This window comes from Pseudaquabacterium rugosum (assembly GCF_038066575.1).
Classification (GTDB): domain Bacteria; phylum Pseudomonadota; class Gammaproteobacteria; order Burkholderiales; family Burkholderiaceae_C; genus Pseudaquabacterium; species Pseudaquabacterium rugosum.
On the sequence record NZ_JBBUTF010000012.1, the window covers coordinates 112,168 to 168,068 of the forward strand.

A 55,901-nucleotide genomic window follows, 5' to 3' on the forward strand; every position below is an offset into this window, starting at 1 on the left:
CCAGGCCATGGCCATCATGGCGCTGACCGAAGCGCTGAACCACCACCTCTGAGTCCTGCCGACCGGAGAGGAGACCCCCCATTCCACCGTGGCGTCGCGGCCTGCTGCCGCGCACGACACGGCACCGAGCGCCGACGGACCTGCCTGACGCAGGCCGCGGCCCCATCGACGTCCCCAAGGGCCGGCCTGCGTCCGGTCCCGAACCGCGGGCACTGCCACCCGCGGCGCACCTGACAACCGCCCCACGGAGACAAGACCCATGACCCTGACCCGTCGCGATCTGCTCGGCCACGCCGGCACCGCCCTCGCCCTGTCGGCCGCCGGCCTGCACACGTCCGCCACCGCCCAGGCCGCCCCGGTCACGCTGCGCTTCTCGTGGTGGGGCGGTGCCGAGCGCCACCAGCTCACGCTCAAGGCCATCGAAGCCTTCGAGGCCCGGCATCCCGGCATCAAGGTCAAGGCCGAGTACGGCGGCTACGGCGGCTATCTGGAGCGGCTGACCACGCAGATGGCCGGTGGCTCCGAGCCCGACCTGCTGCAGTGCGACTGGGGCTGGCTGCCGATGTTCTCGCGCGACGGCAAGGGCTTCGCGGACCTCAACGCCCATCGTGCGGTGATGTCGCTCGACCAGTTCGCGCCCGATGCGCTGCGCATCGGCACCCTGTCGGGCAAGCTCAACGCGCTGCCGGCCGCCTTCACCGCGCGCGTCTTCGTCTGGAACCGCACGGCCATCGACAAGGCCGGCCTGAGCATCCCGCGCAGCTGGGACGATCTGTTCGCGATGGGCCCCAAGGTCAAGGCGAAGCTGGGCGACAAGGCCTACGCGCTGGACGGCGACAGCTACGACCTGCTGCTGCTGGCCCATGCCTATGCGATGCAGGCCCATGGCCAGCCCTATGTCAGCCCGACCGAGCCCCGGCTGGCGATGAGCGAGGCCGGCCTGCGCGAATGGGTCGGCGCCTACAAGCGGCTGGCCAGCAACAACGTCTGCGTGCCGGTGCCCTACCGCACCGCCCTCGGTGGCGCGGACAAGCCGACCGAGCAGCAGCCGGACTGGGCCAACGGCAACTGGCTGGGCTACTGCGCCTGGGACTCGGCCACCCGGCTGCGCGCCGGGGCGCTGGCCGCCGGCCAGACGGCCGAGATCGGCGAGTTCCTGACGCTGCCGGGCGCGAAGTCCAGCGGCGTGTTCGCCCGCGCCTCCATGGTGCTGGCCGTCAGCCGCAACAGCAGGCAGCCCGAGGCCGCGGCCCGCCTGCTGAACTTCCTGCTGACCGACGAGGCGGCCGCCCGCATCCTGGTCAACACCCGCGGCATCCCGATGGCCAGCGGCCCGCTCAAGCAGCTGCTGCGCGACGGCCGCATGGGGCCGGCCGAGCTGCAGGCCTTCCAGCAGGTCAAGGCGCTGCGCGAGTCCGGCCGCATCCCGCCGGCCTCACCGCATTTCGAGAACGCCCGCATCCAGCAGCTGATGCGCACGGTCTTCGAGCAGGTGGCCTACGGCCGCATCAGCGATGCCGACGCCGTGCGTCGCCTGAAGGATGAAGGCACACAGCTGCTGTCGCGCATGCGCCAGCCCGAGGCCTGAGGAACCGCGACCACGACGCCCGTGCACACCGGAGCCCGCACCGCCACCCCGGCACCTCACTTCGCCCGTCACCCACCGGCCGCAGCACCGCCTGCTGCATCCGTTTCCGGGATCCGGTCCCCGGCCTGACGCCGACGGACCGCCCCACCCACCGCCCCACCCGAGGAGACAGACATGAACAACCGCCGCACCACCCTGAGCCTGGCCCTGGTCGCCGCGCTCGGCGCCTTCAGCGCCGAATCCGCCATGGCCGCCGACAAGATCGCGCTCGTCGTCAAGAGCCTGGGCAACGGCTTCTTCGATGCCGCCCACCAGGGCGCCCAGGAAGCCGCCAAGGAGCTCAAGGACGTCGAGATCATCTACACCGGCCCGGCCAAGGCCACGGCCGAGGGCCAGATCGAGGTCATCAACACGCTGATCGCGCAGAACGTCAAGGCCATCGTGATCTCGGCCAACGACCCGGACGCGCTGGTGCCGGTGCTCAAGAAGGCGATGAGCCGCGGCATCAAGGTCGTCTCCTTCGACTCCAGCGTGCGCAAGGACGGCCGCCAGATGCACCTGGCCCCGTCGTCGAACGCGCTGATCGGCCAGAAGCTGGTGACGATGGCGCAGGACGCCGTGGGCAAGACCGGCGAGATCGCCGTGCTGTCGGCCACCGCCCAGGCCACCAACCAGAACATCTGGATCGGCGAGATGAAGAAGGTGCTGGCCCAGCCCGCCTACAGCGGCCTGAAGCTGGTCAGCGTGGTCTACGGCGATGACCAGACCGACAAGAGCTACCGCGAGGCCCAGGGCCTGTTCAAGAGCCATCCGAACCTGAAGGCCATCGTCGCCCCGACGACGGTGGGCGTGGCGGCCGCGGCCAAGGCGGTGCAGGACGAGAAGAAGGTCGGCCAGATGTTCGTCACCGGACTCGGCCTGCCGTCGGAGATGGCCGGCCACGTCAAGAGCGGTGCGGTCAAGAACTTCGCGATCTGGAACCCGATCGACCTCGGCTATTCGTCGGTGCACGCGGCCTATGCCTTCGTCAAGGGCAAGGCCAAGGGCCAGGCCGGCGAGAAGATCTCGCTGGGCCGCGTCGGCACCGTCACGCTGGACAAGGACAACGAGGCCGCCATGGCCGAGCCCTTCACCTACGACGGCAGCAACGTCGAGAAGTTCGCCAAGTTCTTCTGATCCCGGCCTGACGCCTGGCCTGATGTGCTTCCCGACATGACCGAATCCACCTCACCGCTGCTGAGCCTGCGTGGCATCCACAAGCGCTTCGGCCCCACCCATGCGCTGCGTGGCGTCGACCTCGACCTGGTGCCCGGGCAGGCCCTGGCCCTGATCGGCGAGAACGGCGCCGGCAAGTCCACGCTGGTCAAGACGCTGACCGGCGTGCACCAGCCCGACGAGGGCCGCATCCTGCTGGACGGCCAGCCGCTGCGCTTCGCCGACACGCAGGCGGCGCAGGCCGCCGGCGTGGTCGCGGTGCACCAGGAAACGGTGATGTTCGAGGAGCTGACGGCGGCCGAGAACATCTTCATCGGCCGCCCGCCGATGAAGGGTCCGAAGCTGCCCGGCCTGCGCGTGATCGACTGGGCGACGATGAACGCGCGGGCCCAGCAGGCGCTCGACCAGGTGGGCGCCGGCTTCGCGGCCACCACCCCGGTCAAGCAGCTGAGCCTGGCCCAGCGCCACCTGATCGAGATCGCCCGCGCGCTGTCGCAGAACGCCCGCGTGGTGATCCTGGACGAGCCCACCGCCGCGCTGTCGCAGTCGGAGATCCGCGACTTCTACGGCATCGTGCGCGGCCTCAAGGCCCGCGGCGTGGCGGTGCTGTTCATCACCCACAAGTTCGACGAGCTGTTCGCCGTCTGCGACCGCTACGTGGTGCTGCGCGACGGGGCCTCGGTCGGCCATGGCCGGATGGCCGAGGCCGACGAGCCCGGCCTGGTGCGCCTGATGGCCGGCCGCGCGATCGAACAGATCTACCCCGAGGTGCGCAGCCAGCCCGGCCAGACCGTGCTGCAGGTGCGCGGCCTGTCGCACCCGACCGAGTTCCATGACCTGAACTTCGAGCTGCGGCGCGGCGAGATCCTGGGCTTCTACGGCCTGGTGGGCGCCGGCCGCAGCGAGGCCATGCTGGCGCTGATGGGCCTGAACCCGCAGGCCCGCGGCGAGATCCGCATCGACGGCCAGCGCGTCGAGATCCGCGATCCGGCCGACGCGATCGCCGCCGGCCTGGCCTGCGTGCCCGAGGAGCGCCAGCGCCAGGGCGGCATCCTGGCCTTCTCGGTGCGTCACAACATCAGCCTGGCCGCGCTCGCCGGCCCGCGCCACGCGGTGCACGGCCGCTACAGCCGCGGCCCCTGGCTGGCCGCCGATCAGGAGGGCGCGCTCGCGGCCGGCCTGATCGAGCGCCTGTCGATCAAGACCGCCTCGCAGGACACGCCACTGTCCGGCCTGTCCGGCGGCAACCAGCAGAAGGTGGTGATCGGCAAATGGCTGGGCCTGCAGCCGCGCGTGGTCATCCTCGACGAGCCGACCAAGGGCATCGACGTCGGTGCCAAGCAGGCCGTCTACCGGCTGATCGCCGAGATGGTCGAGCAGGGGCTGGCGGTGATCCTGGTCTCGTCCGAGCTGCCCGAGGTGATGAACCTGGCCCACCGCATCGTCGTGATGAAGCGCGGCCGTCAGGTCGCCGAGTTCACGCGTGAGGCGGCCGATGCCGAGACGGTGGTGGCCGCGGCCTCGGGCCTGCAACTGACCCGGCCGCACCTGGCCGAGCCGGTGCACGACGCCGTGGCCCCGCGGCCGTCCACCGACGGCCCCGCCGGGGCCGCCCTGGCCGCCTGAGCCCGCCCCTCATGTCCGACGCCATCGCCTGAATCGATCCCATGTCCACTGCCCCGACCCGGCCCGCCGGCCCACCCCGCCTCGCCCTGCGACGCGAATGGGTGCTGGCGGCCATCATCCTCGCCATCGCCCTGGCCGTCGGCCTGCGCGCCCCGGTCTTCCTGACGCTGCGCAACGCGCTCGACATCGCCAACGATTCGGCCATCCTCGCCATCCTGGTCATGGGCCAGATGCTGGTGCTGCTCACGCGGGGCGTGGACCTGTCGGTGGCCTCCAACCTGGCGCTGACCGGCATGCTGGTGGCCCTGCTCGGCAAGGCCGTGCCGGCCCTGCCGTTGCCGGGGCTGATCGCCGCCGCGCTGGCCATCGGGGCGGCACTCGGCTGGCTCAACGGCTGGCTGATCACGCGCTTCCTGCTGCCGTCCATCGTGGTGACGCTGGGCACGATGTCGGTCTACCGCGGCGCCATCTTCGTGGCCAGCGGTGGCGCCTGGGTCAATGACCAGGACGTGCATCCGCTGATCAAGGCGCTGCCGCGCGACACGCTCGCCGGCCTGCCGATGCTGGTGTGGGCGGCGCTCGCCGTCATCGCCTTCAGCGTCTGGCTGCTGCGCTGGCGGCGTGAGGGGCGCGAGCTCTACGCCTACGGCGGCAACCCGCATGCCGCGCTGTATGCGGGCATCCCGGTGCGCCAGCGCCTGGTGCTGGCCTACACGCTGTCGGGCGCATTGGCCGGCCTGGCCGGGCTGCTGTGGGTCGGCCGCTACGCGATCGCCTTCACCGAGCTGGCCTCGGGCTTCGAGCTGACGGTGATCGCCGCCTGCGTGATCGGCGGCGTCAGCATCGGCGGCGGGGTGGGCACGGTGGGCGGCGCGCTGCTGGGCGTGCTGTTCATCGGCGTGGTCAATGCCGCACTGCCGGTGATCCAGGTCTCGCCGTTCTGGCAGCAGGCGATCGCCGGTGCCGTCATCCTCGTCTCGGTGGCGCTGAACGCGCGCTCGCAACGCAGCGCCGGCCGCCAGATCCTCGAACCCCAGGAGCGCACCGCAGCGCCCGTCACCCCTGCCCACGGAGCCGCCGCATGAAAGCCTTCGCCACCTGGGAACGTGTGCTGGTCGGCCTGGTGCTGGCCGTCTACCTCGGCTTCGGCAACGCGATCGACGGCTTCCTATCGCCGTACGCGCTGGCCGACAGCACCACCAACATGTCGGAGAAGGCGCTGATCGCGCTGGCGATGGCGCTGCTGGTGATCGCCGGCGAGATCGACCTGTCGATCGCCGCCATCATGGCCCTCAGTTCGCTGGCCATGGGCACGGCGATGCAGGCGGGCGCCGGTGCGCCGGGCATGCTGGCCGCGGCGCTCGGCACCGGCATCGCCTGCGGCGCACTCAACGGCTGGCTGGTCACGCGCTGGCAGCTGCCGTCCATCGTGGTGACCATCGGCACGCTGTCGCTGTACCGCGGGCTGGCCCAGGTCGCGCTCGGCGACCAGGCCATCACCGGCTACCCGGAATGGCTGAGCACCTGGGGCAACGGCACGCTGGGCGATCTGCTGGGCATCGAAGGCATGATCGTGCCCATCGAGTTCGGCGTCATGGTGATCGCCGTCATCGGCTACGGCCTGCTGCAGCACCGCAGCGTGCACGGCCGGCGCATCTACGCGATCGGTGCCAATCCGGTGGCCGCACGCTTCTCCGGCATCGCCGTCGACCGCTACCGCATGGCGCTGTTCATCGGCGCGGGCATGATGGCCGCGCTGGCCGCGGTGCAGCTGACCGGGCGCATCGGCAGCACCCGGCCCAACCTGGCCTCGGGCTGGGAGCTGGAGGCGGTGACCATCGTCATCCTCGGCGGCGTGGCCATCGAAGGCGGGCGCGGCAGCATCATCGGCGTGCTGCTGGCCACCATCCTGCTGGGCAGCTTCACCTTCGCCCTCGGCATGCTCAACGTCAGCGGCATCGTGATGGCCATGGTCGTCGGCGCGCTGCTGGTCGGCGCGATGGTGCTGCCGCGCTGGGCGCAGTACGGCGCCTGGCTGCGCGCGCTGCGCCGGCCCAAGTCGACCGGCACCGCGGCCGGCAACGCGGCCTGAACCCGCATGGCCTGAGCCGATGCGCCCGCACGCCGGGCGCCGGGATCTTCCACCCAACACCCATCCTGCGCCCCATGTCCGCCCCCATCCTGCCGGCCGCGACTGAAAAGTACGCCTTCCGCATGTTCCTGAACCCCGGCGCGGTCGACGAGTACAAGCGCCGCCACGACATGATCTGGCCCGAGCTGGTCGCGCTGCTCAAGGACAGCGGCATCGCCGACTACAGCATCTTCCTGGACGAGCCGACGCACACCCTGTTCGCCGTCCTGCGCCGCATCCCCGGCCACACCATGGACCGCCTGCCCGAGCACCCGGTGATGCGCCGCTGGTGGGCCCACATGGCCGACCTGATGCGCACCCACCCCGACGGCGCCCCGGTGGCCGAAGCCCTGCCCTGCCTGTTCCACCTGGACTGATGCCCGCGATGGCCCGCAGCCTGCCCCCTGATCATGCCGGCACCCGGCGCCGTGCGCTGTCCCGCCCGGCCAGCCGGGAGACGACGTCCGCCGCCGTGCCTCCGGCCTCCACGCCGGACACCCCGGACACCCCCGGCCCCGCGGCCGCGCCGCCCCGCGCGCTCGGCAGCACGCTGGTGCTGGACATCGGCAAGAGCAACGCCAAGCTGCTGCTGATCGATGCCCAGGGCGCCGAGCTGTGGCACGCGCAGTGCCCGAATGCCTCGGTCGACTGGACGCCACCGGACAGCCCTGCGGCCGACGGCTACCGGGCCCTCGGCGTGCAGCGTCTGGGCGACTGGATCGACGGCGCGCTGCGCGCCCTCGGCCCCACGCTGACGGCCGCGCAACAGCCCGCCCGCCTGATCACCACCACGCACGGCGCCGCGTTCTGTGCGTTGGGTGACGACGACCTGCTGCTGCCGCCGATCGACTACGAATGGGACGGCTACGGCGACGACACGCCGGGCTTCGAGGCCTCGCTGGCCAATTTCGGCCACCACGGCACACCGCCGCTGCCGCAAGGCCTGAACGCCGGCCGCCAGCTGGCCTGGCTGCAGCGCCGCCACGCGGCCCGCCTGCAGGGCCTGCGCCACTGGTTGCCCTATCCGCAGTACTGGGCCTGGTGGTTCAGCGGTGCGGCGCGCAGCGAGGTGTCATCGCTCGGCTGCCACACCGGCCTCTGGGCCCCTGAACACGGCCGTTACAGCGACTGGGCCCAGGCCGCGGGCCTGGCCGCCCGCTTCGCGCCCCAGGCCCAGGCCTGGGAGACGGTGGGCCGGCTGCGCCCCGAACGGGCCCGGGCCTGGGGACTGTCCGCTGAACTGGAGGTGCTGGCAGGCGTGCACGACAGCAACGCCTGCCTGGCCCGCCACCTGCGGCACCACCCCGACGCCACCGTCGTCTCCAGCGGCACCTGGACCGTCATCATGGCGCCCGGCGCGCCGACGGCCCGCCTGGTGCCCGAACGCGACGAGCTGGTCAACGTGGCCGTCGACGGCCGGGCCGTGCCCACCGCACGGTTCATGGGCGGACGCGAGTTCGCCGCCCTGTGCGCCGGCGCCGATCCCGCACTCGCCACCGAACAGAACCTGTCCCGCGTGCTGGCCGAAGGCTGGAGCGCCCTGCCCGCCTGGGCCGACAGCGGCGGGCCCTTCCTGGGCCAGCGCGGCCAGATCCTGCGCCACGGCCAGGTGCAGGCCGGCGGCATGGAAGCCATCCGCCAGGTGCCGACCGAGCTGCGCCCCGCGCTGGCCGCGCTGTACTGCGCACGGGTCATCGCCCTGCTGATCGGCGAGCTGGCCGGGCAGCGCGCGGTCGACAGCCCGGTGATCCTGGAAGGACCGTTGGCGCACAACCCGGCGTGCTGTGCGGCCCTGGCCGCGGCGCTGCATCCGCGACCGCTGCTGCGGTGCACGGATCCGGTGGAGGGGACGGCCCGCGGGGCGTGGCTGCTGGCGGGCTGGACCGCGGAAACGACAGCGTCCAGCGCCGGACCGGCGCATCCGCTGCAGCGGATCGCGGCGGCGGAAGGCGGACCGGCGCAGGCGCTGTCGGCCGATGCGCAGGCGTGGCTGGCGCTGGTGTCGGGCTGACGGTCGAGGGCTGATGGCTGATGGCTGACGGCTGACGGCCAAGGGCCGAGGCAACGCGCCTTGCGGCCTGCACCGTCACGCGGACAGGCGTGCCCGCCGCTGCACGCACCTTGATACCGCGTGCCATGGTGCGACCCGGGCACTCACTCGCCCTCGTCCGTCCCCTCTGACGGAATGCTGCCCAACAACTGGTTCAGCTCGTCCAACGCGCCATAGAAGCGGTCGATGAACTCCGCCCCGATGTGCGCTTCGATCGCGGCATAGGCGGCCTCGATCTCGGGCGCCATCCGGCGTGCCAGCAGGTGACTCCGCTCGGTCAGGGTCACCATCACGCGGCGCTGGTCCTGGGGCAGGCGCTCGCGCTGCACCAGATCCAGGTCGTCCATGCGAGCCAGCACGCCGGCCAGGCTGGGGCTGGAGATGCGGCAGATGGCGCCGATCTGGCGCGGCTCCATCGGGCCGTGCTCCAGCAGCGCGCGCACGATGCGCCATTGCTGCTCGGTGATGTCGTGCGCGTTCAGGATGGGCCGGAAGCGGGCCATCACGCCCTCGCGCGCCTGCAGCAGCAGCAGCGGCAGGTTGCGGTGGCGGAAGGTCGATGGCGCCACCACCGGGGCCGGGCCGCCGGCATCGTGCGGCGCCTCGGCCGCGGGGCTGTCCATCGCCGCGGACGTGCGCGCGACGGCACGGCGGACGGCTGGCCGGGCATCGGACGGTGCGGCGGGCTTGGGGCTGCGGGCTCTGGGCATGTCGGGGCAGGGCCGCACCAGGCGGCCGGGGCTCGGGGCGGAACGCGCCGGGGGCGGGCGCCCGGCAGGTCCGGTGTGTCGGGCGTGTCCGGACGGACGTTCACATCTTAGCGAACGCCACGCACGGCGACGGACGCGTCGCGTGACGGCCCCGCCACCACGGCCGTCGTGAGCCGGTCCGCGCGCCCTGCGGCAGGTCACGCCGACCGCCCGCCGCCCGGCGACACCAGAGCCCCAGGGCCGCCCCGGTTGACACACTCACATCTTAGCAATTAGATTGCTCATGTCTTAGTAATTGAAGCCATGAGCCTGCACCCTGACCCGATGTCCGCGCCCCTGCCCCGCCTCAGCGGCGTGGTCTACAGCGCCCTGCTCAACGATCCGCGCCAGTTGAGCGCCCTCGGCGATGCCCTGCATCAGCCGCCCTACAAGGCGCCGCCCCGGCACCCGGTGCTGGCCGTGCGCCCGCGCAACACGCGCGCCGCACCGGGTGAGGCGATCGCCGTGCCGGCCACCGGCGTGCGCACCGGCGCCTGCCTCGGTCTGGTGATCGGGCGCACGGCGTGCCGGGTGTCGCCACAGCAGGCACTGGCCCATGTGGCCGGCTGGCTGCTCGGCAACGACCTGTGCCTGCCGATGGACGGGCCCGGCCGCCACTACCGCCCGGCCGTGCGCCAGATGGCACGCGACGGCTTCTGCCCGCTGTCCGCACCGGTGCCGGCCACGGCCCTCACCGATCCGGACGACCTGCCGCTGACGCTGCGGATCGACGGCCAGCCCGTCTGGGAAGGCCGCACCGGCGGCCGCATCCGCAGCGCGGCCCGACTGCTGTCGGAGGTCAGCGGCTTCATGACGCTGAGCCCCGGCGACGTGCTGCTGCTGGGCATCGCCGCCGATGCGCCGGTCGCCCTGCCGGGCCAGATGATGAGCATCACCGCACCCGGCCTGGGCCGGCTCGACAACCCGCTGGTCGAGGAGACGGCATGAACCGCCCCACCCAACGCACGGCCCGCGTGGCCTGGGACGGCGCGATCCACACCGCCACGCCGCTGCCGGCGGCCGCAGGCGAGGACGACACCGCACGCATCCGGCTGGCCGACGGCCGCGTGATCGACGGCCACCAGGCCGTCTGGCTGCCGCCGTTCGAGGTCGGCACGATCATCGCGCTCGGCCTCAACTATGCCGACCACGTCAAGGAGCTGGCCCGGGAGCTGACCGTCACCGCCAAGGACGAGCCGCTGGTCTTCCTCAAGGGCCCGGGCAGCCTGATCGGCCACCGTGGCCACACCCGGCGGCCGGCCGGCGTCGCCTTCATGCACTACGAGTGCGAGCTGGCGGTGGTGATCGGCCGCACGGCGCGGCGGGTGCCGCCCGAGCACGCGCTCGCGCACGTGGCCGGCTACACCGTGTGCAACGACTACGCGGTGCGCGACTACCTGGAGAACTGGTACCGCCCCAATCTGCGGGTGAAGAACCGCGACGGGGGCACGGTGCTGGGCCCCTGGTTCGTGCCCGCCAGCGAGGTGCCCGACCCGCAGGCGCTGACGCTGCGCACCCGTGTCAACGGCCGCATCACCCAGCAGGGCCGCACCGCCGACATGGTGCACGGCGTGGCCGAGCTGATCGCCTACCTGAGCGGCTTCATGACGCTGCAGCCGGGCGACGTGATCCTGACCGGCACGCCCGACGGCGTGGTCGACGTGCAGGCGGGTGACACCGTGCGCTGCGAGATCGACGGCATCGGCGCCCTCGACAACACCTTGCTCGGCGACGCGGCCTTCGGCCTTGCGGACAGCCCGGCGACGGCCTGAGCCGCGCCCGTCCAGCCCTTCGGGCCATCCCATCCCTCCCGCGCGGGTGTGGCGTCGCCCACGCGCCCGTGCCTCGGGCCGCCACGCCTCGAGCGCCGACGCCCGCACCCTGAACCCAACCGGAATCCCCATGCGCATCCAGCACCTGATCAACGGCCAGCGGGTCGACAGCCGCGAGACCTTCGTCACCGTCAACCCCGCCACCCAGGCCCCGCTGGCCGAGGTGGCCGCCGGCGGCACCGACGAGGTGAACGCCGCCGTGGCCGCCGCCAAGGCGGCCTTCCCCGCCTGGGCCGGCCGCCCGGCCACCGAGCGCGCCGCCCTGATGCGCAAGCTCGGCGAGCTGATCACCCGCCACGTGCCCGAACTGGCCCGCACCGAGACCCAGGACACCGGCCAGTCCATCAGCCAGACCGGCAAGCAGCTGGTACCGCGCGCGGCCGACAACTTCCACTACTTCGCCGAGATGTGCACGCGGGTGGACGGCCACACCTACCCCACGCCCACGCACCTGAACTACACGCTGATGCACCCGGTGGGCGTGTGCGCGCTGATCAGCCCGTGGAACGTGCCCTTCATGACCGCCACGTGGAAGGTGGCCCCCTGCCTGGCCTTCGGCAACACCGCGGTGCTGAAGATGAGCGAGCTCTCACCGATGACGGCCGCCCGCCTGGGCGAGCTGGCACTGGAGGCCGGCATCCCGGCCGGCGTGCTCAACATCGTGCACGGCTACGGCCGCGATGCCGGTGAGCCGCTGGTGGCCCACCCCGATGTGCGCGCCATCAGCTTCACCGGCTCCACCGTCACCGGTGACCGCATCGTGCGCAGCGCGGGCCTGAAGAAGTTCAGCATGGAGCTCGGCGGCAAGAGCCCCTTCGTGATCTTCGCCGACGCCGATCTGGAGCGCGCGCTGGACGCCGCGATCTTCATGATCTTCTCCAACAACGGCGAGCGCTGCACCGCCGGCAGCCGCATCCTGGTCCAACGCACGATCTACGCGGACTTCGCGGCGAAGTTCGCCGAGCGGGCGAAGCGCATCACCGTCGGCGATCCGCTGGACGACAGGACCATCGTCGGCCCGATGATCAGCCCGGCCCACCTGGCCAAGGTGCGCAGCTACATCGAGCTGGGCCCCAGGGAAGGCGCCACGCTGCTGTGCGGTGGCGTGGACCGCCCGGCCTACGCGCCGGCCCTGGCCGGCGACCTGAGCAAGGGCAACTTCGTCTGGCCCACGGTGTTCGCCGATGTCGACAACCGCATGAAGATCGCGCAGGACGAGATCTTCGGCCCGGTGGCCTGCCTGATCCCGTTCGAGGACGAGGCCGATGCCATCGCGAAGGCCAACGACATCGCCTACGGCCTGTCCAGCTACGTCTGGACCGAGAACATCGGCAAGGCCCACCGCGTGGCCGCCGGCATCGAGGCCGGCATGTGCTTCGTCAACAGCCAGAACGTGCGCGACCTGCGCCAGCCCTTCGGCGGCACCAAGGCCAGCGGCACCGGCCGCGAAGGCGGCACCTGGAGCTACGAGGTCTTCCTGGAGCCGAAGAACGTGGCCGTCTCGATGGGCAGCCACCACATCCCGCACTGGGGCGTGGCCTGAGCACCGCCCGTCCGTCCTGCACCCGTACCGGAGACACCCCATGGGACGCCTTGCCCTGACCGCCAAGATCACCCACGTGCCGTCGATGTACCTCAGCGAGCTGCCCGGCCCGCGCAAGGGCACCCGCGCCGACGCCATCGAGGGCCATCAGGAGATCGCCCGCCGCTGCCGTGAGGCCGGCGTCGACACGCTGGTGGTGTTCGACACCCACTGGCTGGTCAATGCCAGCTACCACGTCAACTGCGCGCCCCACTTCAAGGGCATCTACACCAGCAACGAGCTGCCGCACTTCATCGCCAACATGGCTTTCGAGGCGCCCGGCAACCCGCAGCTGGGCCAGTTGCTGGCCGAGACGGCCAACGCGATGGGTGTGGAGACGCTGGCCCACCCGGACACCAGCCTGGCCCCCGAGTACGGCACGCTGGTGCCGCTGCGCTACATGAACGCCGACCAGCGGTTCAAGGTCATCAGCGTCTCGGCGCTGTGCACCGGCCACTACCTGAACGACAGCGCCCGCCTGGGCTGGGCGATGCGCCGCGCGGTCGAGGACCACTACGACGGCACGGTGGCCTTCCTGGCCAGCGGCTCGCTCAGCCACCGCTTCGCGCAGAACGGCCTGGCCCCCGAGTTCGCGTTCAAGATCTGGAGCCCCTTCCTGGAGCGCCTGGACCACGACGTGGTCGGCATGTGGGAACGCGGCGAATGGGCCGACTTCTGCGCCATGCTGCCCGAGTACGCGGTCAAGGGCCATGGCGAGGGCTTCATGCACGACACGGCCATGCTGCTGGGGGCCCTGGGCTGGAGTGACTACGACGGCCGCGCCGAGGTCGTCACGCCCTACTTCGGCGCCTCGGGCACCGGCCAGATCAACGCCATCCTGCCGGTCACGCCGCAGACCGGCGGCGCCATCCCGGCGGCCCAGGCCAGCGCGGCCACCGGCGCGCGCCCGGAATCACGGCTGTGATCCGGCCCGTCCTGTCCTGAACGCCGGCCCGACACCCCAGCAGCCATGCCCCACCTCGTCATCCTCTACACGGCCAACCTCGACCGGGCCTTCGACGGCGCACCGCAGGGCGCCGACATCGGCGGCCTGTGCGGCGCCCTGGCCGACGGCATGCGGGCCCAGCGCGACGAGGCCCACCGGCCCGTCTTCCCGCCCGGCGGGGTGCGCGTGCTGGCCTACCCGGCCACCCACTGGGCCGTGGCCGACGGCGGTGCGGCCGGCCGCGCGGCCGGCGGCAGCGGCGACTACGGCTTCGTCTACCTGAACCTGCGCATGGGCCGCGGCCGCAGCCCGGCCGTGCACCGGCAGGTCGGCCAGGCCCTCGGCGCCATCGCCCGTGCCCATCTGCAGCCGCTGCTCGACCACGGCCAGCTCGGCCTGACGCTGCAGATCGACGAAGGCCCCGAGGTCTACGACGAGAAGACCAGCTCGCTGCACCCGCTGTTCGCACGGCCCTGAGCGCCCCCGCACGGCCACGCTCCGGCCCCTGTCCGACACCCCTCATTCCGCCTCCCATGCTGCCCCACGACACCATCCAGGCCCTGGCCCGCGAGCTGCGCCAGGCCCGCGGCACGCGCACGCCGCTGCGTCACTTCTCCGCCCGCCATCCGGGCATGACCATCGAGGACGGCTACGCCATCCAGCGCGCCTGGGTGGCGCTGGAGCTGGCCGCCGGCCGCACGATCAAGGGCCGCAAGATCGGCCTGACCTCGCGCGCGATGCAGCTGTCCAGCCAGATCACCGAGCCCGACTACGCGCCGCTGATGGACGACATGTTCTTCGCCGCCGGTGGCGACATCCCCATCGAGCGCTTCATCGCACCGCGCGTCGAGGTGGAGCTGGCCTTCATCCTGAACCGCGACCTGAAGGGCCCCGGCATCACCGTGTGCGACGTGCTGCGCGCCACCGACTACGTGGTGCCGGCCATCGAGATCATCGATGCCCGCATCGAGCAGTTCGACCGCGAGAGCGGCAGGCCGCGCAAGGTCTTCGACACCATCAGCGACTTCGCGGCCAATGCCGGCATCGTGATGGGCGGCCGGCCGGTCAGGCCCGATGCGGTGGACCTGCGCTGGGTCGGCGCGATGCTGCACAAGAACGGCGTCATCGAGGAGACGGGCCTGGCTGCCGGCGTGCTGGGCCACCCGGCCACCGGCGTGGCCTGGCTGGCCGACAAGATCGCCCCGTACGACGAATGCCTGAAGGCCGGCGACGTGGTGCTGGCCGGCAGCTTCACCCGGCCGACGCCGGCGGCCGCCGGCGACAGCTTCCATGTCGACTACGGCCCGCTGGGCAGCGTCGCCTTCCGCTTCGTCTGAGGGGCCGGGCTCACCATGCAGATCCCCCGCAACACCTTCCGCGACGCGCTGCGCGCCGGCCGGCAGCTGATCGGCCTGTGGGTCGGCCTGGCCGACGCCAATGCGGCCGAGGCGCTGGCCACCACCGGCTACGACTGGCTGCTGCTCGACGGCGAGCACGCACCCAACGACCCCCGCACGGTGCTGGAGCAGCTGCGCGCCGTCGCGCCCTACGGCGCGCAGCCGGTGGTGCGGCCGGTGCAGGCCGATGTCGCGCTCGTCAAGCAGTACCTGGACGTCGGCGCGCAGACGCTGCTGGTGCCGATGATCGACACGCCGGCACAGGCCGCCCGCATGGTCAGCGCCATGCGCTACGCGCCGCACGGCATCCGCGGCATGGGTGCGGCCCTGGCCCGCGCCTCACGCTGGAACCGCATCGACGACTATCTGGCCCGCGCGGACGAGCAGATGTGCCTGCTGGTGCAGGCCGAATCCGTGCAGGCGATCGAGCAGCTGGCGGCCATCGCGGCCACCGACGGGGTGGATGGCGTGTTCTTCGGCCCGGCCGACCTGTCGGCCTCGATGGGGTTGCGCGGCCAGCCCCACCATCCGGACGTGCAACGCACCATCCTGGACGGCATCGCCACGGTGCGGGCCGCCGGCAAGGCCGCCGGGGTGCTGAGTGCCGACGTGGCCACCGCACGGCGCTGCCTGGAGGCCGGCGCGCAGTTCGTCGCCATCGGCGTCGACACCAGCCTGCTGGTGCGCGCCGCGCTGCAGCTGCGCGAGCAGTTCGCCGACGTGCGCGGCGGCCTGGACGGGCTGCCGCCGCAGGCCAGCGGCGCCGCGCAGGCGCAAGAGCAGATGCCGACCACCGCCACGGCCGCCAGCAGCCCCTACTGAGTCCCCCTGCCTCGACATCCAGGCGGCCTGCCGCACGGGGCGGGTCGGGCCGCCGCATGCCCAGACCGCCCCCACCGGCGCCCCGCGCCCGACAGGAGACCCTGATGTCCGAAGCCATGCCCGCCCCGCAGCGCCGCCGCCTGCTGACCCTGGCGCCCGCCGCAGCCCTCGCCACCCTGGCCACGCTGGCCATCCCCGGGGCCGCACGGGCCGCCGACGACAAACCGATCGAATGGGTGGTCGGCATGGCCGCCGGTGGCGGCTCGGACGTCGTCGCCCGCACCGTGGCCGATGCGATGGGCCGGCAGCTGGGCCGCACCATCGTCGTCAGCAACAAGCCCGGTGCCGCGACCAACATCGCGGCCGACCACGTGGCCAAGTCGCGCGACCCCGAGCACATGCTGCTGACCGGTGACTTCGCCACCCTGGCCAGCAACCCCTTCCTCTACGGCCGCCTGCCCTACAACGCCGACCGTGACCTGAGCAGCGTCGGCCTGCTGGTGCGCTTTCCGCTGATCGTGGTCGTTGGCCCGCAGCATCCGGCCCGCAGCTTCAAGGAGCTGGTGGCCTGGATCAAGGCCCAGCCGCCGGGGGTCAGCTTCGGCTCGCCGGGGGCCGGCACGCCACATCACCTGGCCACCGAACTGCTGCTGCGCCAGCTCGGCCTCAAGGGCAACCATGTGCCCTACCGCGGCGCGGCACCGGCCCTGCAGGACGTGGCCGGCGGCCAGCTGCCCTTCATGCTGGTGGAGTCGGCCGGTGGCATGGCGCTGATCGGCAGCGGCCGCGTGCGCGCGCTGGCCGTCTCGACCGCCCAACGCATGAAGACCCTGCCCGAGGTGCCGACCTTGCAGGAGCAGGGCGTCAAGGGCTTCGAGGCCTTCGCCTGGCAGGGCCTCTCGGCCCCGGCCGCCGCGTCCGCGGCCCACATCGCCCGCCTGAACCAGGCGCTGCGCGCCGCGCAGGACAGCACCTTCGTCAAGGCCCGCTTCCAGGCGCTGGGGGTCGAGGTGCTGTCGTCCACGCCGGAGCAGATGCAGCGCTTCGCGCTGGCCGAGCGCCAGCGCTGGGGCGCGCTGATCAAGGAACTCGATCTCCGGCTGGACTGACACCCCACCGCCCACCCCACCCCCCTGACTGCGCATCCCCGACATGAGCCCTCCGACCCTGAACGACCCCACCCTGCTGCGCGAGCGGATGCTGATCGACGGCCACTGGTGCGCCGCCGATGACGGCCGCATGGCCGACGTCACCGATCCGGCCACCGGCGAGCGCCTGGCCCGCGTGCCCGATGCCGGCGCCGCCGAGACCGCACGGGCGATCGCCGCCGCCGAGGCCGCCTTCCCGGCCTGGCGCGGCCGCACCGCGGAAGAGCGCGGCCGCATCCTGCGCCGCTGGTTCGAGCTGATGCTGCAGCACCAGGACGACCTGGCCCTGCTGATGACCCGCGAGCAGGGCAAGCCGCTGGCCGAGGCGCGTGGCGAGATCGCCTACGCGGCCTCCTACATCGAGTGGTTCGCCGAGGAGGCGCGCCGCGTCTACGGCGAGGTCATCCCCAGCCCCTGGCCCGACAAGCGCATCGTCGTCACCCGCGAGCCGGTGGGTGTGTGCGCGGCCATCACGCCCTGGAATTTCCCGGCGGCGATGATCACCCGCAAGGTGGCGCCGGCCCTGGCCGCCGGCTGCACCATCATCGTCAAGCCGGCGATGCAGACGCCGCTGTCGGCGCTGGCCATGGCCGAGCTGGCGCTGCGCGCCGGGGTGCCGGCCGGCGTCTTCAGCGTGGTCACCGGCTCGGCCACCGCCATCGGCGGTGCGCTGACGGCCAGCCCGGTGGTGCGCAAGCTCAGCTTCACCGGCAGCACCGGCATCGGCCGCCTGCTGGCCGCGCAGTGCGCGCCGACGCTCAAGAAGATGTCGCTGGAACTCGGCGGCAACGCGCCCTTCATCGTCTTCGACGACGCCGATCTGGACGCCGCCGTGCAAGGCGCACTCGCCAGCAAGTACCGCAACAGCGGCCAGACCTGCGTCTGCGCCAACCGCCTGCTGGTGCAGGCCGGCGTCCACGAGGCCTTCGCCGACAGGCTGAGCGCCGCCGTGGCCGCGCTGCCCGTGGGCAACGGGCTGGAGCCGGGCGTGGCCCAGGGCCCGCTGATCGACCTGGCGGCGCTCGAGAAGGTCGAGGCGCTGGTGGGCGATGCGCTGGCGCGCGGCGCCACCGCCACCGTCGGCGGTGCCCGCCACGCCCTCGGCGGCACCTGGTGGCAGCCGACGGTGCTGACCGGCGTGACGCCCGACATGAGGATCGCGCAGGAGGAGATCTTCGGCCCGGTGGCCCCGCTGCTGCGCTTCGAGACCGAGGCCGAGGCCATCGCGCTGGCCAATGCCAGCGAATCCGGTCTGGCCGCCTACTTCTACGCGGGCAACGTCCAGCGCGTCTGGCGCGTGGCCGCCGCCATCGAGGCCGGCATGGTGGGCATCAACACCGGCGTCATCTCGACCGCGGTGGCGCCCTTCGGCGGCATCAAGCAATCGGGCATGGGCCGCGAGGGCTCGCTGCTGGGCATCCACGAGTACCTGGACACCAAGTACCTGTGCATGGCCTGAACGCCTGAAGGTCGCCACGCCGGCATGCCGGCGTGGCGGCGTGGTGCCGGGCCCGGGCGCCACAGGGCGTGGGCCCGCCGCCCCACCGCTCAACTGCCCAGGTAGCTGCGGGTCAGGATCGCGGGCTGGTCGATCAGGTCCTGCGAGGCGCCGGCCCAGGCCATGCGCCCGCGCACCATCACGCCCGCCTGGCGCGAGATGGACAGCGCCAGCGTCGTGAACTGCTCGATCAGCAGCACGCCGGTGCCCGCGGCCGCCACCTCCTGCAGCAGGCCCGCCAGGCGCTTGACCACCAGCGGCGCCAGGCCCAGCGAGAGCTCGTCGACGATCAGGTAGCGCGGGCGACACAGCAGCGCCTGCGCCACCGCCACCATCTGCTTCTGGCCGCCGGACAGCGCGCGGCCCGGGGCATCCAGCTTGGCCTTGAGCTCGGGCAGGCGCTCCAGCACCTCGTCGATGGCGCCGCGCACCTCGGCCGCCGGGCGCTGGGTGGCGCCCACGCGCAGGTTGTCCAGCACGCTCAGCTCGCCCAGCAGGCGGTGGCCCTCGGGCACGACGGCCACGCCGAGGGCGCGCACGCGGTCCGGGCTCAGGCCGGCCAGCGGCTGGCCGTCGACCGTCACCTGGCCGGAGTCCAGCGGCAACGCGCCAGCCACCGCCATCACCAGGCTGGACTTGCCGGCACCGTTGGCGCCGACCAGGGCGGTGATCTCGCCCGGACGGGCGACCAGATCCACCCCGTGCAGCACGCGCTTGCCACCGCGCGCCAACACCAGATTCTCGATCCGCAACATCCTCAGGCTCCCAGGTAGGCGCGGCGCACGTCCGGATCGGACAGCACCTGCGCGGTCGGCCCCAGCGCCAGCCGGCGGCCGAAATCCATCACCAGCGTCTGCGGGCAGGTGGCGGCGATCAGGTCCACGTCGTGGTCGATCAGCAGCACCTGCGCGCCGCGGAAGGCCTGCACGCCGCGCAGCGCGGCGCGCAGCAGCGCCGACTCCCGCTCGTCCAGGCCGGCGCCCGGCTCGTCGAGCAGCAGCAGCCGCGGCCGCCCCACCAGCGCCTTGGCCAGCTCCAGCATGCGGCGCTGGAACAGGTCCAGCGCCCGGCCCGGCGTGGCGGCCTCGGCGGCCAGGCCGGTGTAGTGCAGCACCTCGGCGATCTCGTCGGCGACGCTGGCCCGTGGGTGGCGGCGCTCGGCGGGCACGTGGTCGAGCACGGCACGCACGTTGTCCCACACCGTCAGGTCCTCCACCACCTGCTCGGTCTGGAAGCTGCGGCGCAGGCCCCAGCGCACGCGCTGCAGCGGGCCGAGCGCCAGCAGATCGGTGCCATCGATCTGCACCCGGCCGCTGCGCGCGGTCACCAGCCCGCTCAGCAGATTGACCAGCGTGGTCTTGCCCGCGCCGTTGGGGCCGATCAGGCCGCACACCGGCGCGTCCAGCTCGGCGCTCAGGCCATCGATGGCCTTGAGGCCGCCGAACTGCACGGTGATGTCCTGCAGGCGGATCATGCGCGGCCTCCGCGGACGAGGGTGCGCAGCCGCTGCAGGCCCTGCAGCCACTGGCCGGCGATGCCCTGCGGCGCCGTCACCAGCGCATGCAGCAGCGCCGCACCGAAGAAGACCTGGGCCAGGAAGCCGTTGACGCCCCACTCGGTCAGCAGCGCCGGCACCGCGCGCAGCAGCAGCCCGGCCAGCACGGTGCCCAGCCAGTGCCAGGCCCCGCCCACCACGGTGAGCGCGAACAGCATCACCGATTCACTGGCGCCGAAGGCGCGCCCATCGAGCTGCCCCACCCCGCCGGCCAGCAAGGCCCCGGCCACCCCGGCACAGAAGCCGGCCAGGCCGAAGGCCCAGCTCTGGTAGCCCAGCACCGAGACGCCGGCCCCGGTGGCCACCGCCTCACCACGGCGGATCAGCGCCCAGGCGCGGCCCGGCCGCGTGCAGCGGTGCCACTCGATCAGCGCCAGCACCGCGCCCAGCCACGCCAGCACGCAGACCAGATAGGCCGCGTCGTCCTCGGCCCAGCGCGGGCGGGCCATCATCAGGCGGCCGGTGCCTTGCGCCTTGCCCAGCCAGCCGGGACCGCCATCGGGAAAGCCGGTGGCGCTGACCAGCACCTGGTAGCCACCCGCCATCATCAGGGTCACCAGCGCCAGGTACAGGCCCTTCAGGCGCAGCGCCGGCAGACCGGCCACCATGCCGGCCACGCTCGCCAGCACACCGGCGGCCAGGACGCACAGTTCGAACGCCAGGCCGAAGCCCAGCGACAGACGCAGCGCCACCCAGCCGCCCACGCCCACCAGCGCGAACTGGCACAGGCTGACCAGCCCCAGCTGGCCATAGAGCAGAGCGGCGCCCGCCACGGCCACCGACAGCGTCAGCGCGGACGTCAAGGTCTTGAGCCAGTAGCTGTTGCACAGCCAGGGCAGCAGCACGGCCAGCGCCAGCAGCGTGACGGCCAGCCCCAGGTGCTGGCGCCGGCGCGCGCGGGCATGTGCGCCGAGGGCAGGCCCGATGGCCTGCAGCGGCAGGGCCGCGGAAGTCAGGGTCGACATCAGGCTTTCCGGGTCGTGTTGCGGAAGAACAGGATGGCGCCGAGCGCCACCAGGAAGGGCACGGCCGTGCGCAGCGGCGCGACACCGGGCAGCAGGATGGCCACCGCCTCCAGCACGCCGATGAGCACGCCCGCGGCCACCGTCACCGGCAGCGACTGCAGCCGCCCGACGATGGCCGCCGCGAAGGCCGGGATCACCAGGAAGGTCAGCAGCGTGGGCTGCAGGCGCACGATGTTGGCCAGCAGCATCCCGCAGACGCCGGCGAAGGCCCCGCTGAGCATCCAGGCCAGCGTGTCGACGCCGATCACGTCGACGCCCAGCACCGCGCTCAGGCCCCGGTCATCGGCCAGCGCGCGCATGCGCAGGCCCACGCGGGTGCGCGCCAGCAGCGCGCCGACGGCGGCCATCATCGTGACGGCCGCCGCCAGGCCCAGCACGCGGGTCCAGGTCAGGCGCACGTCGCCCAGTTCCAGGCCGTCGGCATCGGTGGGCAGCACCAGGCGGCGCGGGCCCTCGCCCCAGCCCCATTCGGTCAGGCCCATCAACATCAAGGCCAGGCCCAGCGTGGCGATGCTGCGGATGGTGACCTCCCGCTGCGACAGGCGCGGCGCCAGCAGGCGGCCATAGGCCAGCGAGATCACGGTGGACACCGCGATCGCCGCGCCCCAGGCCGCGGCCTGGCTGCCCTCGTCCTGCAGGATGGACCAGGCCACATGGGCGCCCACCGCACCGATGGCGCCGAAGGCGAAGTTCAGCACGCCCGAGGCGCGGAACAGCACGACCAGGCCGACACCCGACAGCGCGTAGACCGCACCGATGCCGAGCCCGGAGACGACGAAGGGCAGCACGAGGTCCATCGCTCGGTCCGTCCGTCGCTCACAGGCCCAGGCGCTTCTCGTCGGCGCGCACGTCGGCCAGCTCCGGCTCGTCGGCCGTCAGGCAGCCCGGGGCCGTCAACGCGAACCCGCCATCGCTGACACGGGCGATCGGGCCGCTGATGTTGGCGTTGTGGCGCGCGCCCTCGCCGACGTAGAAGGGCTTGCACAGGATGTCGCTGCGGAAGCCCTTGACCTGCCGCAGGGCAGCCGTGACCTTGGGCCGGTCCAGCGTCTTCGGGTCCAGCTTGAGCAGCGCCTCGGTCGCGATGCGGGCGGCCAGGTAGCCGGCCTGGGCGAAGCTGTCGCGCGGTGCCTTGCGGTCGGCATGAGCGGCCATCACCGCCTTCCAGTTGCTGTTGTCGGCACCGCCGGACTCCACCGGCATGAACTCCAGGTGCAGGTCCAGCGCCTTGTCCCAGGCCTTGCCGATGGCCCGCGGCACCGAGGCGTCATAGGCCGGCGTGGTCGACGCGAAGCGGATCCTGCGGTGCAGGCCCTGCTGCTCGGCGGCGGCCAGCAGCGGCACCATCACGCCCTTGGGCAGGTTCAGGATGATGGCGTCGGGCTTGCCGGCGGCGGCCTGCAGCATCACCGAGGTGGCATCCGCCGAGGCCGGATCGATGGCCAGCGTCTCGACCGTCACGCCCCGGCCTGCGCCCCAGGCCTTGGCCCCTTCGCAGGCCCAGTTGCCCAGGCTGGGGATGTTGGGGATGATGCAGACCATCTTGCGGGCCTTCCAGGTCTGCGCCATGTGGGCGGCCACCAGCGTGGCCGACACCCGCGGGCCCGTGTTCACCGGGGCGTAGTTCTTCGAGAAGAAGCACTCGCGCGGCACGCCGACACCGGCGATCACCATCACGCCCTCCTGTTCGTAGAGGCGGGCATTGGCGCCGCACTCGACGAAGCTGGAGTTGCCGACCATGGCCAGCACCTTGCGGTCGCGCACCAGCTTGCCGGCGACCTGGACGGCCGTCTCCGGGTTCCACTGGTCATCGGCGACGATGTAGTCGATGGGCCGGCCGTGGATGCCGCCGTTCTCGTTGACGCACTTGAACCAGGCGGCGGCCGCGGCGGCCGATGCGCTGAAATCGTCGGGCCCGGTGCGGCCGACGACCGCACCGATCGGGATCGGCGCGCCGGTGGCCTTCTGGCCGTTGGACAGGCCGCAGACGGGGCGCACCGCGGCGGGCGCCGGTGCCGCAGCGGGTGCGGCCGAGGGCGGCTGGCTCTGCGCCTGTGTGGACGCGCTGCCCAGCAGCGTCAGTGCCAGCGCGGCGCCGGCGGCGGCACGGCGGGCCAGGTGAACGGTACGGGTCATGGGGTATCTCCTGTGTTCTGATGTCAGATCGGTGGGCGGATGCGGCATGCCGCTCAGACCGCCATGCACACGCTCTTGAGTTCGGTGCAGCTCTCGACCGCGGCGCGGCCCAGGTCCTTGCCGACACCGGAGCGCTTGACGCCGCCCAGCGGCAGGTTGTTGTCCAGCATGTTGTGGCAGTTGACCCAGACGGTGCCGGCCTCCAGCCGCGGGATCAGCCGGTGCACGGCCGACAGGTCGTCGGACCAGATGCTGGCCGCCAGGCCGTAGGGCGAATCGTTGGCCAGGCGCACCGCCTCGTCGACGGTGTCGAAGGGCTGGGCGCAGACCACCGGGCCGAAGATCTCCTCGCGCACCGCGCGCATGCCGGCGTTCACGTCCACCAGCACGGTGGGCTGCACGAAGCAGCCGGTGCTGCCGTGGCGGCGGCCACCGGTCAGCACGGTGGCGCCCTCCTGGCGGGCGCTGTCGATGCACGCCAGCACGCGGGCCATCTGGCGCTGCGAGACCAGCGGGCCGAGCTGCACCGAGGGGTCGAAGCCCGAACCCAGCTTCATGCCCTCGGCCGCATGGGCCAGGCGCTCGACCACCGCATCGAAGCGGCTGCGGTGGATCAGCAGGCGCGAGCCCGCGGTACACACCTGCCCCTGGTTGAAGAAGATGCCCATGGCCGCGCCCTGGGCCGCCTTGTCGACATCGGCATCGGCCAGCACGATCAGCGGCGACTTGCCGCCGAGTTCCAGCGTCAGGCGCGTCAGTGCATCGGCCGCCGAACGGGCGATGTGCTGGCCGGTGGCCGTGCTGCCGGTGAAGCTGATCTTGGCCACGCCCGGGTGCGTGGTCAGCGCGGCACCGGCCTCGGCGCCGCCGCACACCACGTTCAGCGCCCCGGGCGGCAGGCCGGCTTCCAGCGCCAGCTCGGCCAGGCGCAGCGCCGTCAGCGGCGTCTCCGGCGAGGGCTTGAGCACCACGGTGCAGCCGGCGGCCAGGGCCGGCGCCACCTTCCACAGCGCGATGGCCAGCGGGAAGTTCCAGGGCACGATGGCGGCCACCACGCCCACCGGCTCGCGGCGGGTCCAGCTGTGGTACTGCACGCCGGGCGGAAAGCCGATCGAGGGCTGCATCGTCTGCCCTTCGATCTTGGTGGCCCAGCCCGCCATGTAACGCACGAACTCGGCGCCCGCACCCACATCGACCATGCGGGCGATGCCCTGCAGCTTGCCGCTCTGCAGCGTCTCCAGCGCGCTCAGCTCGTCGGCATGGGCCTCGATCAGCGTCGACAGGCGGTAGAGCACCGCCTCCCGGTCGGCCGGCCGCATGCGGCTCCAGGCCGAATCCTCGAAGGCCCGGCGGGCCGAGCGCACGGCCAGATCGACATCGGCGGCGGCGCTGTCGGGCGCCCGTGCGATCTCCAGATCGGTGGCCGGATCGACGACGGGCAGCGTACGGCCGTCGACCGGCGCGCGCTCGATGCCGTCGATCACGTTGCCGAACACGCGGCGGGTCAGGAAGCCGACGGTGCGCTGGTTCAAGGCACTGAGTTCAAGCAGGTTCATGGTGCGGGGTCGCTGGGGCGGTGGATCGGTGAACGGTCGGCGCGCAGGCGCCGGGCTCGGACAGGTGGGCGCTCTCGGCTGGCGTCGGTGCCGCCAGCCCGTGGCCGAGGGCGAAGGCCGCGCAACGCTCGGCCAGCATCACCACCGGCGCGTTGGTGTTGCCGCTGACCAGCCGCGGGAAGGCCGAGGCATCGGCCACCCGCAGGCCGGCGATGCCGCGCACCTGCAGTTCGGGCGTCAGCACCGCCAGCGGATCACCGTCGATGCCCATGCGACAGGTGCCGGCCGGGTGGTAGACCGTCTTGGCATGCGAGCGCACATGGGCCTCGATCGCCGCATCGGACAGATCGGCCGCGGCGCCCGGCGCCAGCTCCTCGCTGAGCAGCCGCGCCAGCGAAGGCGCCCGCAGGATGCGCCGCGCCAGCCTGACGCCCCGCATCAGGGTCTGCACATCGGCCTCGGCGCTGAGGAAGCGGCCGTCGAAGTCGGCCTGCTGCTGTGGATCGGTCCCGGCCAGCCGCACCACGCCGCGCGACTGCGGCCGCAGGAAGCAGGGGTTGAGCGACAGGCCGTGGCCTGGCAGCGGATCACGCCCCACATCGCCCACCAGCGTCGGCAGCACGTGGAACTGCACGTCCGGCCGGCCATGGCCCGCCGTGTCGACGAAGCCGCCCGACTCCACCACGTTGGACGTCAGCAGCCCGGTACGGAACAGCTGCCACTGCAGGCCGTGCTGGAGGGCGGTCCAGCCCTGATCCTGGCCCAGCAGGCTGATCGGCTCGCGGCAGCGGCCATAGACGCCGACCTCCAGATGGTCCTGGAAGTTCTCGCCGACGCCGGGCAGATCCTGCCGCACCGGGATGCCGAAGCCCTGCAGATGCGCCGCCGAGCCGACACCCGAGAGCATCAGCAGCTTGGGCGTGGACAGCGCGCCGGCGCTCAGCACCACCTCACGTGTGGCGTTGGCCCGGTGCAGGCCGGCCCCGTCGTGCCAGACCACGCCGGTGGCCCGGCCGCCCTCGATCACCACCCGGTGCACCTGGGCCCGGGTGACCACCGTCAGCCCCGGATGGCGGCGTACGGCGGCCAGGTAGGTGGCGGCGGTGCTGGCCCGCTCGCCCTCGCGGGTGGTGGTCTGGTAGAAGCCCACGCCGTCCTGGCGGGCGCCGTTGAAATCGTGGTTCCAGGGCAGGCCGCATTCCTGCGCGGCCTTGACGAAGGCCAGGCTCAGCGGGTGGCGGAAGCGCGTGTCGCTGACCACCAGCGGACCCTCGGTGCCGTGGTGTTCACCGGACAGGCGCTGGTTGCTCTCGGCATGGCGGAACCAGGGCAGCACATCGCGCCAGGCCCAGCCCTGCAGGCCATCGGCCGCCCAGTCGTCGTAATCCTGTGCCTGGCCGCGGATGTAGACCATCGCGTTGACCGAGCTGCTGCCGCCCAGCGTGCGGCCCTGCGGCACGTGCATGGTGCGGCCCCCGGCCGCGGCCTGCGGACGGGACTCGTACAACCAGGTGCGCTCGGTGCCGATCACGCGGACGAAGGTGGCCGGCATGCGCACGAAGAGGTGATCGTCGCTGGGGCCGGCCTCCAGCAACAGCACCCGCCAGCCGGCCTGCACCAGGCGGCGCGTGACCACACAGCCGCCCGAGCCGGCCCCCACCACGATGGCGTCGAAGGTGCCGGCGTCGGCCGCCGCCCTGTCCTGATCCTGCATCTGCGTCTCCTGCGTCGTCACGGTCTGTCGACCGCGGCGCATCGTCAGCGCGCAGGGCGGATGCGGGCAAGCACGGCGCGGCGCAGGTCACCGTCGGACAAGCGGAGCGTCGTTCTCAGGCAAGGGCGGCCAGGGCTCCGGGATAGCCCGGGGGCGGCCCGCACGGCGCCGCGGCCAGAATCACTAACAACTGAGTGACCTCCGCCTCACCGCCCCCCGAACCGCCGTCCCCCCATGCAGCACATCCGGCAACACACCCGCCACGCCCGCCCGTCCGAGCGCGCCGAATGCTGGGCCGAGATCAACCGCCGCCACTTCGGCGACCTGCAGGTGGACGCCATGGACGAGGGCCTGGAGGATGCCCAACTCATCCGTTATGCACTGGACGATCTGCGCATCTTCCAGATCGACGTGCCCGCCCACCGCGTGCACCGCGACGCCCGCCACGCCGCCGACGATCTGGACGACTGCCACAAGCTGCTGCTGCAGCTGCGCGGCCACGGCCGCATCCGCCAGCACGGCCGGCAGTTCGACCTGCGCGCCGGCGACTGGAGCCTGTACGACCCCCGCCAGCCCTACGCCATCGAGAACCTGGAGCGCACCCGCCTGCTGGCCGTGCAGATCCCGCGCCAGCGCCTGCGCGGCTTCCCGCTGACCGAACTGCACACCTGCCAGTCCCCCACCCGCGGCGGCACCGGACTGGCCGCCGTGCTGGGCGGCTTCCTGCAGTCCCTGACGCTGCAACTCGACGACCTGCCCGACGACGCCGCCCCCACCGTGGCCGAGACCCTGATGGGCCTGCTGACCGCCACCCTGGCCCGCCGCCAGACCGAGGCCCACGAACACGCCACCCTGCCCCGCGTGCTCAAGGCCCGCGTGCGCCAGTACGTGCAGACCCACTGGGCCGACCCGGCGCTCGACATCACCCGCATCGCCGAGGTGATGCGCTGCTCCAAACGCCACCTGCACCGCGCCTTCGACGACGAGCCCCAGACGCTGGACCGCTACATCTGGCGCACCCGGCTGCAGCAGGCCCACCAGCGACTGGTGGAACCAGGGGCGGGATCCGTGCCCGTCAGTTCGGTGGCGGCCGCCTGCGGGTTCCGCAATGCCGCGCATTTCTGCCGCTTGTACAAGGAGGCGTTCGGGGTGACGCCGAGCGGGGCGAGGCGGGGGCCTGCGGCGGGGCATTGAACGAGCCCGGTTCGCTCACGGATCTGGGGACGGCGAAGCGCGGACATCGTGCGCAGCCATGACGGGAACAGTGCGTGCTGCCAGCACAGCGGCCCCAGCGCCGCTGTGCCACCTGTCGGGAAGGGCCTGTCAACCGCCCTCCACCCGCGCCGCCAAGCGCCCCAGGCCTTCCGCCAGCACCGCGGTCTCCCCTTCCCCCGCCTCCCCCAGCCACACCGCCTCGGCCTTGCGCACCACCGCCATCGCCTGTTCGGTCAGGCGGATGCCGGCCGCGGTGGCTTGCAGCGGACGTGAGCGGCCATCCCCTGCGCTCGGCGGCCGGGCGATCAGGCCGCGCGCCTCCAGCGTCTTCAGCACCTTGGTCAGGCCGCCGGACGACAGCAGCACGGCCGCGCGCAGTTCGGAGGGCGTGATGCAGTGCGGCGGCGGGCTGGCGCGCAGGATGGACAGCAGCTCGAACTCGGTGGACGTCAGGCCCAGCGGTTCGAGGGCGCGGCGGGCGCTGTCCTCCAGCAGGCGGGCGAGGCGGAACACCGACATCGTCAGCGCCATGCGGGTGTCGGCCACTTCGGGCCAATGCTGGCGCACGCGGGCGAACACCTGATCGAGCGGCAGGTCGCGGGCAGGAGAGCGAGACGCCGCGCGGGAGGGGGTGCGGGCCGGGCGGCGGGTCGGGGGGATGCTGGCGGGTGGGCTGGCGGGTGGGCTGGCGGGTGGGCTGGCGGGGGCAGGCGCCGGCGCACGGCGGGTCGGGGGGCGGGGCATGGGCGCGCACTGTGCCACGGTGGCCCGGGTCTGCCCATGGCGTGGCCGCGGCCCACGTCCGGACTCGGTCTCGGACTCGGTCGGCAAACCCCTGAATGTCTCACTGGAAAGACAAGTCGGTGGATTTGGGTTCAAATGCCTTTCCGGAAAGACAACCAGGCCGTCAGCCACGGCTTCCCGGATCGGTCGCCGACCGTGCTGCCGCCGTCCGACACCGCCTGCCCCGCGCTCGCACCCACCGCCCATGCCGCCACCCGCCTCCACCTCCCGCCTGGATCCTTCGGCCGCCGCTGAACCGCCCGACGCATCGGCCCAGGCTCAGGCCCAGGCCCAGGCTCAGGTCCAGTCGCCCGCACCGCCGCCCGCCGTCAGCGCCCGCACGCTGCTGCTGGTGCTGGCGCTGCTGTCGGTCTTTCCGCCGCTGGCCACCGACATGTACCTGTCGGCCTTCGGCGAGATCCAGCATCACCTGCGGGCGCCCGATGGGGCGCTGGAGCTGTCGCTGTCGGTGTTCTTCCTGGGCTTGGGGGTGGGGCAGCTGCTGTTCGGCCCGCTGGCCGACCGGGTGGGCCGCAAGGGGCCGCTGCTGGCGGGCACGGCGCTGTTCTGCCTGTGCACGGTGGGCCTGCTGTGGGTGCAGGACGTGCATGCCTTCATCGCGCTGCGCTTCGTGCAGGCGCTGGGCGCCTGTGCGGGCATGGTGATCGGCCGCGCCATCGTCACCGATCTGCATGCGGGCAGCCAGGCCGCGCGCACGATGACGCTGCTGGCGCTGCTGATGACGCTGGGCCCGGTGCTGGCGCCGCTGGCCGGCGGGCTGCTGGTCAGCGCCTTCGACTGGCGGGCGATCTTCCTGGCGATGCTGGGCGTCGGCCTGCTGGCCCTGGGGCTGGCCTGGCGCGCGCTGCCCGAGACGCTGCCGCCCGGCCAACGCACCCGCACGCCGCTGCACCACATGCTGGGCGACTACCGGGCACTGCTGAGGCGACCGGCCTTCGTGGTGCCGGCCCTGACGGGCGCGCTGGCGCTGACCGGCCTGTTCGCCTTCATCACCGCCTCGTCCCACGTGCTGCAGGACGTGATGGGCCTGGGCCGCATCGCCTATGGTCTGACGTTTGGTGCGATCGCGCTCGGCATGGGCGTGGCCTCGGCCGTCAACCACCGGCTGCTGGCGCGCCACACGCCGCGGCGCATCTTCCAGCGGGCGCTGCCGCTGCAGACGCTCAGTGCGCTCGGGCTGCTGGCCGTCTCGGGCACGACGCAGCTGGCCGTGCTGCTGCCGCCGCTGTGGCTGACGGTGGCGCTGTCCGGCCTGCTGGCGGCCAACGGCCAGGCGCTGACGATGGAGGCCGCGCGCGGCCATGGCGGCGCGGGCTCGGCGCTGCTGGGCGCGCTGCAGTTCGGCATCGCCTTCATCAGTGCGGCGCTGGTCGCGGCCTTGGTGGGCGAAGGCCGCGGGGCCTTGCCGCTGGCGCTCGGCATGGCGGTGCCGTCGGTGCTGGCGCTGGGCTTGTGGTGGGGCGCGCCGGGGGGTGGGCGCGGCGGGCCGCGGCCGGCGGATCGCGCGGCCGTCTGAGCACGCCACGCCCAACGTCGCGCGGCCGCCGGGTCGCGGCAGCTCGGCTTCGCTGCCGTCATGGCGGAAACCGCCATCACCCGTCCGGGCGCCTGCCCTCGCACCACCGGCCTCCCGGCCCGCGTCGATTCCGGGTCGATCCCGCGTCACTCAGCGGCAGCCGCGCGCCTCCCGCAGCTGCCGCGCCAGTTCGGCCTGCAGCTGCGGCTGGTCGCGGTTGACGTACATGTTGATGCGCATCTCGATGTCGCGGATCTCGGCGGCCGAGGGGCAAGCCCGGGTCTGGGCCCCGCTCGATGCCGCGGACACCGCGCGCGGCGGCCGCGGCTCGCGGCTCTCCACGCCGACGACCAGGCCGTTGTCCAGCGTGACGACCCAGATGCGGTCGCTGCGCTCCCAGGTCAGCTCGTCGCGGATCACGCCCGGGTACTGGCCCTGGGCCACGCGGTCCGGTGCGCTGCCGAACGTGCGGTCCACCTCGCGCCGGTTCATGCCGACGATGGGCCTGCCGGCGACGATGGCCGCGTCGATGCGGCGTGAGCGATCGGCGGCGGCAGCGCTCAGGCCGCTGGGCGGGCGGGTGGCCTGGATGCTGTCCTGCCGCTGCCCGGGCGGGCACGGCGCATCCTGGAAGCTGACGGCGCCCGCCGGCCCGACACAGCGCCAGGCCGCCCGGGCCGGACCGCTGTGGATCAGCAGGACGGCCGTCAGCACGGCAGCCCCCAGAGCACGATCGATGGTCTGCATACGGCCTCCCTGCCGCGGTCGGCGTCAGCGGGCGCGGCCGGTGTCGGGCAGCGGCCCGGCCTTGCGCACCACCGCCCGCGGCATCGGCCCCCCGGCCTCGGCTCCGCGGGCACCGACACGAGGCTGCTCAACGCGCGAGGGGCGCAGGCGGCCGACAGCCGCGCCACGGCACACCACGGCGGACCTCCGCTCAGCGCATCGACCCGCGCCGCCACATCGCCCGCTGGCCACGCAAGGCCGGCCGGTCGATCTGCTGCGCCAGCTGGGCAATGTCTGCGGCGGTCACGCCCTGCCCGGCAAAGTGCGCCTGCCAGCCGTCGACCACCGCCACCACCTGCCGCAGCGCGGCCAGCGCCTGCACGCGGTCCAGGTCGAACCGGGTGCATTCGGACAGCGCGTTGTCCAGCGTGGCCGCGGGGCCGTCACGGCCCACACGCATCTGCTGGTGGTCGCTGGCCTGGCCGGCGGGCCGCACGCCGAAGGCCGGTGACAGCGCCAGGTCGCCGGCGTCGGTCATCAGCAGCACGTGCTTGCGCGCGTGGTCGTCGGTGTGGCCGATCAGGATGTTGAACACCATGCGGCGGAACAGCTCCTGCATCTGTGCCCGTGCGAGGCCAGCGGCGGCCACGCCGCGGCGGCGCAGCAGCTGGGCCAGCTCCGGATAGCCCGCGGGCTCGCCGGCCGCGCGCAGCGCGACATGGGCCGACAGCGCGTGGCGGCGCCAGGCGCCATCGCGGTCGCGGTCGAAGCGGCGCACGGCCAGGGCGTGGCGGATGGCCCCGGCGCTGTCGAGGCGGATCGGCCGCGTCTCGGCCACGGCGATGCCGGCCAGGGCCGCCAGCGTCAGCGTCGCGTGCTCGACCAGCGGTGCGTCCAATTGCGCGTCCAGTCGCTCACCCGGCGCGTTGAGCTTCAGCAGCCAGGGCGCGCCGTCGAGCGTGATCAGGGCCTTGGGCCGCGACCCGCCCAACCCGACGCCCGAGGTGATCAGCCGCCGCTGCAGCGGGCTCAGCGGGATCAACCGGCTCAATGGGCTCAGCGACTCACCAGCGCGCGGGCGCGCCGTCCGCTCGGGCTCGGGCTCGGGCACCGGCACTGGCGTGGGCGTCGGGATCGACGTGGGCATCAACCCAGGCACCACCTCGTCCACCAGCCCGGCCAGCTGCCGCACATCGGCCAGCGTCGGCAGCGGGACCTGGCCGTGCGGCCGATAGACGCGGGCCGAGGTGGACACGCCGAGGGCGCCGAAGCGCTCGTCCCCCGCGCGGTACAGGACCTCCAGTGGCGACAGGCCGGCCGGGCCGTCGAGGTGGCGGATCAGCCGCTCACCCCAGCCGTCAGGGAAGGCATCGCCGACGGCACCGGGGGCGCCGTCCTCGTCCTGCGGCAGGTGCTCGCCGGGCTGCAGCGGCAGGTCCTCGCTGAGCGCGAAGCCATGGCGCAGCCAGTGCTCGCCATAGCGCAGCGAGACGCCGCGCCGGGCGGGCACCCCGGCCAGCTCGCCCACCGGCACCGGGCAGGCCGGATCGCCCAGCCACCACAGGTGCAGGGCGGCGTGGATCGGTGGCGGTGGGGTGGTGGTCATCGGGCGGTCATGGGGCGGTGGGCCTGCGGCGTGGGTCATGTGCCGGCGGCGGTCATGTCGCGGCGGTCATGCGATGGCGCTCACCGGGGATGGTCACGGGGGGATGGTCACGGGGGTGGCTCCTGCAATGACGCGTTGCCTGCGGTGCGGACCGCGCGGCGACGTGGCGCCCGGCCACGGCCCGCAACCGCCCCGGCGTCATGCAGCCCGGGGGCCAGGGGCCGGCCACCCCCCCGTCTTCAGAACCCACGACGAGCGTGGGATGCCGCACCGCAGGCACCCATCGATCGCTCAGGCCGTCAGGATCCCGATGCCGGGGCCGGGGGTGCCGGGGGAACGGCAGGCACAGGCACAGGCACCGACGCGGAGGCGGAGGCGGAGGCGGACGCAGAGGCCGACGCCGGCGGCAGCCGCCACAACTTGCCGCACAGGCCGCGGTAGACGAAGGGCTGGCTCGGCGCGGCGGGCGTGGTGCCCGCGGGCTCGGCACTGACGGCCAGCTCCACCGCCCGCGTGAACACCTCGTTGGCGGTGCGCGGCAGCGTGATGCCGGCGAACGCGCCGGGCGCCAGGTTCTGCAATGCCGGCAGCGTGCCCACACGCTGCGGCACCCCCTGGGCGTCCAGCGTCCACAGATGCAGCTCGGTGCCCGCGGGCACCGGCACGGCCTTCAGCAGCTTGAAGTCGACCTTGTGGCCATGGCGCAGGCTGGAGACGATCAGGCCGGGCTTGCCCTCGGCCGTGGCCAGCACGCCGACATAACTCTCGGGCAACTGCGTCTCGTCCTGCGCGCCGGAGCGCCGCAGATCCACCACCTGCGGCAGCACCAGGCCCATGGCCAGGCCGGCCGCCAGCGCGCCGGCCGGGATCGGCGCCAGCAGGCGCTGCCACCAGCGCAGCACCCGCACGGCGGCCGGTGCCGGCGGCTCGGCCGCCGCGGCCGTGGCGGCACCGAACAGGCGTTGCGACACGCCCTCCCAGGCCACGGGCGACGGCGTCATCTCGGGCAGGGTCTCGTTCATCGGCGCCAGCAGGGCCTGCCAGCGCAGCGCGGCCTGCTCCACCGCCAGGTGCTGGCGCATGACGGTCTCGAAGCGGCGGCGCGCGCCGCCCTGCAGCGTGCCGACGGCGTAGTCGGCGGCCAGACGGTCCAGCAGTTCGGGGTGCGTGTGCCAGTTCATGCCGGCTCTCCCACGCAGTCCTTCAGGCGCATCAGGCTGCGGCGCACCCAGGCCTTGATGGTGCCCAGCGGGCGCTCCAGGCGGGCGGCCAGCTGTTCATGGGTCAGGCCTTCGAAGTAGGCCAGCTTCAGGGCCGCGCGCGGCTCGCTGTCGATGGTCTCCAGGCAGTGGTGCAGGCGGTGATCGGCCTGGCGCTGCGTCATCTGCTGCAGCGGCGAGCCGCTCTCGTCGGGGATGTCGTGGTGGTGCTCCTCACCCTCGGCGTCACGCCAGGTCAGCGGCGTCTCGGGCCGGCGTCGGCGGGCGACGTCGATGGCGCGGTTGCGGATGAGGGTGGTCAGCCAGGCCAGCGGGCTGGCGCGCAGCGCGGGGAACTGCGCCGCCCGCTGCCACACGGTGATGAAGCACTCCTGCAGCACGTCCTCGGCGGCGCCGCGGTCCTCCAGCAGGCGGTAGGCCACCGCCAGCAGACGGCCCGAGGTGGCCTGGTACAGCGCCTGCAGCGCCTGGCGGTCCTGCAGGGCCACGCGGCCCAGCAGGGCGTGCAGCTGATCGTCGTCGGGCATGGTGCGCAGCGGGTGGCGGCTGAAGGGCGAAGGCGATGGCGATGGCCGCCCCGCCCTGCGCTGCCCTCGGGTCAGCGGCCGGGAGCCAAGGCGATCGCCACATTCTGCCCGGAGGCCTGGGCGAAGGCCTGCTGGATCTGCTCGAAACTGTTGAGGCGCACGGTGTCGAAGTCGCCCCAGCGCAAGGCGGCGGGCAGATCGCCGTAGACCTCGGTCGGTGCGTGCAGGCAGGCCAGTGCCTGCTGGGCCGGCAGCCGGAAGCGGCCCTTGCCCGGCACCGACAGGCGGCGGCCGGCGCTGATGCGCGGGTCGCGCACGAAGCGGTTGGGGAAGATGCGGCGCACCTCGCGCGTGGCCGGGTCCTGGGCATAGCAGTAGACGTAGCCGTCGACGTCGGACTGCACCTGCAGCTCCTCGCGGCCGGTGCCGGCGGCGCGGCGGGTCAGTTGCAGGCGGGCGATGGGCGGGGGGGCGGCAGCGGTGGCCGGCTCCGGCGCGGTGCCGGCGCCGGACGTGGCCGCGGCGGAGGCCACGGTCGGCGCGGTCGCGCCGGTGGATGCCCCGGTGGACGCCTCGGCGGACGTTTCGGTGGCCGCCACCCGGGCCCGGGCCCGGCGCGCCGGTGCGGCCAGCGGACCCGGCGCGGTGCGCTCCGTGATCAGGCGCTTGAAGAAATCCAGATCGGTGTCGCCGGCGGCCGGCAGGCCCAGCGCGCGGCGGTAGGCCGCCACGGCCTGGGTGTAGGCCGGGCTGGCGCTGTCGTCGAGTGCGCCATCGAACCAGCGGCGCGCGCGCAGCCGCTCCTTGATGAAGACGGTGCGCTCGCCCTCGTCCATCGACAGGAACCAGTCCTCCAGCTCGCGCTGCACCCCGCTCTGGCTGTCGGCCACGCCCAGGCACTGCCAGTAGGGCGCACGGATGAGCTTGCCCACCAGCTCCACCGCGGCCAGCTCCACCATGTTGCGCGCCGCCTGGGCCGTGCCCTCGGTGCGGCCGGCGCTGAAGGCGAAGACGGTGCCGGTGTTGAGGATGCGGCCCTGGCCGTCGCCCGCGCTGTTGTCCTGGCGGGTGATGACGGTGGTGTTCTTCGAGGCCACGCCGGGCACCACGATGAAGGTGTCGGTGCGCACCATCGCGGCGTCGAAGCCCAGCACCGACAGGCGGGTCTCGTTGCCCAGGCGCAGGCCGAAGGTCGCTGCCAGCACGCCGAAGCTGGAGCTCTGGCGGCGCACGTCCTCGTCGATCTGGCTGATGGCGCCGCGGACGCTGAACTCGGGCACCACAGCGAAGGGCTGTGTCTTCTGCGCCTGCTGCAGCAGCTGGGCGAGGTTGGCCTGGTCCGCACCGAAGGCCGAGAGCTGCACGGCCCGTGAGCGGCGCGTCATGTCGGCCAGGGCCGAGGTCATCATGTCGCGGCCGCTGACCGGCACCCGCTGCGTCGCATCGCGCAGCTCCTCCATCATCAGCGTCACGTCCCGGGTGCCCAGCTCGAACATCAGCTCGTCCATGCAGCGCAGGGCCGGGGTGAAGTTGGTCTGTGTGACCTGGGCCCGGTCCAGCGGGTTGCTCTGGGCCCGGGTCTCGGCGGCCGACAGCCCGCCGGGGCCGCCGGCGCATCCGGCCAGTTGCAGGGCGGCGAGTGCCGCGGCCAGGCCGCGCACCACCGTGCGACGAGGATCAGTGGGGGCGAATCGTGTCATGGTCGTCACCGGCGGCAGGCGGTCCGTGCAAGGCGTTTCAGGGCGGATCAGCGGCGTCGGCGCTCAGCGGCTGCTGGTCGGGAAGGCATAGGTCTTCTTGACCCAGCGGTCGCCGCCGTCGCGCTTGGTGACGGTCCAGCTGATGGTGTCCAGCGCCTTCTCGACCTGCATCTGCACATGGGTCATGCCGACGGGCTTGGTCTCACCTTCCTGGTTGGCCAGCACGCAGCGGTCCTCGTGGCCGCGGCGGTCGGTCAGCAGAGACCAGGGCAGATCGCAGTCGGCGCGGCGCTCCTCGGCCTGGCGGTCGCAGCGGATGCCGCGGCCGTTGGGCAGGGCGTCACCGTCATAGCCGGACGGGCACTGCACGCCGAGGGCGGCCGAATCCAGCGGGTTGAAGATCGCGCCCTGCGGGAAGACGTACACCCGGCGCGTGGCCCGGAAGACATCCTTGCCGGCACGTTCGATCTGGGTGAACTCGGCTGCCGCCGGATCGCCCGGCAGCGGCACGAACTGCGGCGCGGCGCTGGCCGTCTTGCCGTTGCCGCCGACCACCTGGCAGCGGTCACGGCCGGCCACCAGGTGCTCGATGCGGGTGTTGAGGTTGATGTCGCCGTTGCCGCGGAACACCAGCGGCGAGCACACCGCCTCGCGCTCGATGGTCTCGGTCTTCGCGCACTGCAGGCGCTTCTCGCCGTTCGAGACGATGGCCTCGGTGCCGGCCGGGCACTGCACGCCCTGCTGCTCGCCGGCCTGGGCCAGCGTGGGGGCGGCCAGCCACAGGGTGGCGGTGGCGATGGCGGCGGCCAGGGTGGTGACGGTGGTGTTCATGGTGGCTTCCCTTCAGTCCTGTGGTGGGGTGGTTCACACCGCGTTGTGCGGCGTGTGAGGGACTGACGCAGCCGGGGCGCGTCTGGATGCAGCGCCGATGCACTGTTACATCTTGATGCTTCCGGGGCCGCAACCGCGACCGGGCGCCAGGGGGGCGGGCGGCCGGTCCGGCAGGCCGGCCCGCCACAATCGGCGCATGTCGCCCGCCACCCCCCGCACCCTCGTCCTCGTGGCCCATCCCGCGCTGCAGCACTCGCGCGTCACCCGCGCGCTGATGTCGGCGGCCGACGGGCTGGAGGGTGTCGCGCTGCGTGACCTCTACGCGTGCTATCCGGACTACGCGATCGACGTCGCGGCCGAGCAGGCGGCGGCGCTGGCGGCCGACCATCTGGTGTGGCTGCATCCCTGCCACTGGTACGGCATGCCGCCGCTGATGAAGCTGTGGCTGGACGAGGTGCTGGTGCAGGGCTGGGCCCACGGCGGCCCGCCGGACGGGCCGACCCGGGCGCTGGCCGGCAAGTCGCTGTGGCTGGTCACCAGCACGGGCGGGCCGGCGGCGTCCTACGGCCCGGACGGCCATCACGGCCATGACTTCAGCGCCTTCCTGCCGCCGTATGCGCAGACGGCCGCGCTGTGCGGGCTGCGCTTCCGGCCACCGCTGGTGCTGCACGGCGCCCATCAGGTGAGTGCCGCGGCACGGCAGGCGCATGTCGCGCGTTGGCTGGCGGGGCTGCGTGGCGATGATGCGGCGGTGGCCGCGCTGGCCTCCACGGGAGCCGACCGATGAACACCCACTGGCTGCACGCCGCCCTGATCTACCTGGCCGCGGCGGTGCTGTTCGTGCCGCTGGCCAAGCGCTTCGGGCTGGGCTCGATCATCGGCTACCTGGCGGCGGGGGTGGCCATCGGGCCCTTCGGGGCCGGCGTGGTGCAGGACCCGGAGGCCATCCTGCACGCGGCCGAGTTCGGCGTGGTGCTGATGATGTTCCTGATCGGGCTGGAGCTGGAGCCGCCGCGGCTGTGGGCGCTGCGGCGGCCGATCTTCGGCTGGGGGACGGCGCAGCTGGCGGGCTGTGCGGTGGCCATCGGCGGCGTGGGCTGGGCCTTCGGTGCGCCGGTGGCCACGGCGGTGGTGGCGGGGCTGGGGCTGGCGCTGTCGTCCACCGCGGTGTCGCTGCAGGTGATGCAGGAGCGCCATCTGCTGCCCACCAGCGCGGGCCAGGCCGGCTTCGCCATCCTGCTGCTGCAGGACGTGGCGGCGATCCCGATCCTGGCGCTGATCCCGCTGCTGGGCCAGGGCGGCGCCGATGGCGGCTTTCCGCTGGCCGCGGCCGCGAAGGCGCTGGCAGTGGTCGTCGGCATCATCGTCGGCGGCCGTCTGCTGCTGCGCCATGCACTGCGCTGGGTGGCACGCAGCCGCTCGCCGGAGATCTTCACCGCGGCCGCGCTGGCGCTGGTGGTGGGCATCGCCAGCCTGATGGAGGCGGTGGGGCTGTCGATGGCGCTCGGCGCCTTCCTGGGCGGCGTGCTGCTGGCCGAGAGCGAGTACCGGCAGGAGCTGGAGACCGACGTCGAGCCCTTCAAGGGCCTGCTGCTGGGCCTGTTCTTCATGGCCGTGGGCATGTCGATGGACTTCGCCACGCTGTGGGCCGAGCGGTGGTGGGTGCTGGCGCTGCTGTCGGGCTTCCTGCTGCTGAAGGCGGGCGTGATCTGGGCGCTGGCCGCCGCCGTCAAGGTGCCGGTGGCCGAGCGGCCGGTGCTGACGCTGCTGCTGGCCCAGGGCGGCGAGTTCGCCTTCGTCGTCTTCCAGGAGGCCGAGGGCGCGCACGTGCTGCCCGAGCGCATCGCCGCCCTGCTGGTGGGCACGGTGGCGCTGTCGATGCTGGTGACGCCGCTGCTGCTGGTGGCCGTCGACCGGCTGTGGCGGCCCGGGGCGCGCGGGGCCGGCGCCAGCGACGGGGCCTCGCCCCACGCGCTGGCGCAGCCGCAGGATTCACCGGTCATCATCGCCGGCTTCGGCCGCTACGGGCAGGTGGTGGGGCGGCTGCTGCGGGCCAACGGCCTGCGGGCGACGGTGCTGGACCACGACGCGGCGCAGGTCGATTTCCTGCGCCGCTACGGCTTCCGTGTGCACTACGGCGACGCCACCCGGCTGGACCTGCTGCGCCTGGCCGGCGCGGCCGAGGCCCGCGTGCTGGTGATCGCGATCGACGACATCGAGCAGAGCCTGCGCCTGGCCGAGACCGCGCGCCGCCACTTCCCGCAGCTGACTTTGGTGGCCCGCGCCCGCAACGTGCAGCACTACTACGCGCTGCGCGACCGCGGCGTGACCCGCATCGACCGCGAGACCATGGACTCCGCCCTGATGAGCGGCCGCCAGGTGTTGACGGCGCTCGGCTGGCAGCCACACCAGGCACGCCAGCTGGCGATGCGCTTTCGCGCCCATCTGGTGAGCCAGGTCGAACGGCTGTACCCGCACCATCAGGACGAGCAGGCGCTGGTGTCGATGGCCAGGCAGGGCCGCCAGCAGCTGGAAGAGCTGTTCGCGCAGGAGCGCGAGGCGCAGCAGCGCGGGCGTGACGAGGGGACGTGGCCGGGTTGAGCGCGCAGGGGGCTCAGCGCCCCTGTCGCCAGTCCCGTCGGGGCTCGGCCAGTGCCGGCCGGTCGATCTGGCGTGCAAGGCTGTCGATGTCAGCCTCGGTGACGCCCGCCGCCCGGAAGTGCGCCTGCCAGCCATCGACCACGGCCACCACCTGCCTCAGCTGGGCCTCGGCCTGCGCGCGTGTCAGGCTGAACAGCGCACACTCCGACAGCGCGTTGTCCAGCGTGGCCTCGTGGCCGTCACGGCCCACGCGCAGCTGCTGGTAACCCAGCGCCTGGCCAGCAGGCAGCACGTCGAAGGCGGGGGACAGCGCGTAGTCACCCGCATCGGTCTGCAGCAGCACATGGTTCTTCTCGTGGTCGTCGGTGTTGTCGACCAGGATGTTGAAGACCATGCGGCGGAACAGCTCCTGCATCTGCGCGCGGGCCAGGCCGTCGGCGGTCACGCCGCGGCGGCGCAGCAGCTGGGCCAGCTCGGGATAGCCGAGTGCCTCGCCCGCGGCGCGCAGCGCGACATGAGCCGACAACGCGTGCAGGCGCAGGCCGCCGGCGCGGTCGAAGCGGCGCACGGCGACGGCGTGACGGGTGGCGCGGTCGGCCCGGCCCACGGCCGACCCTGCGCCTTCGTCCGCCGCCGCGCCGTCCAGCGGGATCGCCCGCGTCTCGGCCACCGAGATGCCCGCGCGCGCGGCCAGCGTCATCGTCGCGTGCTCGACCAGCGGGGCGTCCACCGCCTCACCCGGCTCGTTGAACTTCAGCACCCAGGCCGCACCGTCGAGCGCGAGCAAGGCCTTGGGCCGCGCGCCGCCCATCGACACGCCGGGGGCGATCAGCCGCCGCTCGGCCTCGCCCACCGGCTCGCCGGCCAGCACGCGCGCCACCAGAGCGGCCAGTTGCGGCACCTCGCGCAGCGTGGGCAACGGGCCATGGGTGCGCGGCCGGTAGTCGGTGGCCGAGAGGGAGACGCCGAGCGCGCCGAAACGCTCGTCGCCCGCGTGGTACAGGAACTCCAGCAGCGACAGGCGGGCCGGACGGTCGATGTGGCGGATCACCCGCTCGCCCCAGCGGTCCGGGCGGGCGTCGTCCACCGCGCCGACGGCCGTGTCCTTGTCGGCAGGCAGGCGCTCGCCGTCGATCAGCGGCAGGTCCTCGCTGAGGGGAAAGCCGTGGCGCAGCCAGTGCGCGCCATAGCGCAGCGAGACGCCACGCAGCGGGCGCACCAGCGCCAGCTCGCCCACCGGCACCGGACGCGCTGGATCCCCCAGCCACCACAGGTGCAGGGTGTCGGTGATCGGCGGAGGCACGGCGGCCATCATCCGTGGCCGGGCCAGGACGGGCGCCGGCTCAAGGGCCGGACCGGCGCGCGCGGCGGGCCGGTGGGAGGGCGGCCGGCCGCGGCTCGTCCACCGTCAAGGCCACGACGGCCACCGCCTGCGGCTGCGCGGCGGCAGGCACCGCCGGCGCCGCCTGCCCCAGCCGCGCGGCCAGCGACAAGGGCTGGCGCACCGAACGGGCCCGCGCCGTGCGCAGGTCCGCCTCCAGCGCGCCGAGGTCGAGCTGCGGGTCGGCCAGCCCGGCCAGCGGCTCGCTGCGGCCGATCAGCCACAGCGCGGTGGCATACAGGCCGATGGCCACACCGGGGTCGCCTTGCTCCAGCCGCGCCAGCGTGGGCTCGGAGATGCCGATGCGCTGCGCCCAGTGGCGGCGCGACTGCTTGCGGCGCTTGCGCGCCAGGGCCAGATCGGCGCCGAGCGCGCGCAGGCCGGCCGCGACGGCAGGGGGCAGTTCAGCCAGGGCTTGCGGCAGCTTGGGCATACAAAGATATTAGCAAATCAGGCGATTCACATCCATCTTCGTGATCTGAAGCCGCGACAGCCGATCGTGAAGCAAGGCGCGTCACGGGCCCGGCGCGTTCACATCGAGTGCAGGCCGATCACGTTGCCCTCGGTGTCGCGCGCCAGCGCGAAGTGGCCGTGCGGGCCGATCGGGGTCTTGCCTTGCATCAGCGTGCCGCCGTGGGCCTCGACGCGGGCGGCCTCGACCGCGCAGTCGGCACAGCCGAAATAGACGACGGTGCCGCCCGCGCTGCCAGGGGCCACGCCCGGGTGGCGCACCAGCGCGCCGCAGGCGCCGTAGCGCGGGGCGCTGTCCGGCGGGTCGGACGGGAAGGCCACCATCTCCAGATCGCCGGCGCCTTCGGGCACCTCCATCGGCACCAGGGTCTGGCCGAAGACCCCCTCGTAGAAGGCGCGGGCGCGCGCCATGTCGCTGACATGGAGCTCGAACCAGACGACGGTGTTGGGTGGGGACATGGGGGCACTCCGGTGGCGATGGTGGGGTGCCGATGATCGGCGGCGGCGCGGCCGCCGGTCAATCACGTCCAACCCACGGCGGGCGCGGGCTCTGCACCCGGATGATGAGGCCGGGCCGTCACCGCCGCGGATGACGCGCGCATGTCCGTCAGATGTCGAAGCGCACGCCCTGGGCCAGCGGCAGCGAGCGGCTGTGGTTGACGGTGTTGGTGGCGCGGCGCATGTAGTTCTTCCAGGCGTCGCTGCCGCTCTCGCGGCCGCCGCCGGTCTCCTTCTCGCCACCGAAGGCGCCGCCGATCTCGGCGCCCGAGGTGCCGATGTTGACGTTGGCGATGCCGCAGTCCGAGCCGCTGGCGGCCAGGAAGGCCTCGGCCTCGCGCAGGTCGTTGGTGAAGATGGCCGAGCTCAGGCCCTGGGGCACGTCGTTCTGCAGCGCGATGGCCGCGTCGAAATCGCGGTAGGTCAGCACGTAGAGGATGGGCGCGAAGGTCTCGTGGCGCACCGTGGCCGTCTGGGCCGGCATCTCGACGAGGGCCGGACGCACGTAGAACGCGTCGGGATGGGCGTCGGCCAGCAGGCGCTCGCCGCCGGTGACGGTGCCGCCCTCGGCGGCCGCGGCGCGCAGCGCGGCCTGCATCGCCTCGAAGGCCGCGCCGTCGACCAGCGGGCCCACCAGCGTGCCCTCGGCCAGCGGATCGCCCACCGGCAGGCCGGCATAGGCCTGCTTCAGGCGCGCCACCAGCGCCTCGCGCACGCTCTCGTGCACGATCAGGCGGCGGGTGGACGTGCAGCGCTGACCGCAGGTGCCGACCGCCGCGAAGGCGATGCCGCGCACCGCCAGATCCAGATCGGCCGTGGGCGCGACGATGACGGCGTTGTTGCCTCCCAGCTCCAGCAGCACGCGGCCGAAGCGCTGGGCGACGCGCGGGCCCACCGCACGGCCCATGCGCGTGCTGCCGGTGGCCGAGACCAGCGCCACGCGCGGGTCATCGACCAGGCGCTCGCCGAGCGACGCGCCGCCGATCAGCAGCTCGGACAGACCGGCCGGCGCGTCGGCGCCGAAGCGCTGCAGCGCGCGCGCGAACAGCGCCTGGCAGGCGAGTGCCGTCAGCGGCGTCTTCTCGCTGGGCTTCCAGACCACCGGATCGCCGCAGACCAGCGCCAGCGCCGCGTTCCAGGCCCAGACCGCGACGGGGAAGTTGAAGGCGCTGATGACGCCGACCACGCCCAGCGGATGCCACTGCTCCATCATGCGGTGACCGGGCCGCTCGCTGGCGATGGTCAGGCCGTGCAGCTGGCGGCTCAGGCCGACGGCGAAGTCGCAGATGTCGATCATCTCCTGCACCTCGCCCAGGCCCTCGGAGCGGATCTTGCCGGCCTCCAGCGAGACCAGCTCGCCGAGCGCCGCCTTCTCCTCGCGCAGCACCTCGCCGAACAGGCGCACCAGCTCGCCGCGGCGCGGCGCCGGCACATTGCGCCAGACGGCGAAGGCCTGCTGGGCACGGGCGATGGCGGCATCGGCCTCGTCGACGGTGTGGGTGCGCAGGCGGGCCAGCAAGCTGCCGTCGATCGGCGAGCGCACCGGCCAGTCGCCGGCCTGGGCGATGGCCGAGAGGCCGAACTGGTCGAGCAGACGGGCGGAGGACGTGGCGACGGAAGTGAGGGTCATGGTCGTTCGGCGGGCAGGGATCGGGGGGGAGAACCGCAGGGCGGAGGATAGTCCGGCGCGCGCGGGCGGGGGGTGGCGGGACGCTCGGGGCGGGCGGCGGTCAGGGAAGGCGATCAGGGAAGACGGCCAGGGAAGGCGGTCAGGCCGCGGTGGGCACGGGCTCCAGCGCCCGGGCCCAGGCCCGCGCCAGGCGCTGCACGGCCTCGCCGAGCGCCGCCTCGTCGAGGGCGGCGAAGGACAGGCGCAGGCACAGCCCGGACGGCGGCGTGACATGGAAGGCGGCGCCGGGCACGAAGAGCACGCCTTCGGCGACGGCGGCGTCGAACAGGCGGCGGGGATCGGGCGTGGGCGTGGGCGTGGACGTGGACGGACGCCGACCCGCGGCACCGGCACCGCCATCGTCCTCCAGCCACAGGAACATGCCGCCGCGCGGCGGCTCGACCTGCAGCGCGTCACCCGGCAGGGCCCTCAGGCCGTCGGTCAGCACCCGGGCACGGCGGGCGTAGGCCTGGCGCGCGGCCTCGACCGTCGGGGCGTAGCGCCCGCTGGCCAGATAGTGCGCGGCCACCGCCTGCGACAGCGGCGAGGTGCACAGGTCCACCGTCTGCTTGGCGATCGCGCAGCGTCGGCGCAGCGGCTCGCTCGCCAGCATCCAGCCGATGCGCAGTGCCGGCGCCACCGTCTTCGACAGGCTGGACAGGTGGATGACCGGGTTGTCCACCGGCCCGCACAGCGCATGGCCAAGGGCGTGCAGCGGGGTGATGGCGGCGGCGGCCGGGTCCGCATGCCGGCTGGCCCGGGCGCTGCCGTCGGCACCCACCGGGCCCACCGCCGCCGGGCCGACGCCGGCCTGCGCGCCGGGGCTGGCTTCGGCGTCGAAGCGCAGCTCGCCATAGGGATCGTCCTCGACGATCAGGAAACGGTGGCGCACGGCCAGCGCCACCAGCGCCGCCCGCCGCGCCTGCGGCATCCGGCTGCCGCGCGGGTTGGAGTAGCTGGGCACGGTGTAGAGCAGGCGCGGGCGGCGGCCGGGTGGCAGGCCGGCCAGCAGCGGCTCGATGGCGTCGACGCGCAGGCCGTCGCGGTCCATCGGCACCGGCAGCGCCTGCACGCCGGCCAGCGTCAGCGCCTGCAGCACGGCCGGATAGGTGGGCGACTCCACCAGCACCACGTCACCGGGCTGCAGCAGCACGCGCAGCAGCAGATCGAAGCCCTGCTGCGAGCCGGTGGTCACCAGGATGTCGCCCGCATCGGCCGCCAGGCCGCGCTGGCGCGACAGGCCGGCCAGCGCCTCGCGCAGGGCGGGCGTGCCCTCGGTGGCACCGTACTGCAGCGTGCCGGCGGGGTCGGCCAGCGCGGCGGCAGCGGCCGCGCGCAGGCCCTCGGCATCGAACAGCGCCGGCGACGGATAGCCACCGGCCAGCGACAGCATGCCGGGCCGGCCAAGGTAGGGAAACAGCTCGCGGATCGGCGAGCCGGCCGGCTGGGCGAAGGCAGGATTGAACAGGGACAGGTCCATGGGCGTCGAGTGGGCGGCGAGGGTCAGGCCGGTCCGTAGGACACGCCGGCCCCCAGCCCCTGCGGATCGAGCAGCGCCTGCAGCCGGCCGCTGAGCGCGAGCGCGGCCGGCGGCGTGTAGCGCTGGTAGCAGGCCAGGTTGTGGGGGCCGATGCCGTGCTCGGCGCTGTAGCTGCCCTGGTGGGTGTGGACGACGAGGTCATAGACGGCCTGGCGCACGGCCTCGACCCGTTGCGGGTCCCAGTCGGCGAGCTGCGCGTGCGGCCACACCAGATTGAAGTGCAGGCCCCCGTCGCCGACATGGCCGAAATCCAGCACCTGCAGCGGCGCGAAGTGCTCGGCCACCAGCGCCGCGGCCTCGCGCCGCACGCGCATCAGCGCGCCACGGCGCACCGAGATGTCGAAGCCGATGACGCGGCCGCGCGCCTTGGCGCCATCGCTGAGCGCATGGCGCAACTGCCACAGCTCCTGGCCGCGGCCCATCACCGCATCGACCAGCAGACCGTCGAGATGAGGGGCCAGGAAATCGGTCAGCAGCGCCTCCAGGTCCAGCCCGCTGTCGGGCGCCAGTCCGGTGGCCAGCTCGATCAGCAGGCTGAACGGCGGCACCGGCGCGCTGCCGAAGGGGTTGCGCAGCATGGGCACGTGGTCGAGCGCGGCCTGCAGCGCGGCGCCGGAGAGGCCCTCGAAGGCGCTGAGCACATCGCCGAGTGCCGATTCGGCCGCCTGCAGCAGCGCGGCCACGGCCTCGTCGTCGCGCGGCACCAGCAGCGCGGTGACGCTCTGGCGCGGGCGCACGGCCAGCTCCAGCGTGGCACCGGTGATCACGCCGGCCGCGCCCGAGCTGCCGACCCACAGCTGCTTGAGGTCGAAGCCGGTGTTGTCCTTGCGCAGTGGGCGGCCGAGCTGCAGCACCTGGCCCGGTGGATCGAACAGCACCACGTCGAGCGCCAGCAGGTTGTGGCGCACATCGCCGTGGCGCAGCAGCCGCGTGCCACCGGTGTTGCAGGCCACCATGCCGCCGATGCTGGGATCGGCCGCCAGATCGATCGGGAACCACAGGCCCAGCGGCTGCAACGCGGCGTCCAGATCGCTCAGGCGCAGGCCGGCGTCGACGGTGGCGCAGCGGTCGAGCACGTCGATCTCGCAGCGCTGGCGCAGGCGCTGCAGCGACAGCAGCACCTGACGGCCGCTCGCATCGGGCGTGCTGGCGCCCACCAGGCCGGTGTTGGCGCCCTGCGGCAGCAGGCGCGCGCCGTGGGCGGCGCACACCGCCACCACCTGCGCCACCTCGGCCGTGCTGGCCGGGCGCACCACGCAGGCCGCCCGCCCGGCGCCATAGCGTGCGCCCTGGGCATAGGGCTGGGCATCGGCGCCGGTCAGCAGGCCGGCCTCGCCGACGATGGCGCGCAGGGCGTCGATCAGCAGGGCGGGCGATGCGGGGCCGTCGGGCGCCTGAGGCTGACGGTCATTCGAAGGGGCGTGCATGGCGACGGTGCGGGTACGGTGCGGGGTGGTGGATGTCCGGTGCGGCGGTGGGTGTGGCGGTGGTGCGGCGGAAAGGCCGTTGCAGGCCGTCACCAGCGGGCATCGACCAGATGCTGCGCCTGGGCGCCGGCCTCGTAGCCGGCGGTGCGCAACGTGCGCCAACGCTCGGGCTCAGGAGTGCTGAAGGGCAGCGGCAGCGCGTCGGGTGCATCCAGCCCCAGGATGTGGCGGGCCAGCGCACGGCCCATCACCGTGCCCGGCGAGATGCCGCGGCCGTTGTAGCCGGCCACGGCCAGCACCTGTGGTGCCAGCGTGTGCAGGCGCGGGATGGCGTCGTGCGTCATGCCGATGGTGCCGTGCCAGGCATGCTGCAGCGCCACGCCGCGCAGCTGCGGAAACAGCCGCGCCATCGCCCGCCGGGCCCAGGCCGTGTGCACCGCCCGCCCGCTGCCCTGCAGCGCGCCGACGCTGCCGAAGACCAGGCGCCCGGCCGAATCCATGCGGAAGGACGTCAGCACCTGGCGCGTGTCCCAGGCGCCCTCGCCGCCGGGCAGCAGGCCCGCGGCCTGCCGGGGCGTCAGCGGCTCGGTGGCGAGGTTGAAGTAGGGCAGGCTGACCTGCTCGGTCTGCAGCGCGGGCCACAAGCCGTGCTCGCCGGTGTAGGCATCGGTGGCCACCAGCACCCAGCGCGCCTGCACGCGGCCGCCGGTGTCGGTGTGCAGGCACCAGCCGGGCTGCTGCGGCGTGCCCGTGGCCTCGGCGCGGACCGCGCGGCTGCCGACGTACACCTGCGCCCCGGCCCGCTGTGCGGCGGCGGCCAGGCCGCGCACATAGGCCAGCGGCTGCACGGTGCCGGCGCGCAGGTCCAGCAGGCTGCCGGTGTAGGCCGCGGTGCCGGTGCGCTCGGCCGTCCGCGCCGCATCCAGCACGGTCACGGGTGCGCCCAGCGCCTGCCACTGGCGGGCGCGCTGGTGCAGCTCGGCCAGGCCGCTGGCGCCCACCGCGCAGTGCAGCGTGCCGCGGTGCACCGCCTCGCAGGCGATGCCGTGGCGCGCGATCAGCTCGAACACCGTGCGCGGTCCGTCGCCCAGCAGCTGCAGCAGACGCGGCCCGTGCACCGGGCCCAGCACCTGCGGCAGCACCTCGGGCATCACCCACAGGCCGGCATTGACCAGGCCGACATTGCGGCCGGCCCCGCCATGGCCGAGGGCCCGCGCCTCCAGCAGCGCCACCCGCGCGCCCGCTTCGGCCAGATGCAGGGCGGCGGAACAGCCGGTGTAGCCGCCGCCGATGATGACCACGTCCACCGCCTGGGCGCCGCCGAGGTCGGCCGTCAGCGGACCGGCAGGCGGCGCCGGCGGGGCCGAGGCGGCCCACAGGCCGTGGCTGGCGGGGGTGGTGCCGGCGGTGGAAAGAGGAGCGCAGGGGGTGGCGTGGGGGGCGGCCATGGCGGGGCTCCGGGCTCGGTGGCGCGTGACCGTGGGCAGGGTGAGGCGGCGCGGGGCGCTCAGCCGGCGTGCGTGCCGCGCGGTGCGGCGCGCAGCGCGTCCGGCATGACCGCCTGCAGGGCGGCGTGCAGATGCGCCAGGCTGTCCTGCTGCTCGGCCGCGTAGAGCGCCATCGGGTCGGCCACCGGCGCGCCCAGCGCCTGCTCGAAGGCGGCCTGGGCGGCCTGCACGTCGTACTGCAGCACCGGTTCTCCCGCCAGATTGCTGCGGAAGATGCCGGCGGCGCTGACAGGCAGGAAGTCCTCGTAGACGATGGGCCGGGCCTCGGCCAGGCCGGCGGCCAGCAGGGCCTGCAGCCAGGCCGGCACGCTGCCAGCTTGCGCCCCGCCGTCGACCGGCGTGGCCGCCGTGCCCGCGTCTTCGCGATCGCGGCACCCGGCCGCGGCGGCCTCCGCTGTCGTCACCGTGGCCGCCACTGCCGCCACTGCCGCCGCCTGCGCCGTCACCCCGGGCCGCAGCCCGTAGCGGAACCAGCCCAGGCCGGCCTGACGCAGCGTCTGCAGATCGTCCGGGAAGTCGGCGAAGACGGCCGCCAGCGTGGCGGCCCGGGCCTCGGCCGTGGCGCCCGGCGCCGCCGCGTTGCGCGCCCGGGCCTCGTCCAGCAGACGGTCGTACAGCGCGCGGCCGGCCGGGGTCAGCGCCAGGCCGCGCTGCTCGATCTCGCCGAAACGCGCGGTGTGCGTGCCCTCGCCACTGCCCGCGGCAAAGCTCACCGGCTCGCTCACGGCGGCGAAGCTGGTCTGGCGCAGCAGGATGGGCACACGCCGGCGCGGCGGGCCCTCGATCTCGGCCTTGGCCGGCAGGCCGGCCGCCTGCATCGCGGACTGCGCGGCATCGATGTCGAGCGTGCGCGGCGTCAGGTGGTTGATGTGCGGGCCGGCGAAGCACACCACGTCGGCCACCAGGCGGTGGGCGGCGGCCAGGCGCCGGTAGTCGTCCTGCGTGACCGGCGCCTGCCGCTGCCAGGCGAAGGTCGGCAGCACGGCCTGCACGAAGGCCTCGGCATCGGACTCGCTCAGGCCGCCGGCCTGCTCGCAGCGCGCGGTCAGCGCCAGCGCCTCGGGCGTGAAGATCCGGCGCCGGGCCAGCGTGCGCTCGGCCAGCGCGCGGGTCTGCGCATCGTCGATCAGCTCCAGCCGCAGCAAGGAGGTGAACAGCCGCAGCGGGCTGGCTTGCAACGCCGCCGCGCCCACCGGGCGGAAGGCCGTCGAATGCACCGGCACGCCGGCCACCGACAGATCGTAGTAGCCCACCGGCTGCAGGCCCATGACGGCGAAGATGCGGCGCAGCGTGGCCAGCTCCTGCGCCGTGCCCACGCGGATCGCGCCGTGGCGCTCGACGTCCAGCTGCGCCTGCGCCAGCGGCACGCCGTCGAGCGCCTGCGCATCGGCCCGCAGCGTGGCCGCATTGACCTCGGCCACCACATCGACCAGGCGGCCGTACAGCGGCACCTCGGCGCGGTACAGCCGGGACATCGCCGCGGCGAAGCGGCTGCGGATGACGTCGGGGGCCACGAAGGCCGGCACGGGGCTCAGGTCAGTCATGCTGGATACGCACCAAGGCAAGCGCAACGATGCGTCGATTCTGAAAGGCCCACCCAGCATCCGCAAACGACTTTGCGGACCAACCTCATTCCATAATGGAATGACCATGAGCCCCCTGCCCCGCCGCTTCCTGCCACCGATGCAGGCCCTGGCCGCCTTCGAGGCCGCCGCCCGCCTGCAGAGCTTCACCGCCGCCGCGGCCGAGCTGTCGCTGACGCAGAGCGCCGTCAGCCGCCAGATCCGCGCGCTGGAGGAACAGCTCGGCGTCGAGCTCTTCGTGCGCGAACGCCAGACCGTGCGCCTGAGCGCGGCCGGCGCCAGCTACGCCCCCGAGGTGCGCCGCGCGCTGCAGCGCATCGCCACCGCCACCCTGGCCCTGCGCGCCAACCCGCACGGCGGCACCTTGAACCTGGCCATCCTGCCGACCTTCGGCACCCGCTGGCTGGCCCCTCGCCTACCCCGTTTCCTGCAGGCCCACCCCGGCATCACGCTGAACCTGCACACCCGCCTGGCGCCCTTCGACTTCCAGACCGACGCCCTCGACGCCGCCATCCACTTCGGCAGCCCCGACTGGCCCGGCGCCCGCCTGGACCGCCTGATGGGCGAGACCGTGATCCCCGCCTGCAGCCCCGCCCTGCGCGAGCGCCTGGACCTGCGCCTGCCCGCCGACCTGCTGCGCGCCCCGCTGATGCACCTGGTCAGCCGCCCCGACGCCTGGGAGCGCTGGCTGCGCGCCGCCGGCCTGCCCGACACCGAGGTGCACGGCATGCTGATCGACCAGTTCGCCGTCGCCGCCCAGGCCGCCATCGCCGGCCTCGGCGTGGCCCTGCTGCCCGACTTCCTGATCGAGGCCGAACTGGCGCGCGGCGACCTCGTCGCCGCCGTCGACCTGCCCCTGCCCAGCACCGAGGCCTATCACCTGGCCTGGCCGCTCGGGCGGGAGGACTGGCCGCCATTGCAGGCTTTCAGGGGGTGGTTGTTGGGGGAGGCCGCCACCAGCCCGGGCAGAATCGCCGACAGCCCTCCGCCGCCCGCGCCCACCGGGCCCGTCTGACACCGCCCATGCGCGACGAGATCATGACGCATCAAGCGCGTCGAAGCAGGTGGAGGGCTGCGAAGCAGCAATGGGCCATGCAAGCGAACAGGGTGACGATGGACAGCCAGCCCACGAAGAACCCGGTGGTGGAAACTCCAAAGTCCCACCCTTCCAGACTGAACCGCCCCGGGTTTCGCGGAGGCCGGTTGGCCTGATCGCTCATGTCGCACAGGCCGATGGCTCGGCGAGTTGGCGGCAGCAGTGTGCCTCGGCCTCGGCTGGCGGGATGTCGCCCAGCGGCCCCATCAGCCGGTGGTTGTTGAACCAGGAGACCCAGGTCAGCGTGGCGAGCTCGACGGCCTCGCGGGTCTTCCAGGTGCGGCGGTGGATGTCCACGATCGCCCGGAACGCTGTTCGCGATCAATGGAATGCGCACCTTGCGCTCAAAGCCGGTGCGATTCGCACGGGTCACTTCAGCGCAGACAGATAGGCCGTGGCGACCGCGACGCAGTGCGCCAGGCTCGGCCGATACCCGGTGGCAGCAATGGCGTCAAAGGTGGCGATGAAGCCGGCCCCGGGATGCGCGATCTGCGCCAGGAACCGGTCTCGGTTCCGCGCCAGGAAAGGCGCCGCGGCCTCGAGCGCATCCGGCTCTCGCTCGATCACCAAGGCGAGATCGAACAGGTCACGCGCCGTCGCCCGGTCTCCGCGGTGGTACATCTTCTTGGCGATCACCTCCGCAGCCGTTTCGACGCGCACGGCCCTGCCCTGGATCTCCCACCACTCCCAGGCTGCGTCGGTGAGGTTCGGTGCGGCGACGAAGTCGACCTCACCCTCCTCGAACTGCAGCTTCACGAACGATCCCGCCATCTCCGTGTAGTCCTCGGTCAGGGAGGCCGCCGTGTCGCTGAGTCGAGGCGTCACATAGCCCAGGTACTGCGGATCTGGCACGAAGATGTCGATGTCCTTGCTCAGGCGGTGTCCGTACCTGAACATCAGGACCGTCCCGCCCCCGAAGGTCCAGAACGGATTGGCGAGGCCACCATGGCGCTGGATCTCGTCGACAAGCCGGAGCGCGCGAGGGAACAAGACTTCCCAGGCGCCGGGGGGCAGGTCTGGCTTCATGCCCATAGGCCTTGCCGATGCACGGCCAGTGACTTCGCCAGTTGGGAAACGTTGCGCCACACCGCCTTGGGCGGCACGCCCTCGTTCGCAGCGGCTTCCTCGACGGCCATCACGACCAATGGCACGGGTGCCTCGTCCAGCAGGTGGGTCAGGTGGGCTGCGTAGCCCTCTGGCACGCAGCCACTCACCAGCGCATGACCAAGCGTATCGGACGGCACCTCTTGGGAGTAGCTCACGCTGGCGTTCTTGGCCGCCATCCAAAGGCCACGCTTTCGGGAGCGCGCGGCCTGTGTGGGTGGGTCAAGGTCCAGCCCCAGCACGGCGAGCACCTGAGCCACTCGGTTGAAGCCCAGGTCGCTGAGCGCACCCGCCTCCAGACCCACGAGCGTCTGGCGCGAAAGTCCACACAGCTGCGCGAGCCGGGACTGCGTCAGTCCGAGCGCTTCCCGCCGCTGGCGGATGGTGAGGCCAAGGCTGGAGAGGTCCAAGCTACCGCCTTAGAAATGTCGAATATTTTTGACACTCTATCATCATCGGACCGCGCCTGTCAGCGTGCATGCGGTTCTGCGCAAGATGCCGCTCAAGCGCGCCAATTCGATGCCATCCAACTGTGTATTGAGCCATCACTGAAATCCTTCGCTGCCGTGTCGTAGGCACCGTCGGCGCAGACGCTGGCGATGGGCTCGTCCGAGGGGATCTGTGCCAGCAGTTCGGGCAGCATCGGCGCGTCGCCAATGGCGTTGCTGGTGACTTCAACGGCCCGGATCTCCAGCATCTGCGCGTCGATGCCAAGGTGCACCTTGCGCCATTCGCGTCGGTACTCCGCCCCGTGCTTCTTGCGCTTCCACTCACCTTCGCCCAGAAACTTGACTCCGGTGCTGTCGACCAGCAGTTGCAAGGGCTCACCGCTGGGGCGGTAGCTGAGCTGCGCCTGCACGGTCTTCTGCCTTCGGCACACCGTGCTGTCGTCGGGCACCGGCCAGTCCAACCCTGCCAGCCGCAGCAGGCTCTCCACCATGCCCAGCGTCTGCCGCAGCGCCTGCCCGAACAGGCACTTGATGCTCAGGCAGAACGGGATCGCCGCGTCCGAAAACGTCTGCTGACGCCCGCGCCGGCCCGTCGGCTTGGCCAGCCACTGCATGTGCTTGTCCCAGCCACATCGTCAGCACGCAGACTCAGCTGCAGATCCGTCGGTCGACCGATGACGAGGGACACGCCGAGGTCACAAGCGTACGCCTCACCGCTCCACCACCTTGTTCCACCGCGCATTCCACGTCGGCCGGTTGGCATTGATGCTGTCCCAGTCGACGTTGACCGCGTTCTTCATGTACTGGCTGATGGCGGCGACCTGGGCGATGCCGTCGCCCACCACCGGGGCCTTGGGGTTGGTGGGGATCTGGGCGCCGAACTGCAGCACGTTGGCCTGAGCCAACGGGCTGAGCAGGAACTCGGTGAGCTTCTGTGCCAGCTCGGGCTCGCTGTTGTTGGCGATGATGCACTGGCCCACCACCAGCACCACCGAGCCTTCCTTGGGCTGGGCGTACTCGACAGGGATGCCCTTGGCCTTGAGCGAGGCGACGGCGGTGGGCGTCAGCGGGAACAGTGCGGCCTCGCCCGTCTGCACCATCTCGCTGATCTTGGCCGAGCTGGGGATGTACTCCAGCACGTTGGGACCGATGGTCCGGTCCCAGGCCTTGAAGCCGGGCTCGACGTTCTTGTCGTTGCCGCCCTGGATGCGATTGAACATCAGGAAGCCGTGCAGGCCGAAGGTCGACGAGGACAGGCTCTGGAACACCACCTTGCCCTTGAGCTTGGGGTCGGCCAGGTCCATCCACGAGGTGGGCGGCGCCCACTTCTTCTCGTCGTAGAGCTTCTTGTTGTAGGCCAGGCCGGTCATGCCCAGGCTGACGCCGCTGGCCATGTCGTCCTTGAAGCGGGCGGCCGGATACAGCTCCTTGAGCGCGGCGCTGGGCTTCTGCTTCTGGCACAGGCCCATGCCGATGGCGCGCATCATGATGCCGTCATCGAGGAACATGACGTGCATCTGCGGCTTGTCCTTGTTGGCCTGCGCCTTGGCCAGGATGTCGCTGCTGGTGCCGGGCACCACCACCACCTTGACGTTGTTGAGCTTCTCGAAGGCGGGGAACACGTACTGGGTGTAGGCCTTCTCCATCGTGCCGCCGTTCATGCCGATGTAGAGCGTCTTCGTCTGCGCATGGGCACCGGTGGCGGCAACGGCCATCAGCAGCGCGGCAGCGGCTGCGGCGGCCGCGGAACTCACGCGGAAGGTGGCCTGCGGCGGGAAGCGTCGTGAGGTCATCGGGGCACTCCTGAGGTCGTGGGTTGGGGGGCGGGAACGGGTGAGCGGAAGCGGGTGATGGCGAAGGCGTCGATCGGCGTGCGGCTGTGGCCGTGGTGCACCAGCTCGGCCAGCACCTCGCCCACGGCCGGGCCGATCTGGAAACCGGCACCGGCGAAACCGAAACCGTGGAACAGCCCCGGCGTGGTGACGCTGGGGCCGAGCACGGGCTGGCGGTCGGGCAGATAGCCTTCGGTGCCGCTCCAGGTGCGGATCAGTTGGGCATGGCGCACTGGCGGCAGCAGCGCCACGGCCTGCTGCAGCAGCCGCTCCAGCACGGGCGCGGTGACGCGGGTGCGCTGATCGTCCAGCGGCTGGCCATGGCCACCGCCCAGCACCAGCTGGCCGCTGGCCACCTGACGACAGTAGATGCCACCGCCTTCCACGCCGAGGCTCCAGGGCAGGAAGGCGGGCAGCGGCTCGGTGACGGCCATGGCCGGGTGGCCGCTGGTCAGCGGCACCGGTTCGCCGAAGCGCGTGGCCAGTGCACCGGCCCAGGCGCCGGCGCAGTTCAGCAGCACCGGCGCCTGCAGCTCCAGGCCGGGGCCGGCGCGCAGGTGGAAGCGTTCGCCATCGTGCGCCACCTCGTGCACCGGATGGTGTTCCAGCACCTGCGCACCGGCGCGGGCGGCGGCACGGGCGAAGGCAGGCGAGACCAGGCGCGGATTGGCCTGGCCGTCATCCGGGCACAGCGAGCCACCGACCGCCACGCCGCCCAGCCAGTCGCAGCGCTCGCGCACCTGGGCGGCGCTCAGCAGCTGCAGGCCGAGGTCGAAGTCGCGGCTCAGCTCGGCGTAGGCCTCCAGCGCGGCCATGTCGACGGCGCTGCGGGCGATCTTGAAGTGGCCGGTGCGGCGGTACTCGCCATCGATGCCCAGCAGCTCGGGCAGGCGGGCCCAGATCTGGTGGGCGCGCTGGGCCAGCGGCAGCTGCACCGGCAGGCGGCCCTGGCGGCGCACACCGCCGTAGTTGACGCCGCTGGAGCGCGAGCCGCACAGGTCGCGCTCCAGCAGCACCACGCCGTGGCCCAGACGGCGCAGCGCCAGCGCGGCCGAGGCGCCGACGATGCCGCCGCCGATGATGGCCACATCGGTGCGCAGGGGTGTGGCCCGGCTCATCCGACGGCCCTCCGGTCATGGCGGAACCACGGCCCCGCGGGCCGAGGGCGCGGGCGGCGCGGGCGGCGCGAACGGCTCAGGACCGCGCTCATGCGCCCTCTCCCGCCGGCGGCTCGCCAGGCTGCAGATGCAGGTGGATCGGGATGGGCTTGACCGGCGCCTGCGCGCGCAGCCGGCCCACCTGCGGCACCGGACGGCCGCAGGCCTGGGCCAGCAGCTCGGCCGCAGCGCTGGCGCACATGCGGCCTTGGCAGCGGCCCATGCCCAGGCGGCTCAGCGCCTTGAGCCGACTGAGCTCGTCGGCGCCAGTGGCCGCGGCCGCCTGGCGCAGATCGCCGGCGCTCAGGCGCTCGCAACGGCAGATCACGGTGTCGTCCGGCGTCCGCGCGGCCCAGTCCTCGGGAAAGGGAAAGGCGCGTTCCAGGCCCTGGCGGAAGCGGGTGGCGCGGGCCAGGCGCTCGTCCAGCGCCTGGGCGCGGCGAGGATCGATGGCGATGCCCCGCTCGGCCAGCAGGCCGAGGGCCGCGCGCTCACCGGCCCATTCAGCCGCATCGGCGCCGAGGATGCCGGCGCCGTCTCCGGCCAGCCACACGCCGCTCACGCTGCTGGCGCCGTCGGCGCGGCGCATGGGCAGCCAGGCGCGGTGCGGCGACTGCCAGTCGAAGCGGCAGCCGAGCAGGTCCGCCAGCTGGGTTTCGCTGCGCAGGCCGTGGCCGAGCGCCGCACCATCGCAATCGATGCGGCGGATGCGCTGGCCGCCCGGGTCATCGGTCCACTCGACGGCCCGCAGGCGGTCGCCGTTGCCGGACGGGATGGCCGGCGGGCCCGCCGGCGACACTCCCTGCACCACCCCTGGCACCCCCGTGGCAGGGCCCTGAGATCGGGCGTCATCACCGAGCAGGCGCAGCA

General features: G+C 73.0%; 50 protein-coding genes and 2 pseudogenes (2 of these 52 only partly in view). 22 read left to right on the plus strand and 30 right to left on the minus strand.

Annotated elements, in window-relative coordinates:
- The 8 genes from bglB to AACH11_RS13980 form a co-directional block, all read left to right on the plus strand.
- On the plus strand, positions 1–52 hold the 3' portion of the coding sequence (bglB, locus tag AACH11_RS13945) for a beta-galactosidase BglB (RefSeq protein ID WP_341374846.1). Its footprint begins 1,058 nt before the window's first position; the window shows 52 of its 1,110 coding nt (coding positions 1,059–1,110); its start codon lies off the left edge, out of view; it ends in the stop codon at positions 50–52.
- A 207-nt stretch (positions 53–259) separates the two neighbouring features.
- Positions 260–1,588, plus strand: coding sequence for an ABC transporter substrate-binding protein (locus AACH11_RS13950; protein ID WP_341374847.1), 1,329 nt, complete (start codon positions 260–262; stop codon positions 1,586–1,588).
- A gap of 174 nt (positions 1,589–1,762) precedes the next feature.
- Positions 1,763–2,764, plus strand: coding sequence for a rhamnose ABC transporter substrate-binding protein (gene rhaS, locus AACH11_RS13955; RefSeq protein ID WP_341374848.1), 1,002 nt, complete (start codon positions 1,763–1,765; stop codon positions 2,762–2,764).
- A 36-nt stretch (positions 2,765–2,800) separates the two neighbouring features.
- On the plus strand, positions 2,801–4,429 hold the full coding sequence (locus AACH11_RS13960) for a sugar ABC transporter ATP-binding protein (RefSeq protein WP_341374849.1): 1,629 nt from the start codon (positions 2,801–2,803) through the stop codon (positions 4,427–4,429).
- 41 nt (positions 4,430–4,470) lie between these two features.
- Entirely contained in the window at positions 4,471–5,514 is a 1,044-nt protein-coding gene (locus tag AACH11_RS13965) for an ABC transporter permease (protein ID WP_341374850.1), read from the plus strand.
- Complete coding sequence (locus tag AACH11_RS13970) at positions 5,511–6,521, plus strand: ABC transporter permease (RefSeq protein WP_341374851.1); 1,011 nt, start codon at positions 5,511–5,513, stop codon at positions 6,519–6,521. The genes AACH11_RS13965 and AACH11_RS13970 overlap by 4 nt, the downstream gene beginning before the upstream one ends.
- Before the next feature lie 74 nt (positions 6,522–6,595).
- On the plus strand, positions 6,596–6,937 hold the full coding sequence (gene rhaM, locus AACH11_RS13975) for an L-rhamnose mutarotase (RefSeq protein WP_341374852.1): 342 nt from the start codon (positions 6,596–6,598) through the stop codon (positions 6,935–6,937).
- Between the two features lie 8 nt (positions 6,938–6,945).
- Positions 6,946–8,571, plus strand: a complete 1,626-nt coding sequence (locus AACH11_RS13980) for an L-fuculose kinase (protein WP_341374853.1) — start codon at positions 6,946–6,948, stop codon at positions 8,569–8,571.
- Positions 8,572–8,714: 143 nt separating this feature from the next.
- On the opposite strand, the gene hpaR is transcribed toward AACH11_RS13980, so the two are convergent.
- Positions 8,715–9,320, minus strand: a complete 606-nt coding sequence (hpaR, locus tag AACH11_RS13985; protein WP_341374854.1) for a homoprotocatechuate degradation operon regulator HpaR — start codon at positions 9,318–9,320, stop codon at positions 8,715–8,717.
- Positions 9,321–9,623: 303 nt separating this feature from the next.
- Between hpaR and AACH11_RS13990 the strand changes: the two genes are divergently transcribed.
- The 9 genes from AACH11_RS13990 to AACH11_RS14030 all read left to right on the plus strand — a co-directional run bounded on the left by AACH11_RS13990 (position 9,624) and on the right by AACH11_RS14030 (position 18,545).
- Positions 9,624–10,307: a fumarylacetoacetate hydrolase family protein gene (locus AACH11_RS13990; RefSeq protein WP_341374855.1), complete on the plus strand. Its 684-nt coding sequence runs from the start codon at positions 9,624–9,626 to the stop codon at positions 10,305–10,307.
- A complete protein-coding gene (locus AACH11_RS13995) occupies positions 10,304–11,131 on the plus strand; it encodes a fumarylacetoacetate hydrolase family protein (RefSeq protein ID WP_341374856.1) in 828 nt (275 codons plus the stop codon). Before AACH11_RS13990 ends, AACH11_RS13995 begins: the two co-directional genes overlap by 4 nt.
- A 130-nt stretch (positions 11,132–11,261) precedes the next feature.
- Positions 11,262–12,734: a 5-carboxymethyl-2-hydroxymuconate semialdehyde dehydrogenase gene (gene hpaE / locus AACH11_RS14000; RefSeq protein ID WP_341374857.1), complete on the plus strand. Its 1,473-nt coding sequence runs from the start codon at positions 11,262–11,264 to the stop codon at positions 12,732–12,734.
- A 40-nt stretch (positions 12,735–12,774) separates the two neighbouring features.
- Positions 12,775–13,698, plus strand: coding sequence for a 3,4-dihydroxyphenylacetate 2,3-dioxygenase (gene hpaD / locus AACH11_RS14005; RefSeq protein ID WP_341374858.1), 924 nt, complete (start codon positions 12,775–12,777; stop codon positions 13,696–13,698).
- Between the two features lie 45 nt (positions 13,699–13,743).
- Complete coding sequence (locus AACH11_RS14010) at positions 13,744–14,196, plus strand: 5-carboxymethyl-2-hydroxymuconate isomerase (protein ID WP_341374859.1); 453 nt, start codon at positions 13,744–13,746, stop codon at positions 14,194–14,196.
- Between the two features lie 56 nt (positions 14,197–14,252).
- Positions 14,253–15,056 (plus strand): 2-oxo-hept-4-ene-1,7-dioate hydratase, encoded by an 804-nt coding sequence (hpaH, locus tag AACH11_RS14015; RefSeq protein WP_341374860.1) that lies wholly within the window; start codon positions 14,253–14,255, stop codon positions 15,054–15,056.
- Positions 15,057–15,071: 15 nt separating this feature from the next.
- The gene (gene hpaI / locus AACH11_RS14020) at positions 15,072–15,938 is read left to right on the plus strand and encodes a 4-hydroxy-2-oxoheptanedioate aldolase (protein ID WP_341374861.1); all 867 of its coding nucleotides are present in this window, start codon (positions 15,072–15,074) and stop codon (positions 15,936–15,938) included.
- A 104-nt stretch (positions 15,939–16,042) separates the two neighbouring features.
- Positions 16,043–17,047, plus strand: coding sequence for a Bug family tripartite tricarboxylate transporter substrate binding protein (locus AACH11_RS14025; protein WP_341374862.1), 1,005 nt, complete (start codon positions 16,043–16,045; stop codon positions 17,045–17,047).
- A gap of 43 nt (positions 17,048–17,090) precedes the next feature.
- Entirely contained in the window at positions 17,091–18,545 is a 1,455-nt protein-coding gene (locus AACH11_RS14030) for an NAD-dependent succinate-semialdehyde dehydrogenase (protein WP_341374863.1), read from the plus strand.
- Positions 18,546–18,634: 89 nt separating this feature from the next.
- Here the strand turns inward: AACH11_RS14030 and AACH11_RS14035 are convergent, their stop codons facing one another.
- Genes AACH11_RS14035 through AACH11_RS14065 form a run of 7 tightly spaced genes read right to left on the minus strand, consistent with a single transcriptional unit; the run spans position 18,635 to position 26,570 of the window.
- Positions 18,635–19,339 carry an ABC transporter ATP-binding protein gene (locus tag AACH11_RS14035; protein ID WP_341374864.1) on the minus strand — a complete coding sequence of 235 codons (705 nt, stop codon included), beginning with the start codon at positions 19,337–19,339 and terminating at the stop codon, positions 18,635–18,637.
- A 2-nt stretch (positions 19,340–19,341) separates the two neighbouring features.
- Positions 19,342–20,058: an ABC transporter ATP-binding protein gene (locus AACH11_RS14040; protein ID WP_341374865.1), complete on the minus strand. Its 717-nt coding sequence runs from the start codon at positions 20,056–20,058 to the stop codon at positions 19,342–19,344.
- On the minus strand, positions 20,055–21,107 hold the full coding sequence (locus AACH11_RS14045) for a branched-chain amino acid ABC transporter permease (protein ID WP_423228747.1): 1,053 nt from the start codon (positions 21,105–21,107) through the stop codon (positions 20,055–20,057). The genes AACH11_RS14040 and AACH11_RS14045 overlap by 4 nt, the downstream gene beginning before the upstream one ends.
- A complete protein-coding gene (locus tag AACH11_RS14050; RefSeq protein ID WP_341374867.1) occupies positions 21,104–21,961 on the minus strand; it encodes a branched-chain amino acid ABC transporter permease in 858 nt (285 codons plus the stop codon). Before AACH11_RS14050 ends, AACH11_RS14045 begins: the two co-directional genes overlap by 4 nt.
- Positions 21,962–21,980: 19 nt before the next feature.
- Positions 21,981–23,300, minus strand: coding sequence for an ABC transporter substrate-binding protein (locus AACH11_RS14055; RefSeq protein WP_341374868.1), 1,320 nt, complete (start codon positions 23,298–23,300; stop codon positions 21,981–21,983).
- 53 nt (positions 23,301–23,353) lie between these two features.
- Entirely contained in the window at positions 23,354–24,856 is a 1,503-nt protein-coding gene (locus AACH11_RS14060; RefSeq protein ID WP_341374869.1) for an aldehyde dehydrogenase family protein, read from the minus strand.
- Positions 24,843–26,570 (minus strand): GMC family oxidoreductase, encoded by a 1,728-nt coding sequence (locus AACH11_RS14065; protein WP_341374944.1) that lies wholly within the window; start codon positions 26,568–26,570, stop codon positions 24,843–24,845. The genes AACH11_RS14060 and AACH11_RS14065 overlap by 14 nt, the downstream gene beginning before the upstream one ends.
- Before the next feature lie 234 nt (positions 26,571–26,804).
- Here AACH11_RS14065 and AACH11_RS14070 point away from each other — a divergent pair, with 234 nt between their 5' ends.
- The gene (locus AACH11_RS14070; protein ID WP_341374870.1) at positions 26,805–27,764 is read left to right on the plus strand and encodes an AraC-like ligand-binding domain-containing protein; all 960 of its coding nucleotides are present in this window, start codon (positions 26,805–26,807) and stop codon (positions 27,762–27,764) included.
- 129 nt (positions 27,765–27,893) lie between these two features.
- Here AACH11_RS14070 and AACH11_RS14075 read toward each other — a convergent pair whose 3' ends face one another.
- Positions 27,894–28,352, minus strand: a complete 459-nt coding sequence (locus AACH11_RS14075) for a MarR family winged helix-turn-helix transcriptional regulator (protein WP_341374871.1) — start codon at positions 28,350–28,352, stop codon at positions 27,894–27,896.
- Between the two features lie 421 nt (positions 28,353–28,773).
- On the opposite strand from AACH11_RS14075, the gene AACH11_RS14080 reads away from it, so the two are divergent.
- Complete coding sequence (locus AACH11_RS14080) at positions 28,774–30,105, plus strand: multidrug effflux MFS transporter (protein WP_341374872.1); 1,332 nt, start codon at positions 28,774–28,776, stop codon at positions 30,103–30,105.
- 150 nt (positions 30,106–30,255) lie between these two features.
- Here the strand turns inward: AACH11_RS14080 and AACH11_RS14085 are convergent, their stop codons facing one another.
- The 6 genes from AACH11_RS14085 to AACH11_RS14110 form a co-directional block, all read right to left on the minus strand.
- The gene (locus tag AACH11_RS14085) at positions 30,256–30,852 is read right to left on the minus strand and encodes a DUF4124 domain-containing protein (protein WP_341374873.1); all 597 of its coding nucleotides are present in this window, start codon (positions 30,850–30,852) and stop codon (positions 30,256–30,258) included.
- 190 nt (positions 30,853–31,042) lie between these two features.
- Entirely contained in the window at positions 31,043–32,437 is a 1,395-nt protein-coding gene (locus tag AACH11_RS14090; protein WP_341374874.1) for a type II toxin-antitoxin system HipA family toxin, read from the minus strand.
- Positions 32,438–32,736: 299 nt separating this feature from the next.
- Complete coding sequence (locus tag AACH11_RS14095) at positions 32,737–33,618, minus strand: anti-sigma factor (RefSeq protein ID WP_341374875.1); 882 nt, start codon at positions 33,616–33,618, stop codon at positions 32,737–32,739.
- Positions 33,615–34,184, minus strand: coding sequence for a sigma-70 family RNA polymerase sigma factor (locus AACH11_RS14100; protein ID WP_341374876.1), 570 nt, complete (start codon positions 34,182–34,184; stop codon positions 33,615–33,617). Before AACH11_RS14100 ends, AACH11_RS14095 begins: the two co-directional genes overlap by 4 nt.
- Positions 34,185–34,255: 71 nt before the next feature.
- Entirely contained in the window at positions 34,256–35,884 is a 1,629-nt protein-coding gene (locus AACH11_RS14105; protein WP_341374877.1) for a DUF4384 domain-containing protein, read from the minus strand.
- A 63-nt stretch (positions 35,885–35,947) separates the two neighbouring features.
- Positions 35,948–36,715 carry a hypothetical protein gene (locus AACH11_RS14110; protein ID WP_341374878.1) on the minus strand — a complete coding sequence of 256 codons (768 nt, stop codon included), beginning with the start codon at positions 36,713–36,715 and terminating at the stop codon, positions 35,948–35,950.
- Positions 36,716–36,911: 196 nt separating this feature from the next.
- Between AACH11_RS14110 and kefF the strand changes: the two genes are divergently transcribed.
- Both kefF and kefC read left to right on the plus strand, forming a co-directional pair.
- A complete protein-coding gene (gene kefF, locus AACH11_RS14115) occupies positions 36,912–37,502 on the plus strand; it encodes a glutathione-regulated potassium-efflux system oxidoreductase KefF (protein WP_341374879.1) in 591 nt (196 codons plus the stop codon).
- A complete protein-coding gene (kefC, locus tag AACH11_RS14120; protein WP_341374880.1) occupies positions 37,499–39,316 on the plus strand; it encodes a glutathione-regulated potassium-efflux system protein KefC in 1,818 nt (605 codons plus the stop codon). Before kefF ends, kefC begins: the two co-directional genes overlap by 4 nt.
- Before the next feature lie 13 nt (positions 39,317–39,329).
- Here kefC and AACH11_RS14125 read toward each other — a convergent pair whose 3' ends face one another.
- The 8 genes from AACH11_RS14125 to AACH11_RS14160 form a co-directional block, all read right to left on the minus strand.
- Positions 39,330–40,628, minus strand: a complete 1,299-nt coding sequence (locus AACH11_RS14125) for a type II toxin-antitoxin system HipA family toxin (RefSeq protein ID WP_341374881.1) — start codon at positions 40,626–40,628, stop codon at positions 39,330–39,332.
- A 31-nt stretch (positions 40,629–40,659) separates the two neighbouring features.
- Complete coding sequence (locus AACH11_RS14130) at positions 40,660–41,130, minus strand: XRE family transcriptional regulator (RefSeq protein WP_341374882.1); 471 nt, start codon at positions 41,128–41,130, stop codon at positions 40,660–40,662.
- A gap of 98 nt (positions 41,131–41,228) precedes the next feature.
- On the minus strand, positions 41,229–41,627 hold the full coding sequence (locus AACH11_RS14135; RefSeq protein WP_341374883.1) for a VOC family protein: 399 nt from the start codon (positions 41,625–41,627) through the stop codon (positions 41,229–41,231).
- 148 nt (positions 41,628–41,775) lie between these two features.
- Positions 41,776–43,296, minus strand: coding sequence for an L-piperidine-6-carboxylate dehydrogenase (gene amaB, locus AACH11_RS14140; RefSeq protein ID WP_341374884.1), 1,521 nt, complete (start codon positions 43,294–43,296; stop codon positions 41,776–41,778).
- A 139-nt stretch (positions 43,297–43,435) separates the two neighbouring features.
- Positions 43,436–44,815, minus strand: coding sequence for an aminotransferase-like domain-containing protein (locus tag AACH11_RS14145; protein WP_341374885.1), 1,380 nt, complete (start codon positions 44,813–44,815; stop codon positions 43,436–43,438).
- 23 nt (positions 44,816–44,838) lie between these two features.
- Positions 44,839–46,302, minus strand: a complete 1,464-nt coding sequence (locus AACH11_RS14150; RefSeq protein WP_341374886.1) for an FAD-binding oxidoreductase — start codon at positions 46,300–46,302, stop codon at positions 44,839–44,841.
- Between the two features lie 89 nt (positions 46,303–46,391).
- Positions 46,392–47,750 (minus strand): NAD(P)/FAD-dependent oxidoreductase, encoded by a 1,359-nt coding sequence (locus AACH11_RS14155; RefSeq protein WP_341374887.1) that lies wholly within the window; start codon positions 47,748–47,750, stop codon positions 46,392–46,394.
- A gap of 59 nt (positions 47,751–47,809) precedes the next feature.
- Positions 47,810–49,354, minus strand: coding sequence for a 2-oxoadipate dioxygenase/decarboxylase family protein (locus tag AACH11_RS14160; protein WP_341374888.1), 1,545 nt, complete (start codon positions 49,352–49,354; stop codon positions 47,810–47,812).
- A gap of 106 nt (positions 49,355–49,460) precedes the next feature.
- Between AACH11_RS14160 and AACH11_RS14165 the strand changes: the two genes are divergently transcribed.
- A complete protein-coding gene (locus AACH11_RS14165) occupies positions 49,461–50,408 on the plus strand; it encodes a LysR family transcriptional regulator (protein ID WP_341374889.1) in 948 nt (315 codons plus the stop codon).
- Between the two features lie 201 nt (positions 50,409–50,609).
- Here AACH11_RS14165 and AACH11_RS14170 read toward each other — a convergent pair.
- From AACH11_RS14170 to AACH11_RS14200, 7 genes and pseudogenes are all read right to left on the minus strand, one after another.
- Positions 50,610–50,780 (minus strand): annotated as a pseudogene (locus tag AACH11_RS14170) (IS3 family transposase); the annotation flags it as partial.
- 78 nt (positions 50,781–50,858) lie between these two features.
- Positions 50,859–51,521 carry a nucleotidyl transferase AbiEii/AbiGii toxin family protein gene (locus AACH11_RS14175; protein WP_423228743.1) on the minus strand — a complete coding sequence of 221 codons (663 nt, stop codon included), beginning with the start codon at positions 51,519–51,521 and terminating at the stop codon, positions 50,859–50,861.
- Entirely contained in the window at positions 51,512–52,003 is a 492-nt protein-coding gene (locus AACH11_RS14180) for a helix-turn-helix domain-containing protein (protein ID WP_341374891.1), read from the minus strand. Before AACH11_RS14180 ends, AACH11_RS14175 begins: the two co-directional genes overlap by 10 nt.
- A 155-nt stretch (positions 52,004–52,158) precedes the next feature.
- Positions 52,159–52,665, minus strand: a pseudogene (locus tag AACH11_RS14185) (IS5 family transposase); the annotation flags it as partial.
- A gap of 87 nt (positions 52,666–52,752) precedes the next feature.
- Positions 52,753–53,835: an ABC transporter substrate-binding protein gene (locus tag AACH11_RS14190; protein WP_423228744.1), complete on the minus strand. Its 1,083-nt coding sequence runs from the start codon at positions 53,833–53,835 to the stop codon at positions 52,753–52,755.
- On the minus strand, positions 53,832–54,992 hold the full coding sequence (locus AACH11_RS14195) for an NAD(P)/FAD-dependent oxidoreductase (RefSeq protein WP_341374892.1): 1,161 nt from the start codon (positions 54,990–54,992) through the stop codon (positions 53,832–53,834). Before AACH11_RS14195 ends, AACH11_RS14190 begins: the two co-directional genes overlap by 4 nt.
- Positions 54,993–55,080: 88 nt before the next feature.
- On the minus strand, positions 55,081–55,901 hold the 3' portion of the coding sequence (locus tag AACH11_RS14200; RefSeq protein ID WP_341374946.1) for an FAD/NAD(P)-dependent oxidoreductase. The gene runs 766 nt beyond the window's last position; only the last 821 of its 1,587 coding nucleotides appear in the window; its start codon lies off the right edge, out of view — the gene reads right to left on this strand; the stop codon is at positions 55,081–55,083.

Excerpts from the sequence above, each read along its gene's own strand:
- kefF (WP_341374879.1), top strand. The coding sequence starts at position 36,912 with ATGTCGCCCGCCACCCCCCGCACCCTCGTCCTCGTGGCCCATCCCGCG.
- AACH11_RS13990 (WP_341374855.1), top strand. The coding sequence starts at position 9,624 with ATGAGCCTGCACCCTGACCCGATGTCCGCGCCCCTGCCCCGCCTCAGC.
- AACH11_RS14100 (WP_341374876.1), bottom strand. The coding sequence starts at position 34,184 with ATGCCCGACGACGATCAGCTGCACGCCCTGCTGGGCCGCGTGGCCCTG.
- hpaR (WP_341374854.1), bottom strand. The coding sequence starts at position 9,320 with ATGCCCAGAGCCCGCAGCCCCAAGCCCGCCGCACCGTCCGATGCCCGG.
- AACH11_RS14050 (WP_341374867.1), bottom strand. The coding sequence starts at position 21,961 with ATGGACCTCGTGCTGCCCTTCGTCGTCTCCGGGCTCGGCATCGGTGCG.
- AACH11_RS14195 (WP_341374892.1), bottom strand. The coding sequence starts at position 54,992 with ATGAGCCGGGCCACACCCCTGCGCACCGATGTGGCCATCATCGGCGGC.
- AACH11_RS14060 (WP_341374869.1), bottom strand. The coding sequence starts at position 24,856 with ATGAACCTGCTTGAACTCAGTGCCTTGAACCAGCGCACCGTCGGCTTC.
- rhaM (WP_341374852.1), top strand. The coding sequence starts at position 6,596 with ATGTCCGCCCCCATCCTGCCGGCCGCGACTGAAAAGTACGCCTTCCGC.
- AACH11_RS14070 (WP_341374870.1), top strand. The coding sequence starts at position 26,805 with ATGCAGCACATCCGGCAACACACCCGCCACGCCCGCCCGTCCGAGCGC.
- AACH11_RS13970 (WP_341374851.1), top strand. The coding sequence starts at position 5,511 with ATGAAAGCCTTCGCCACCTGGGAACGTGTGCTGGTCGGCCTGGTGCTG.
- kefC (WP_341374880.1), top strand. The coding sequence starts at position 37,499 with ATGAACACCCACTGGCTGCACGCCGCCCTGATCTACCTGGCCGCGGCG.
- AACH11_RS14110 (WP_341374878.1), bottom strand. The coding sequence starts at position 36,715 with ATGAACACCACCGTCACCACCCTGGCCGCCGCCATCGCCACCGCCACC.
- AACH11_RS14085 (WP_341374873.1), bottom strand. The coding sequence starts at position 30,852 with ATGCAGACCATCGATCGTGCTCTGGGGGCTGCCGTGCTGACGGCCGTC.
- AACH11_RS14155 (WP_341374887.1), bottom strand. The coding sequence starts at position 47,750 with ATGGCCGCCCCCCACGCCACCCCCTGCGCTCCTCTTTCCACCGCCGGC.
- AACH11_RS14080 (WP_341374872.1), top strand. The coding sequence starts at position 28,774 with ATGCCGCCACCCGCCTCCACCTCCCGCCTGGATCCTTCGGCCGCCGCT.
- AACH11_RS13960 (WP_341374849.1), top strand. The coding sequence starts at position 2,801 with ATGACCGAATCCACCTCACCGCTGCTGAGCCTGCGTGGCATCCACAAG.
- hpaI (WP_341374861.1), top strand. The coding sequence starts at position 15,072 with ATGCAGATCCCCCGCAACACCTTCCGCGACGCGCTGCGCGCCGGCCGG.
- AACH11_RS14175 (WP_423228743.1), bottom strand. The coding sequence starts at position 51,521 with ATGGGCATGAAGCCAGACCTGCCCCCCGGCGCCTGGGAAGTCTTGTTC.
- hpaH (WP_341374860.1), top strand. The coding sequence starts at position 14,253 with ATGCTGCCCCACGACACCATCCAGGCCCTGGCCCGCGAGCTGCGCCAG.
- AACH11_RS14010 (WP_341374859.1), top strand. The coding sequence starts at position 13,744 with ATGCCCCACCTCGTCATCCTCTACACGGCCAACCTCGACCGGGCCTTC.
- AACH11_RS14160 (WP_341374888.1), bottom strand. The coding sequence starts at position 49,354 with ATGACTGACCTGAGCCCCGTGCCGGCCTTCGTGGCCCCCGACGTCATC.
- hpaE (WP_341374857.1), top strand. The coding sequence starts at position 11,262 with ATGCGCATCCAGCACCTGATCAACGGCCAGCGGGTCGACAGCCGCGAG.
- AACH11_RS14030 (WP_341374863.1), top strand. The coding sequence starts at position 17,091 with ATGAGCCCTCCGACCCTGAACGACCCCACCCTGCTGCGCGAGCGGATG.
- AACH11_RS14025 (WP_341374862.1), top strand. The coding sequence starts at position 16,043 with ATGTCCGAAGCCATGCCCGCCCCGCAGCGCCGCCGCCTGCTGACCCTG.
- hpaD (WP_341374858.1), top strand. The coding sequence starts at position 12,775 with ATGGGACGCCTTGCCCTGACCGCCAAGATCACCCACGTGCCGTCGATG.
- AACH11_RS13980 (WP_341374853.1), top strand. The coding sequence starts at position 6,946 with ATGGCCCGCAGCCTGCCCCCTGATCATGCCGGCACCCGGCGCCGTGCG.
- AACH11_RS14165 (WP_341374889.1), top strand. The coding sequence starts at position 49,461 with ATGAGCCCCCTGCCCCGCCGCTTCCTGCCACCGATGCAGGCCCTGGCC.
- AACH11_RS14040 (WP_341374865.1), bottom strand. The coding sequence starts at position 20,058 with ATGATCCGCCTGCAGGACATCACCGTGCAGTTCGGCGGCCTCAAGGCC.
- amaB (WP_341374884.1), bottom strand. The coding sequence starts at position 43,296 with ATGACCCTCACTTCCGTCGCCACGTCCTCCGCCCGTCTGCTCGACCAG.
- AACH11_RS14190 (WP_423228744.1), bottom strand. The coding sequence starts at position 53,835 with ATGACCTCACGACGCTTCCCGCCGCAGGCCACCTTCCGCGTGAGTTCC.
- AACH11_RS14095 (WP_341374875.1), bottom strand. The coding sequence starts at position 33,618 with ATGAACTGGCACACGCACCCCGAACTGCTGGACCGTCTGGCCGCCGAC.
- AACH11_RS14135 (WP_341374883.1), bottom strand. The coding sequence starts at position 41,627 with ATGTCCCCACCCAACACCGTCGTCTGGTTCGAGCTCCATGTCAGCGAC.
- AACH11_RS14065 (WP_341374944.1), bottom strand. The coding sequence starts at position 26,570 with ATGCAGGATCAGGACAGGGCGGCGGCCGACGCCGGCACCTTCGACGCC.
- AACH11_RS13965 (WP_341374850.1), top strand. The coding sequence starts at position 4,471 with ATGTCCACTGCCCCGACCCGGCCCGCCGGCCCACCCCGCCTCGCCCTG.
- rhaS (WP_341374848.1), top strand. The coding sequence starts at position 1,763 with ATGAACAACCGCCGCACCACCCTGAGCCTGGCCCTGGTCGCCGCGCTC.
- AACH11_RS14090 (WP_341374874.1), bottom strand. The coding sequence starts at position 32,437 with ATGACCACCACCCCACCGCCACCGATCCACGCCGCCCTGCACCTGTGG.
- AACH11_RS14035 (WP_341374864.1), bottom strand. The coding sequence starts at position 19,339 with ATGTTGCGGATCGAGAATCTGGTGTTGGCGCGCGGTGGCAAGCGCGTG.
- AACH11_RS14145 (WP_341374885.1), bottom strand. The coding sequence starts at position 44,815 with ATGGACCTGTCCCTGTTCAATCCTGCCTTCGCCCAGCCGGCCGGCTCG.
- AACH11_RS14055 (WP_341374868.1), bottom strand. The coding sequence starts at position 23,300 with ATGACCCGTACCGTTCACCTGGCCCGCCGTGCCGCCGCCGGCGCCGCG.
- AACH11_RS13995 (WP_341374856.1), top strand. The coding sequence starts at position 10,304 with ATGAACCGCCCCACCCAACGCACGGCCCGCGTGGCCTGGGACGGCGCG.
- AACH11_RS14150 (WP_341374886.1), bottom strand. The coding sequence starts at position 46,302 with ATGCACGCCCCTTCGAATGACCGTCAGCCTCAGGCGCCCGACGGCCCC.
- AACH11_RS14130 (WP_341374882.1), bottom strand. The coding sequence starts at position 41,130 with ATGCCCAAGCTGCCGCAAGCCCTGGCTGAACTGCCCCCTGCCGTCGCG.
- AACH11_RS14105 (WP_341374877.1), bottom strand. The coding sequence starts at position 35,884 with ATGACACGATTCGCCCCCACTGATCCTCGTCGCACGGTGGTGCGCGGC.
- AACH11_RS14125 (WP_341374881.1), bottom strand. The coding sequence starts at position 40,628 with ATGGCCGCCGTGCCTCCGCCGATCACCGACACCCTGCACCTGTGGTGG.
- AACH11_RS13950 (WP_341374847.1), top strand. The coding sequence starts at position 260 with ATGACCCTGACCCGTCGCGATCTGCTCGGCCACGCCGGCACCGCCCTC.